At 46.1% G+C, this 57,671-nt stretch carries 26 protein-coding genes and 3 rRNA genes (1 of these 29 running past the window's edge); 21 read left to right on the top strand and 8 right to left on the bottom strand.

Annotated elements, in window-relative coordinates; genetic code table 11:
* The 9 genes from DXX93_RS13165 to rrf all read left to right on the top strand — a co-directional run.
* Nucleotides 1-477 carry the 3' end of an acetyl-CoA C-acyltransferase gene (locus tag DXX93_RS13165; protein WP_116008501.1) on the top strand. 702 nt of this gene lie to the left of the window's left edge, so the window shows 477 of its 1,179 coding nt (coding positions 703-1,179); its start codon lies off the left edge, out of view; its stop codon occupies nucleotides 475-477.
* Nucleotides 478-969: 492 nt separating this feature from the next.
* Nucleotides 970-2,127: an acyl-CoA dehydrogenase family protein gene (locus DXX93_RS13155; RefSeq protein WP_116008499.1), complete on the top strand. Its 1,158-nt coding sequence runs from the start codon at nucleotides 970-972 to the stop codon at nucleotides 2,125-2,127.
* Nucleotides 2,128-2,213: 86 nt separating this feature from the next.
* Entirely contained in the window at nucleotides 2,214-3,353 is a 1,140-nt protein-coding gene (locus tag DXX93_RS13150; protein WP_116008498.1) for an enoyl-CoA hydratase/isomerase family protein, read from the top strand.
* Between the two features lie 143 nt (nucleotides 3,354-3,496).
* Complete coding sequence (mmsB, locus tag DXX93_RS13145; protein ID WP_116008497.1) at nucleotides 3,497-4,414, top strand: 3-hydroxyisobutyrate dehydrogenase; 918 nt, start codon at nucleotides 3,497-3,499, stop codon at nucleotides 4,412-4,414.
* Nucleotides 4,415-4,426: 12 nt separating this feature from the next.
* Entirely contained in the window at nucleotides 4,427-5,188 is a 762-nt protein-coding gene (locus tag DXX93_RS13140) for an SDR family oxidoreductase (RefSeq protein ID WP_116008496.1), read from the top strand.
* Between the two features lie 165 nt (nucleotides 5,189-5,353).
* A complete protein-coding gene (gene gmhB, locus DXX93_RS13135; protein WP_116008495.1) occupies nucleotides 5,354-5,905 on the top strand; it encodes a D-glycero-beta-D-manno-heptose 1,7-bisphosphate 7-phosphatase in 552 nt (183 codons plus the stop codon).
* A gap of 558 nt (nucleotides 5,906-6,463) precedes the next feature.
* Nucleotides 6,464-8,020: ribosomal RNA gene (locus tag DXX93_RS13130) — 16S ribosomal RNA — on the top strand.
* A 509-nt stretch (nucleotides 8,021-8,529) separates the two neighbouring features.
* Nucleotides 8,530-11,406, top strand: a 23S ribosomal RNA gene (locus DXX93_RS13125).
* Between the two features lie 107 nt (nucleotides 11,407-11,513).
* Nucleotides 11,514-11,628, top strand: a 5S ribosomal RNA gene (rrf, locus tag DXX93_RS13120).
* Together the 16S, 23S and 5S rRNA genes form the textbook arrangement of a ribosomal RNA operon.
* A 156-nt stretch (nucleotides 11,629-11,784) precedes the next feature.
* On the opposite strand, the gene DXX93_RS13115 is transcribed toward rrf, so the two are convergent.
* Nucleotides 11,785-12,294 carry an acyloxyacyl hydrolase gene (locus DXX93_RS13115; RefSeq protein WP_116008494.1) on the bottom strand — a complete coding sequence of 170 codons (510 nt, stop codon included), beginning with the start codon at nucleotides 12,292-12,294 and terminating at the stop codon, nucleotides 11,785-11,787.
* A 157-nt stretch (nucleotides 12,295-12,451) separates the two neighbouring features.
* On the opposite strand from DXX93_RS13115, the gene ylqF reads away from it, so the two are divergent.
* Nucleotides 12,452-13,399 carry a ribosome biogenesis GTPase YlqF gene (ylqF, locus tag DXX93_RS13110; protein WP_116009951.1) on the top strand — a complete coding sequence of 316 codons (948 nt, stop codon included), beginning with the start codon at nucleotides 12,452-12,454 and terminating at the stop codon, nucleotides 13,397-13,399.
* Between the two features lie 4 nt (nucleotides 13,400-13,403).
* Nucleotides 13,404-13,844, top strand: a complete 441-nt coding sequence (locus DXX93_RS13105) for an HIT domain-containing protein (RefSeq protein WP_116008493.1) — start codon at nucleotides 13,404-13,406, stop codon at nucleotides 13,842-13,844.
* Between the two features lie 20 nt (nucleotides 13,845-13,864).
* On the opposite strand, the gene megL is transcribed toward DXX93_RS13105, so the two are convergent.
* Entirely contained in the window at nucleotides 13,865-15,070 is a 1,206-nt protein-coding gene (gene megL / locus DXX93_RS13100; protein ID WP_116008492.1) for a methionine gamma-lyase, read from the bottom strand.
* Nucleotides 15,071-15,329: 259 nt separating this feature from the next.
* Here megL and DXX93_RS13095 point away from each other — a divergent pair, with 259 nt between their 5' ends.
* The 3 genes from DXX93_RS13095 (at nucleotide 15,330) to DXX93_RS20815 (ending at nucleotide 17,575) form a co-directional block, all read left to right on the top strand.
* The gene (locus DXX93_RS13095; protein ID WP_116008491.1) at nucleotides 15,330-16,886 is read left to right on the top strand and encodes a sigma 54-interacting transcriptional regulator; all 1,557 of its coding nucleotides are present in this window, start codon (nucleotides 15,330-15,332) and stop codon (nucleotides 16,884-16,886) included.
* A 78-nt stretch (nucleotides 16,887-16,964) separates the two neighbouring features.
* A complete protein-coding gene (locus tag DXX93_RS13090; RefSeq protein WP_116008490.1) occupies nucleotides 16,965-17,429 on the top strand; it encodes a hypothetical protein in 465 nt (154 codons plus the stop codon).
* Between the two features lie 8 nt (nucleotides 17,430-17,437).
* Nucleotides 17,438-17,575, top strand: coding sequence for a hypothetical protein (locus DXX93_RS20815; RefSeq protein ID WP_181902223.1), 138 nt, complete (start codon nucleotides 17,438-17,440; stop codon nucleotides 17,573-17,575).
* A gap of 199 nt (nucleotides 17,576-17,774) precedes the next feature.
* Here the strand turns inward: DXX93_RS20815 and DXX93_RS13085 are convergent, their stop codons facing one another.
* The 4 genes from DXX93_RS13085 to DXX93_RS13070 form a co-directional block, all read right to left on the bottom strand.
* Entirely contained in the window at nucleotides 17,775-18,572 is a 798-nt protein-coding gene (locus DXX93_RS13085; RefSeq protein WP_116008489.1) for a response regulator, read from the bottom strand.
* A 109-nt stretch (nucleotides 18,573-18,681) separates the two neighbouring features.
* Nucleotides 18,682-19,011: a stress response translation initiation inhibitor YciH gene (locus DXX93_RS13080; protein WP_116008488.1), complete on the bottom strand. Its 330-nt coding sequence runs from the start codon at nucleotides 19,009-19,011 to the stop codon at nucleotides 18,682-18,684.
* Nucleotides 19,012-19,205: 194 nt separating this feature from the next.
* Complete coding sequence (locus DXX93_RS13075; RefSeq protein ID WP_116008487.1) at nucleotides 19,206-20,129, bottom strand: electron transfer flavoprotein subunit alpha/FixB family protein; 924 nt, start codon at nucleotides 20,127-20,129, stop codon at nucleotides 19,206-19,208.
* The gene (locus tag DXX93_RS13070; RefSeq protein ID WP_116008486.1) at nucleotides 20,126-20,878 is read right to left on the bottom strand and encodes an electron transfer flavoprotein subunit beta/FixA family protein; all 753 of its coding nucleotides are present in this window, start codon (nucleotides 20,876-20,878) and stop codon (nucleotides 20,126-20,128) included. The genes DXX93_RS13075 and DXX93_RS13070 overlap by 4 nt, the downstream gene beginning before the upstream one ends.
* 290 nt (nucleotides 20,879-21,168) lie before the next feature.
* Between DXX93_RS13070 and DXX93_RS13065 the strand changes: the two genes are divergently transcribed.
* The 5 genes from DXX93_RS13065 (at nucleotide 21,169) to DXX93_RS13045 (ending at nucleotide 53,401) form a co-directional block, all read left to right on the top strand.
* Nucleotides 21,169-22,818, top strand: coding sequence for an electron transfer flavoprotein-ubiquinone oxidoreductase (locus tag DXX93_RS13065; RefSeq protein ID WP_116008485.1), 1,650 nt, complete (start codon nucleotides 21,169-21,171; stop codon nucleotides 22,816-22,818).
* 452 nt (nucleotides 22,819-23,270) lie between these two features.
* The gene (locus tag DXX93_RS13060; protein WP_181902222.1) at nucleotides 23,271-49,391 is read left to right on the top strand and encodes a Calx-beta domain-containing protein; all 26,121 of its coding nucleotides are present in this window, start codon (nucleotides 23,271-23,273) and stop codon (nucleotides 49,389-49,391) included.
* A gap of 173 nt (nucleotides 49,392-49,564) precedes the next feature.
* Nucleotides 49,565-50,251 carry a hypothetical protein gene (locus tag DXX93_RS13055; RefSeq protein WP_116008483.1) on the top strand — a complete coding sequence of 229 codons (687 nt, stop codon included), beginning with the start codon at nucleotides 49,565-49,567 and terminating at the stop codon, nucleotides 50,249-50,251.
* A gap of 40 nt (nucleotides 50,252-50,291) precedes the next feature.
* The gene (locus DXX93_RS13050) at nucleotides 50,292-51,974 is read left to right on the top strand and encodes a type I secretion system permease/ATPase (RefSeq protein WP_116008482.1); all 1,683 of its coding nucleotides are present in this window, start codon (nucleotides 50,292-50,294) and stop codon (nucleotides 51,972-51,974) included.
* Between the two features lie 92 nt (nucleotides 51,975-52,066).
* Complete coding sequence (locus tag DXX93_RS13045; RefSeq protein WP_116008481.1) at nucleotides 52,067-53,401, top strand: HlyD family type I secretion periplasmic adaptor subunit; 1,335 nt, start codon at nucleotides 52,067-52,069, stop codon at nucleotides 53,399-53,401.
* Between the two features lie 103 nt (nucleotides 53,402-53,504).
* Here the strand turns inward: DXX93_RS13045 and DXX93_RS13040 are convergent, their stop codons facing one another.
* A complete protein-coding gene (locus tag DXX93_RS13040) occupies nucleotides 53,505-54,053 on the bottom strand; it encodes a DUF2780 domain-containing protein (RefSeq protein WP_116008480.1) in 549 nt (182 codons plus the stop codon).
* Between the two features lie 91 nt (nucleotides 54,054-54,144).
* Between DXX93_RS13040 and DXX93_RS13035 the strand changes: the two genes are divergently transcribed.
* Nucleotides 54,145-54,987 carry a mechanosensitive ion channel family protein gene (locus DXX93_RS13035; RefSeq protein WP_116008479.1) on the top strand — a complete coding sequence of 281 codons (843 nt, stop codon included), beginning with the start codon at nucleotides 54,145-54,147 and terminating at the stop codon, nucleotides 54,985-54,987.
* A 123-nt stretch (nucleotides 54,988-55,110) separates the two neighbouring features.
* Here the strand turns inward: DXX93_RS13035 and DXX93_RS13030 are convergent, their stop codons facing one another.
* Nucleotides 55,111-56,970, bottom strand: coding sequence for a DUF885 domain-containing protein (locus DXX93_RS13030; RefSeq protein WP_116008478.1), 1,860 nt, complete (start codon nucleotides 56,968-56,970; stop codon nucleotides 55,111-55,113).
* 166 nt (nucleotides 56,971-57,136) lie between these two features.
* On the opposite strand from DXX93_RS13030, the gene DXX93_RS13025 reads away from it, so the two are divergent.
* Nucleotides 57,137-57,670, top strand: a complete 534-nt coding sequence (locus DXX93_RS13025) for a GNAT family N-acetyltransferase (RefSeq protein WP_258872665.1) — start codon at nucleotides 57,137-57,139, stop codon at nucleotides 57,668-57,670.
* Nucleotide 57,671: the final 1 nt, after the last annotated feature.

Raw genomic sequence — 57,671 nt, 5'->3', positions numbered from 1 at the left:
TTTAAAAAAGACGGTACGGTGACCGCTGCTAACTCTAGCTCAATTTCAGATGGTGCAGCAGCGCTAGTGCTAATGAAGCAATCAGAAGCTGAAAAGCGCGGCCTAACACCAATTTGTAAAATAATCGCTCACGCTACACGCGCGCAAGCGCCGGAAGAATTTACTGCCGCTCCCGTTGGTGCCATGAGTAAATTATTAGATCGCGCAGGTTGGTCAGTTGCTGATGTTGATTTATTTGAAATTAACGAAGCCTTTGCCATGGTGGCCATGCTAGGTATTGATAAATTAGGTCTGGATGTTGAGAAAGTGAATATCAATGGCGGTGCATGTGCTCTTGGTCACCCACTAGGTGCAAGTGGGGCGCGTATTATGGTTACGCTGATTCACGCGTTAAAAAATAAAGGCCTATCAAAAGGCGTGGCATCATTATGTATTGGTGGCGGTGAAGCAACCGCAATTGCATTAGAAATGTTCTAGCTTTTTAAGCACTTTTTATAGCGCTTTTTATAACGTAAAGGTTAAGCCAGCGGCTGCCGATTGAGGCTTTGCAACAAAAATAACAATAACGCTGGCTTGGCTAATAACGCTGATCATCAATAGATGTAACTGATGATTAGTGTAAATAAGCAATAATCGTAAACAGCCAAAATATATTACAACAGGCTTTTTTAACACTTGCTTAGGCACTGGCACGGTTACTTTTAAAGGTATCCGCCAAAAACTAAACAAGAATAAGAACAGAACCAAAATAAATTGGTCGAATATAGCAATTGTTAAAAAGTACAAACATCGGATTAACTGTTGGCGTCCCAGACTAAACACTCAAATTAATGTGCTTAGTTTTTGATGCCTTACATTTGACACCTAGTTTCTAGTACTAGCTTTTTGCCCTTAATTTGAGCGACAAGCTTGGGCAACAAGACTGAGGCAATAGTGAAGGTTACTCCGTGATTTATCGAGGAACTTTTTGTGAATTTTAACCTGACCGAAGATCAGCAGGCATTTGCTGATACTGCCAAGCAATTTTCCGATGCCGAATTGGCGCCTTATGCAGCCAAGTGGGATGCCGAGCATATCTTTCCTAAAAACGTCATTACTCGCGCTGGTGAGCTTGGCTTTTGTGGCTTATACACGCCAGAAGAGGCTGGTGGCTTAGGCTTGAGCCGATTGGATTCTGCGATTATTTTCGAACAACTGGCGATGGGCTGCACCGCAACCACGGCAATGATGACCATTCATAATATGGCGACGTGGATGATTGCCAGCTGGGGGAAAGATGCGCTCAAACAAGCTTGGTGCCCAAGCCTCGTGACTGGTGAAAAGCTTGCTTCCTATTGTTTAACTGAACCGGGAGCTGGCTCTGATGCGGCATCGCTTCGCACTTCAGCCAAACGTGACGGCGATGATTACGTTTTTAATGGTACTAAGGTGTTTATCTCTGGTGCGGGAGAAACGGACATTTTGGTGGTCATGGCTCGCACTGGTGGCGAAGGTGCCGCAGGTATCTCGGCAATTGCAATTGAGGCAGATACCGACGGCATTATTTATGGCAAGTCGGAAGAAAAGCTCGGCTGGAATGCCCAGCCAACTAAGCAAATTACCTTTGATAATGTCAGAGTGCCGATTGAAAACCTGCTGGGTGAAGAAGGTGAAGGCTTTAAATTTGCCATGAAAGGGCTTGATGGTGGCCGCATCAATATTGCCGTGTGCTCAATAGGCACAGCGCAACAGGCGCTTAATACCGCGATGAGTTATATGCAAGAGCGTGAACAATTTGGCAAGCCTATCGCTGCCTTTCAAGGTTTGCAGTTCAAACTGGCAGATATGGCAACTGAACTAGTCGCTGCCCGTCAAATGGTTAGGCTGGCGGCATTTAAGTTGGATAATAACGATCCAGAAAAAACGGCTTACTGTGCGATGGCAAAGCGCTTTGCCACCGATATCGGCTTTAAAGTTTGTGATGCTGCGCTGCAAATTCACGGCGGCTATGGTTATATCAAAGAATACCCACTAGAACGCCATTTTAGAGATGTGCGTGTGCATCAAATTTTAGAAGGTACTAATGAAATTATGCGTGTCATTATCGCTCGTCGGTTATTAGCCGAAGGCGCAGGTCAATTGCTGTAAGCGTTCATTGCGCGATTTTATTCGTTACCTTTAATTTAAGTACCTTTAATTATAAATACTTAAAGATCCCTTTTTAGGAAGTTTGTATGTCAGATGTAGTGCTTTTTGAAACACTCAATTGTGTAAACGGTAAAGCGATAGGCGTTGCGACGCTTAATGCAGAAAAGTCGCTTAATGCTTTAAGCGGCGAAATGATCGCGGCTTTATATCCGCAGCTACTTGCTTGGCAGCAAGACGACACTATTGCTGCTGTTTTATTGCAGGGAAAAGGTGAAAAGGCGTTTTGTGCGGGCGGTGATATCGTCAAACTGTATCGTGACATGTGTAACCACCCAGATGCGTATGCGCCAGAAATTGAAGCGTATTTTGCCAACGAATATCGGCTTGACTATCTCATTCATACATTTGGTAAGCCTTTTATGGTGTGGGGCAATGGCATTGTCATGGGGGGCGGTCTAGGAATGATGGTCGGCGGTAGTCATCGTATTGTCACTGAAACCAGTCGAATTGCCATGCCGGAAATCAGTATTGGTTTGTTGCCTGATGTTGGTGGTACAAAGTTTTTAAATGAAATGCCAGACAACTGCGGACTGTTTTTAGGGCTGACCGGCGCATCAATTAATGCCGCGGATGCTAAATACACACATTTAGCTGACTTTTTTATGTTAGCAGCGCAAAAAAGTGCGCTGTTAGATAAGTTAGTGGCCACACATTGGAGCGATACGGCCGCTGACAACCACAAATTGCTAAGTTCACTGATAAGTGAATTTGAACAAATTGCACTGCCATCAATGCCAGCGTCATCGATACAAGAGCACAAAGCGCTTATTAACCAAGTCACTTCGGCAAATACCCTAACCGAAATTGTTAACGATATTGTCAATTACGAAATAGAAGATAAGTGGTTTAACAAAGCACAAGCCGCGCTTAAACATGGCAGTGCAATTAGCGCACACTTAGTTTATCGACAATTGCGTGAAGGCAAGGGAATGTCGCTTGCTGATTGCTATCGCTTTGAGCTGGGGTTGACAGTTAAGGGCGGCAAATATGGCGAGTTCCAAGAGGGGGTTCGCGCTTTACTCGTCGATAAAGACAACCAGCCAAACTGGCGGTTTAGTTCAATTGAGTCTGTCGACAATGACGTTATCGACTGGTTTTTCACGCCACCTTGGCCAGCGTCAGAACATCCGCTGCTTGATTTAGGTAAGGCAGAACAAAGTTTATAGCGCAGGCTTATTAAATCCCTAATAAGAACAACAAAAAAATAAAGCCAAGCAAAATTATTATAACAAAAGCTGATGCGGCTGCATCGCATAGTGAAGCGAAGGGCTGCACAGATTAGGCACCACAAAGTGCAAGGAGGTTCATCATGGCAATAAAAATCGCTTTTATTGGCTTAGGTAACATGGGCGGGCCTATGGCCATTAATTTGGTCGAAGCGGGGCGCAAAAATGGTAACAAGGTTTGCGTTTACGACTTATCCGCACAAGCTGTGGTTGATGTGGTGGAGCATGGCGCAGCCACCGCAGTCTCTGCCAGCAAAGCCGTTGACGATGCTGATGTGATTATTTCCATGCTGCCTGCAGGCAAGCATGTTGAACAACTATACCTAAGCGAAGGTGAAGGGCTTATTCACCATATCAAGCCAGGCGCTTTGGTAATTGATTCGTCAACCATAGATGCAACCACGGCGAAGAAAGTGGCGGGTGTCCTTGTTGAGCAGGGCATTGATTTTATCGATGCACCAGTCTCTGGCGGTGTTGGCGGCGCTAAAGCAGGTACGTTAAGTTTTATGGTTGGTGGAACTGTTGAGAGTTTTACCCGAGCCGAGCCTATTCTTTCGCAAATGGGCAAAAACATTTTCCACGCTGGCGAACATGGCGCAGGGCAAGTTGCCAAGGTGTGCAATAACATGCTGTTGTCGGTATTAATGGTTGGCACGTCTGAAGCACTTCAACTTGGCATCGCCAATGGTTTAGATCCAAAAGTGCTATCCAACATTATGAGTAAATCATCAGGCAGTAACTGGACGCTTGATGTCTACAACCCTTGTCCTGATGTCATGGACAATGTGCCTTCATCTAATGATTATCAAGGCGGCTTTATGGTCGATTTGATGGCGAAAGATTTAGGGTTAGCAATGGAAACTGCGCTAGCTAGCAAGTCATCAACGCCGATGGGCGCACTCGCCAGAAGTTTATATGCAATGCATGCGCAAGCGGGTAATGGTGGAATAGACTTTTCCAGTATTTTTAAAATTTTTGAGCAACCAGAACAATTAAAGTAGAAACGACTAACTATGAATGTAGAGAATAAAACAATTGTTATCACAGGTGGTGGTCAAGGGCTTGGACGAGCAATCGCCGTCAGTTTAGCTGAGCAAGGGGCACAGCTGGCACTCATTGATCTTGATGCTGAGCTACTACAGGAAACAGTTACCTTAGTTGAACAAGCGGGGTCTTCGGCTAAGCCTTATATTGCTAATGTCACCATAGAGTCTGATGTAGAAGCTGTTTTTGAACAGATTAATCAGGACTTCGACGGTTTTGATGGGCTCGTCAACAATGCTGGTATTTTGCGCGATGGAATGCTGATCAAAGAAAAAGACGGCGAAATCGTTAAGAAAATGTCGTTAGCACAATTTCAGTCGGTCATTGATGTTAACCTTACTGGCTTTTTTCTATGTGGCAGAGAAGCAGCTGCTCATATGGTTAAAAACAAACGCAAAGGCGTTATTGTTAATATGTCGTCAATTGCCCGTAACGGTAATATGGGGCAAACCAATTACGCTGCATCAAAAGCGGGCGTTGTGGCAATGACGGTCACTTGGGCACGTGAGCTTGGGCGTTATGGTATTCGAGTGGGAGCAATCGCACCGGGCGTTATCCGCACGGCAATGACAGATGCAATGAAGCCAGAAATGCGTGAACGTTTAGAAAAAATGAAACCTCTTGGTCGCCTTGGCGAAGCTGATGAAATTGCTCATACGGTAAAATACATTTTTGAAAATGAATTCTTTACTGGACGTGTTGTGGAAATCGATGGCGGCTTAGCTATGTAGCTTATGTTATGCTGTGCTTGGGTTAATAAAGGTTAGTTAAGGTTAGTTAGCTTATAATTAGTACATAACTAGGTAAAAAGGCGAGTTTGATGCTCGTCTTTTTCTTTATCTAGACTTAACAATACCTATATAAATGCGTAGTAAATAAAACAACTAGAGTAGACCATGAAAAAAGCACTATTTTTAGATCGTGACGGCATTATCAATATTGATCACGGCTATGTGCATAAAATAGAAGAATTCGAATTTGTCGATGGTATTTTTGACGTATGCCGTTATGCACTGGATATGGGCTTTGAAATTATTGTCATTACCAATCAAGCGGGTATTGCCCGTGGTTATTACACTGTGGGCGACTTTGACGTGCTAACTAATTGGATGAAAGTTGAATTTGCTAAACGCGATATTCCAATTTCCGATGTCTACTTTTGTCCACATCATCCTGATCCCAAAAATCAAGAGCAGGGTCACAATGAATTTGTTAAAACTTGTGATTGTCGTAAGCCTGCGCCTGGAATGATTCTGCAAGCGGCAAAAGATCATAATATCAATATCGCGCATAGTGCTTTTATTGGCGATAAGGTTTCAGATATGAAAGCGGCAGAAGCGGCAGGTATTCACAACAAAATACTGGTATCGAGCCAATATCAAGACGATGAAAGTACTCACGCACACCGAATTACCTGTATAAAAGAAGCGGCTGCCTTCCTTTGTTAACCATAAAACCCATGCGATCGCGCAAAATATGAACACTTAAACTATAATATAAAATTAATTTCAAAAAGGTGTTGACGCCCAGCTAAAAATCTCTAAAATGCGCATCCACTTCCACGGGGCAGCCCAACGAAGTTTTGTATAGGAAATACTTATTAGAGCGAGTCAGGACGACGAAAGCTCAGTTTTGATAAGTTTAGTTCTCTATGAGAGGCACTAAACACTCAACAAAACTTAGAAAAACTTCTTCAAGAAATTTTCAAAAAGTTGTTGACATCAAAATTAGGAGGCGTAAAATGCGCATCCGCTCTCAACGAGAGAGCAGCAATAAAACACGAGTGCGATGTTTTGTTTGAATCGCAAGATTCAGTTCTTTAATAATTAGTTATCATGCAATTTGTGTGAGCATTCACATGATGTTGATTTTACAAATAAGCAAGTTTCGAGCTTGCAAAAATTAACTCAGTGAACTCATGCAAAAACTACTTTTTTATAAGTTTTATTTGTACAGAATTCATTGAGCCGATGTCTTTCCTAACAGAAGGTCATCACAAACGATTTTAATTGAAGAGTTTGATCATGGCTCAGATTGAACGCTGGCGGCAGGCTTAACACATGCAAGTCGAGCGGAAACGAAGAGGAGCTTGCTCCTTTGGCGTCGAGCGGCGGACGGGTGAGTAATGCTTGGGAATATGCCTTTTGGTGGGGGACAACAGTTGGAAACGACTGCTAATACCGCATAATGTGCTTTTCGTAAGAGAAGTACCAAAGCGGGGGATTCTTCGGAACCTCGTGCCAAAAGATTAGCCCAAGTGAGATTAGCTAGATGGTGGGGTAATGGCCTACCATGGCGACGATCTCTAGCTGGTTTGAGAGGATGATCAGCCACACTGGGACTGAGACACGGCCCAGACTCCTACGGGAGGCAGCAGTGGGGAATATTGCACAATGGGGGAAACCCTGATGCAGCCATGCCGCGTGTGTGAAGAAGGCCTTAGGGTTGTAAAGCACTTTCAGTCGTGAGGAAAGGTTAGTAGGTAATATCTGCTAGCTGTGACGTTAGCGACAGAAGAAGCACCGGCTAACTCCGTGCCAGCAGCCGCGGTAATACGGAGGGTGCGAGCGTTAATCGGAATTACTGGGCGTAAAGCGTGCGTAGGCGGTTTGATAAGCCAGATGTGAAATCCCGGGGCTTAACCTCGGAACTGCATTTGGAACTGTTTGACTAGAGTACTGTAGAGGGTGGTGGAATTTCCAGTGTAGCGGTGAAATGCGTAGAGATTGGAAGGAACATCAGTGGCGAAGGCGGCCACCTGGACAGATACTGACGCTGAGGCACGAAAGCGTGGGGAGCGAACAGGATTAGATACCCTGGTAGTCCACGCCGTAAACGATGTCAACTAGCTGTTTGTGTTCTTGAAACGTGAGTAGCGTAGCTAACGCGCTAAGTTGACCGCCTGGGGAGTACGGCCGCAAGGTTAAAACTCAAATGAATTGACGGGGGCCCGCACAAGCGGTGGAGCATGTGGTTTAATTCGATGCAACGCGAAGAACCTTACCATCCCTTGACATCCACAGAAGTTACTAGAGATAGTTTCGTGCCTTCGGGAACTGTGAGACAGGTGCTGCATGGCTGTCGTCAGCTCGTGTTGTGAAATGTTGGGTTAAGTCCCGCAACGAGCGCAACCCCTATCCTTATTTGCCAGCGAGTCGTGTCGGGAACTCTAAGGAGACTGCCGGTGATAAACCGGAGGAAGGTGGGGACGACGTCAAGTCATCATGGCCCTTACGGGATGGGCTACACACGTGCTACAATGGCGTATACAGAGGGCAGCAAGACCGCGAGGTGGAGCGAATCCCAGAAAGTACGTCGTAGTCCGGATTGGAGTCTGCAACTCGACTCCATGAAGTCGGAATCGCTAGTAATCGCGAATCAGAATGTCGCGGTGAATACGTTCCCGGGCCTTGTACACACCGCCCGTCACACCATGGGAGTGGGTTGCAAAAGAAGTGGCTAGTTTAACCTTAGGGAGGACGGTCACCACTTTGTGATTCATGACTGGGGTGAAGTCGTAACAAGGTAACCCTAGGGGAACCTGGGGTTGGATCACCTCCTTATCTTGAAGTAAGACACATTATGGGTCGACAATACAGACATCCTGTCGAGTCGACACAGGTACATCCGTGTACCTTGAGTGTTCACACACATTGCATTGATAACGAAATTGAAGACTGAAAAACCAAATTAAAGGTGTCAGAAACTCTGATAATTTTAATTTGGTTTTTCCTCTCCATCAGGAGGGAAGCCACGATTTAAGCGAATGCGTCTTAAATTGAGTTCTTTAACAATTTGGAAAGCTGATATATATCCCGAAATAATTATTAAATTAATTATTTCGAATGATTGCTTTAGGTAAGACAAGAGTGTCGCGCTCTTTTCTTTAATGAATAAAGTAATCAAACCTGATAAATGATTTTTCCTTATCATTTATTAATCTAATTCAAGCATACTCCATTACTGTTCTTTTTTAAGAATTGTTAATGAGTACGTGAAAATGTCAGTAATACATTAGCATCAAGGCTTGTCTCTTGATGACTTAAATAAGTAAAACTATTTGGGGTTGTATGGTTAAGTGACTAAGCGTATATGGTGGATGCCTTGGCAGTTAGAGGCGATGAAAGACGTGTTAATCTGCGATAAGCTGAGATGAGGTGATAAAAACCGTTATAGTCTCAGATTTCTGAATGGGGAAACCCAGTTGCATAAGCAACTATCTTTACGTGAATACATAGCGTAAAGAGGCGAACCGGGAGAACTGAAACATCTAAGTACCCCGAGGAAAAGAAATCAACCGAGATTTCCTTAGTAGCGGCGAGCGAACGGGAATTAGCCCTTAAGCTTATGGGCGTTAGTGGAACAAGCTGGAAAGCTTGGCGATACAGGGTGATAGCCCCGTACACGAAGACAAACATAAGTGAAATCGAGTAGGTCGGCACACGTGAAATGTTGACTGAACATGGGGGGACCATCCTCCAAGGCTAAATACTCCTAACTGACCGATAGTGAACCAGTACCGTGAGGGAAAGGCGAAAAGAACCCCTGTGAGGGGAGTGAAATAGAACCTGAAACCGTATACGTACAAGCAGTGGAAGCCTTAGGGTGACTGCGTACCTTTTGTATAATGGGTCAGCGACTTATATTCTGTAGCAAGGTTAACCGATTAGGGGAGCCGTAGCGAAAGCGAGTGTTAACTGCGCGTTCAGTTGCAGGGTATAGACCCGAAACCCGGCGATCTACCCATGGGCAGGTTGAAGGTTGGGTAACACCAACTGGAGGACCGAACACACGTATGTTGAAAAATGCGGTGATGACCTGTGGGTCGGAGTGAAAGGCTAATCAAGCCGGGAGATAGCTGGTTCTCCCCGAAATCTATTTAGGTAGAGCCTCGGACGAATACCATTGGGGGTAGAGCACTGTTAAGGCTAGGGGGTCATCCCGACTTACCAACCCTTTGCAAACTCCGAATACCAATGAGTACTATCCGGGAGACACACTATGGGTGCTAACGTCCGTAGTGAAGAGGGAAACAACCCAGACCGCCAGCTAAGGTCCCAAAGTCATAGTTAAGTGGGAAACGATGTGGAAAGGCATAGACAGCTAGGAGGTTGGCTTAGAAGCAGCCATCCTTTAAAGAAAGCGTAATAGCTCACTAGTCGAGTCGGTCTGCGCGGAAGATGTAACGGGGCTAAACTATGCACCGAAGCTGCGGATTTGAGCTTTTGCTCAAGTGGTAGGGGAGCGTTCTGTAAGCCGTTGAAGGTGTGTTGAGAAGCATGCTGGAGGTATCAGAAGTGCGAATGCTGACATGAGTAACGATAAAGGGGGTGAAAAACCCCCTCGCCGAAAGACCAAGGTTTCCTGTCCCATGTTAATCAGGGCAGGGTAAGTCGGCCCCTAAGGCGAGACCGAGAGGTGTAGTCGATGGGAAACAGATTAATATTTCTGTACTTCTTTATATTGCGATGGAGGGACGGAGAAGGCTAAGCAAGCATGGCGTTGGTTGTCCATGTGAAAGATTGTAGGCTGGAAACTTAGGCAAATCCGGGTTTCTAAGGCTGAGAGTCGAGACGAGACGCTACGGCGTTGAAGTTGTTGATGCCCTGCTTCCAGGAAAAGCTTCTAAGCATAGATATAAAGGAACCGTACCCCAAACCGACACAGGTGGTTAGGTAGAGAATACTAAGGCGCTTGAGAGAACTCGGGTGAAGGAACTAGGCAAAATAGTACCGTAACTTCGGGAGAAGGTACGCCGGCTCTGGTGATGGGACTTGCTCCCTAAGCTGAGGTCGGTCGAAGTAACCAGGTGGCTGGAACTGTTTATTAAAAACACAGCACTGTGCAAAATCGAAAGATGACGTATACGGTGTGACGCCTGCCCGGTGCCGGAAGGTTAATTGATTGGGTTAGCTCTGCGAAGCTCATGATCGAAGCCCCGGTAAACGGCGGCCGTAACTATAACGGTCCTAAGGTAGCGAAATTCCTTGTCGGGTAAGTTCCGACCTGCACGAATGGCGTAATCATGGCCACACTGTCTCCACCCGAGACTCAGTGAAATTGAAATTGCGGTTAAGATGCCGTATACCCGCGGCTAGACGGAAAGACCCCGTGAACCTTTACTATAGCTTGACAGTGAACATTGCTCCTACATGTGTAGGATAGGTGGGAGGCTTTGAAACTTGCACGCCAGTGTGAGTGGAGCCAACCTTGAAATACCACCCTTGTATGCGTGATGTTCTAACCTAGGCCGATAATCTCGGTTGGGGACACTGTCTGGTGGGTAGTTTGACTGGGGCGGTCTCCTCCCAAAGCGTAACGGAGGAGCACGAAGGTTGGCTAAGTACGGTCGGACATCGTACGGTTAGTGCAATGGCATAAGCCAGCTTAACTGCGAGACAGACACGTCGAGCAGGTGCGAAAGCAGGTCATAGTGATCCGGTGGTTCTGTATGGAAGGGCCATCGCTCAACGGATAAAAGGTACTCCGGGGATAACAGGCTGATACCGCCCAAGAGTTCATATCGACGGCGGTGTTTGGCACCTCGATGTCGGCTCATCACATCCTGGGGCTGAAGTCGGTCCCAAGGGTATGGCTGTTCGCCATTTAAAGTGGTACGCGAGCTGGGTTTAGAACGTCGTGAGACAGTTCGGTCCCTATCTGCCGTGGGCGTTTGAGAATTGAAGAGGGCTGCTCCTAGTACGAGAGGACCGGAGTGGACGAACCTCTGGTGTTCCGGTTGTTTCGCCAGAAGCATTGCCGGGTAGCTACGTTCGGAACTGATAACCGCTGAAAGCATCTAAGCGGGAAGCAGGCTTTGAGATGAGTTCTCACTGGGACTTTAAGTCCCCTGAAGGGTCGTTGGAGACTACGACGTTGATAGGTCAGGTGTGTAAGGGTTGTGAGGCCTTGAGCTAACTGATACTAATTGCCCGTGAGGCTTAACCATACAACACCCAAATGGTTTTGACTGACAACATTCATAAAGAATTAACTTCACGTACTAACGTGTGCTTGAAACGATATATATTAATTTCCAAATTGTAACTTTTTTCGCCTAGCGACAATAGCGTTGTAGTACCACCTGACCCCATGCCGAACTCAGAAGTGAAATGCAACTGCGCCGATGGTAGTGTGGGAGGTCCCATGTGAGAGTAGGTCATTGCTAGGCACCTAATTAAAGAAAGCCCGATTCGAAAGAGTCGGGCTTTCTTTTCGTATATAGACTTTTAAAATTTTACTACAGCATCGCTCAGTGATATTAACCTTTCAGCACCACCTGATCCCTCGACAACTGCTCCTAGCGTTGCCCTAATCTCCAACATTGTTACCATGTGTATTGGTATAGTAGAGAGATAATGTTCAACCCGTCGTTGTGTTTATTGGTATTAGCGTTGGAGTAGTGCGAAAAAGATAAAGCCATGTGATGGTTTCGATAAACTTTTATACCGAATTCCAGCTTGTCTTCAAACATCCAATTGTCACCTAATCGTCTGTTGCCCCAGCGGGTTTGATCAACATACGCTACACCAATACCAAATTTTACATACCACCAGTTGTCTTGCTGAGTTGAAGGGTAGTTAAACGACGGGATAACAGCCCCTGTTTTTAGATCTGGACCATACAAGTTCTGCCACGTAGCCGCAGAAACATCTAGTGTGAGGAATAGGTTGTAGTCTGCTAAGAATTCAATCTCTGTGCTTGGATGGTAAACAAAGCCAAGTTTTTGTGTGTTCGACTTATCTTTTGCTGTTGATTCACCAATCGCATAGTAAAGGCTATGCGCATTGACGGTTGTTTGCACTGCGGTTAAAGCTAACAAAAGAAATAACTTCATTAGATCACCAACTGATCGCTTAGCCTAGTTAAACTTTAGGCGACAAACGGCTTAGTCGCGAATGCTGTGGCTATTTTTTAACGCAATTTTATTTAAGATTTTTAATCTGTTGGATGATAAAATCTCAGTATTATTCTCGTTTATTTTTCCTATCAAAATGGCAATTAATTGGTTCCCGGGTCATATGCATAAGGCCCAAAAAGAGATCAAAGAAATTTTACCGACAATTGATGTCGTTATTGAGGTGTGTGACGCGCGTTTGCCGTTTAGCAGCGAAAACCCGATGATCACTGAAATTCGCGGTGACAAACCGTTAATTAAAATACTTAATAAATCGGATTTAGCCGATCCGGCCATGACCAAAGTGTGGCTAGACTACCTAGATGCACAGCAAAATGTAAAAGCCATTGCATTAACGACAGACTCGCCCTCAATTGCTAAACAAATCCCCCAGTTAATTCGCAAGTTAGTGCCGCATAAAGATGAGACTGGTAAGCAAATTAATGCGGTAATCATGGGCATTCCCAACGTTGGTAAATCGACATTACTAAATACTTTAGTAGGCAAAGCAAAGGCGAAAGTGGGCAATGAACCTGCGGTAACTAAAGGTCAGCAACGTATACGTCTTGAAGATGGTTTGTACCTTTACGATACACCGGGCATGTTGTGGCCCAAAATTGTGAATGAACACAGTGGCTACCGCTTAGCGGTTACGAGTGCGGTAAAAGATACTGCCTTTGATCATGAAGAAATTGCCTGTTTTGCTGCTGAGTATTTGTTGGAAGCTTACCCTGAGCGTTTGAAAGACCGCTATAAACTTGATGAGTTGCCACACACTGAGGTTGAACTTATTGAGGACATTGGCCGCAATCGCGGTTGTGTAAAAAGTGGTGGTCATGTCGACTTCCATAAAGCTTCTGCTATTTTAGTTAATGAAATTCGCGATAAAACCTTGGGTGAACTGACCTTTGAATCACCGGAAATGGTGGAGCGAGAAATTGTTCACTTTAATGCGTTAGAAGAAAAGAAAATTGCTGAGCGCGAAGCTCGCAAAGAAGCACGTGGCCGCGGCCGTAAAAACAAACCTAAGAAGAAAAAGAGATAAGCAGATGACAGATGTTCAGTTAAATGAATTTCAATTGCATGAGTTATTAGTGCGCGATGGCATCGAGTTAATCGACTTGCCATTGAGTAAATTACTCTTGATGAATGACTCGCAGTACCCTTGGTTTGTGTTGGTGCCAAGAGTTGAAAATATTAAAGATATTTACCAGTTAGACTGGGAACAACAGCAACAGTTACTGAACGAATCGAGTATGCTCAGTGAAGTGCTAATGGAAATATTTAAGGGCGATAAAATGAATGTTGCCGCCCTTGGTAATGTGTGTCCACAATTGCATATGCACCACATTGTGCGTTTTGAAAATGACCCTGCGTGGCCAAAACCGATTTGGGGCGAATTACCGATGAAGCCATACACAGCAAATGCAATTGACGATGTCAAAGCCAAAGTACTGCCGAGTATTAAGGCTGTACTTGCTAACAGTTAATAGGCTAATACAGCAATTAATTAGGCCACTTGTTGATGGTTGACCTTAACTTGGTCGAGTGATTGTTTGAGGTCGGCGATGAGATCGTCGACATGCTCTAGTCCGACTGAAATGCGAATCAAGGTGTCGGTAATGCCAGCGTCTAGCCGTTCTTCTGGTGAGTAGGGGGAGTGCGTCATTGACGCGGGGTGCTGAATTAGCGATTCTGCATCTCCCAAGCTTACCGCTATTGAAAAAAGCTTCATACGGTTAATTAAAGCAGCTCCTTCCGCTATATCCCCTTTAATCTCAAAGGCGATAACACCGCCTGCGGCTTTCATTTGATTACCTATAAATTTATACCCTTGGTGTTCTTTTAGACCCGGGTAGTGAACTTTGTCTACCATAGGGTGTTGCGCTAAAAATTCCGCGACAGTTTGCGCGCTTTTACAGTGCTGCTCAACTCGAATTGGCAATGTCTTTAATCCCCTGAGTATTAACCAAGCATCGTGGGGACTGATCGTTGCGCCGATATCTTTGAGTACAGTGAGCTTAATATGGCTGATCATTTCAGCTGACCCACAAATGATCCCAGCAACAACATCACCGTGGCCATTAAGGTATTTTGTCGCGCTGTGGACAATAATATCGAAGCCAAATTGTGCTGGTTGTTGCAAGATTGGGGTTAAAAATGTGTTGTCGATAATGGAAATAAGCTGATGTTTTTTAGCTAGCTTTCCGATAGCTTCAATATCGAGCACTACCAGATTCGGGTTGATTGGTGACTCCAAAAAGAGCACTTTGGTATTTGGCTGAATAGCCGATTCGATATGCTTAATGTCTGTCATATCAACAAAGGTTACTTCAATGCCCCACTTAGTGAGTTGATGTGCCATCAAAGCATATGAGCAGCCATACACCGCTTTTGAAGCAATTAAATGATCGCCAGCACATAGGTTAGCGAGTAATGCACCCGATACTGCCCCCATGCCAGTAGCGGTTGCTGCCGCATCTTCCATTCCCTCCATTGCCGCAACTCTCATTTCTAACTGACGAGTGGTTGGGTTGCCCAAACGCGTATAAATAAAGCCAGCTTCTTCACCGGCGAAACGATTGGCTCCTTGCAGTGCATTGTCGAATACAAATGTCGATGTCTGATAAAGCGGGGTTGCGAGCGAGCCAAATTGTTCATCTTCAATGCGGCCAGCGTGAATGGCTTGCGTGGCGATATGCTTGCTTACTGTCATGGTTAACTCCAAGTCTAGGTATTATTGTTATTTTTCTAAGCTTTTAAAAGTCAAAGCAACTTACGAGCCTAAAAATAAAACCATAAAATACATAGAGTTAGGTTTTGGTGATTTAGTTCTTGTCATAAATTCATTACAAGCTGTAGGTGAGGCTGCTACCTCATGGCCACTTGTATTGCCGCTGGAGTGCTTGCTAATTGGCTGTTTTAGACCAATACTGCTATGTAACTAAAATATTACATCGTCATAAAATAATTACATGCGCTTGGAAATATTTTCAACGGATCGGCTTGGTATCAGCCAAGAAATACTCAGTGAGCTTGCCAAACTTGGCCTTAATATCAGCGCGATGGAAGTGGCAAGTGGTGTTATTTACTTGCATGTTGAAAGTCGTGATATTACTTTTGCCGCCATTCACGATCGTATTGTGCATGTCAATGGGGTGAGTCATTGCCAACAGTTAGACTTAATGCCTAACGAGCTGAAACAACAGCACTTACAAGCACTGTTGAACCGCATTCCAGACCCCATTTTTGATCTTGATGCTGACGGTAAAATTCTCTCGTGTAACCACCATCGACATATCTATATATCTCGCGATAGCGGCCAAGTGCTGGGTATTAAACCACATGAACTCAAGCGTGAAGAAGCCTTTAGTCGAGATGTGAGTTTTGAAGAGCAATCCTATCAGGCAGAAATCACACCATTGTGGCTAGAAGGTATTTTTAGTGGTGCCGTGGTGATTTTAAAGTCACTCGATAAAGTGGCTCACCAACTATCTAACTTTCAACAGTCGATCAGCTTTAATGGCATTGACGATATTGTCGGCGAGTCAGCGATTATCAGTGAAGTGAAAGCACAGCTCATTAAATTTGCAGATCTAGACCTGCCTATACTTATTCATGGGGAAACTGGCACAGGGAAAGAACTTGTTGCTCGTGCAATTCATCTGCAAAGTCACCGCAAAGCTAAACCTTTCCTGGCAATTAACTGTGCTGCACTGCCAGAGCAACTGCTTGAGAGTGAATTATTTGGCTATGTTGCAGGTGCCTTTACTGGCGCTAATACCAAAGGGAAACCGGGCTTGTTTGAGTTGGCGAATGGCGGCACCGTTTTTCTGGATGAAATCGCGGAAATGTCCGTTTACCTGCAAGCAAAATTGTTACGCTTTCTACAGGATTACAGTTTTAGAAGGCTTGGTGGTAGTAAAGAAGTGCACGCAAACGTGCGCATCATTTCTGCCAGCCATCAGCCTTTTGAGCGTCTCGTTGCACAAGGGCGCTTCAGAGAAGACTTGTATTATCGACTAAACGTACTCAATTTAGGGTTACCACCACTCAAGGCAAGAGCCAGTGATATTAGATTGTTATGTGATTATTTTATTGAGCAAGCTTGCCAGCAAACCAAGCTTGCACAGCCTGAGTTACTACCCGATGCGCTCAGTATACTGTTGTCTTATGACTGGCCGGGTAATATTCGGCAATTACAAAATGTGATGTTCAGGCTAACAGCGCTTAACAGTGGTGAGCAAATTACGGCGGTGATGATTAAACAAGTGCTCAGTCAATTTACAACCCAGCTTGATACAGTAAAGCTTGATGGTAAAACTGAATCAGAAGGCCAGATACCATCAAAGTTAGCTTCGGCAAGTTGGCTCAGTATTGCAGACTGGCAAGAAGCGCAGCGGCGTTTTGAAACTAGCCTACTAACCGAACTTTACCCGCATTTTCCAAGCACGCGTAAGCTTGCCGAGCGACTTAACGTGTCGCACAACAAAATTGCGATGAAGTTACGCCAATATGGTATTAAAAATTAAGATGTTGTTTGCTAACACAGAGTAAAGCTATTAAATTCAATATTCTAGAGTTCACTTTGACTTTCAAGGACGTTAGTAGTGACAGGACGTTATCTCGCATTTACGCTTTGTTTTATATGTATTATTACCATATCAATTGCTTTCTTTTTTACTGATGATGAGCGTGGTGCAACGAGTGTGGCTGAAAATGCTTTAGCTGGCGAAGACGTTGAGACTAATTCATTAGCGATTGACCCTTATAAAGCTGACACCATTCAAATCAATAAGCCTCAAGTTTTAGCAAACAGCCATAAGTCAGCCTTAGAGCACAAGACTGATGATTTTAAAACAAATATTGAACAGCTTACTTGCTCTCTCGATTATCCGTCGTTTTCTAAAAATAGGGCTAACGAAAATGCCGCATATTTTGATTCGCTTGCGACTTCCTCAAACCTGACTGATCGTTTAAACCATGCGTTATTTGCGACTGCCCCCGAAGGCAGTAATAAATTTGAACACTTGTACGAACACTTTCAGTTAGAGCTGATGTCAGTTTCACTATAGCTGAAATGATGATGTTTTCAGATGAAGCCTTGATGCGCCAATTTCTTCGTAGCATGGGCAATATTGGCGATGTTGAAGCTGGCAAGTTAGTGTTTGAAAAGAATCAGCACTTAGTCGCGAAATACCAAGAGTCTTGCCACTTATAGTCTAATGATAACGGCTGAAGAGCGAGGTCACAGGCCATAAACGATAATCATAAAAGCTAAAGCTACAAGAAGAAGACCCTCAAAAATTGAGGGTCTTAATAATTTGGCTTTTGATGTGAATGGTTTTATGAGTGCAAGCTTTTTGGGCTAACTATGCTGCTTAACCTCTGCAAAGTGAGCTAAATTGCTCGCTGAGTACTTAGTGCTCTAATAATTGAAACAATAACTTTTTCACAAACTGCGGTTCGAACGGTTTGTCGCATAAAGCATTGACGCCGTCTTGCTCAATATTTGCCAAATGTGTTTCGCTACTTTCACTGGTGACCATCAGTACGGGAATATGCGATTGCTGGCTTTGCTCTCGAATATACTTGGTTAGCTCACGGCCATCAACTTCCGGCATATTGTAGTCAGTGACAACAAGGTCAAACATGGTATCTTCTAGCGCAGCGATCGCTTCTTTACCGTCCGCGGCTTCTGTAACTTTTTGCAGCCCTAGATTATTCAGTACACGTCTAATGTGATTGCGGGCTAGGGTACTGTCATCCACTAACAAAACGCGAATCTCGTTAACATCGAAGTAATCAAGATCCATTTCATCTGGTGAAAGCAGATCTATGGTGGTGTTGATTGCCGCGCCCAAGTGATCTGGAGTAAATGGTTTTGGCAATAGGGCAACCACGCCGGATTGCTTAAACTCTTCCAAGTGTTCTTTTTTGTATTCACTCGTTACCAGCATAAAGGCAATATCGGCCAACCTTTCGTTGGTTTTGATGTGCTTCAATACATCAAGCGCGGTACCATCGTCAAAATACATGGCACTGGCAATTAAGTCTGGCGGGTGTCGCTCGATAATTTCAATTGTTTCAGCAACATTATTCGCTGTCGTGATTTGGCTAATGCCTTCTTTTTCGAATTTACCAAGGATAATTTTTCGCTGAGTATCTGATGGCTCTATCAATAAGATAGACAGTTCGTTTGGGGTAATATTTGCCATTACTGCTTCCGCTTGTGTTGTACTAATATAGGATTGTTTTTACTATTGGTTTAACGGCTTTATTTGTTGAAAGAAAGTGTCAAGACTTGATGCATTGTCAGCGATAGTATTATCCGCCAGTAAACTTCACTTTAAAGCCTTCTTTTTCCAATACATTTTTAATTACATCGCGCTTGTCTCCTTGCACTTCGATGGTTTCGTCAACCACGCTGCCACCTGTGCCACAGCTTTTTTTTAGCTTGCTGGCTAGGGCTTTTAATTCCTTTGCCGGTAACCCCAGACCAGAGATCACCATCACACCTTTCCCTTTTCTGCCTTTTGTTTCACGGCGTACCTTAGCAAAGCCATCACTTGGCGTAACGGTTTCTTCGACTTCTTCTTTGATACGGCCTTTATCGGTGGAGTAAACGAGGGTAGATAATTGGTCTTGCCAAGACATGGGAAAATTGCTCTCAATAAAATTTAGGTAATTATACACGCATTGAAAAAGAGCAGGCGAAAAAAAACCAGCGATTCTTATCGAACTACTGGTTTTTTGATTTACGCCAAACTTACATTAGTTTCACATAAAATTTACAACAAATTTAACGTTAACTAATCAAGTGTTTAGCTTTATTTTAGTCTTGAATAGACTTATAGCTTACCTTCCAATTCAGGTAATGCTTCGAATAAGTCAGCTTCTAAACCGTAGTCAGCTACTTGGAAGATAGGCGCTTCTGGGTCTTTGTTAATCGCGACAATCACTTTCGAGTCTTTCATACCCGCTAGGTGTTGAATGGCACCAGAAATACCCACGGCAATGTATAGGTCAGGGGCAACAATTTTACCTGTTTGACCTACTTGCATATCGTTTGGTACGAAGCCAGCATCAACCGCTGCACGAGATGCACCAATCGCTGCGCCAAGTTTGTCAGCAATACCTTCAAGTAGTTTGAAGTTATCGCCATTTTGCATACCGCGGCCACCAGAGATAACGATAGGTGCGGCACCAAGGTCAGGGCGCTCTGATTCAGTTAATTCGTCAGAAAAGTGGCTAGAAATACCAGCGTCAGTTGCTTGGCCTAAAGCTACTACTTCGGCGCTGCCGTCTGTTGCTACTGCGTCGAATGCCGTTGCACGAACTGTGATCACTTTCTTCGCATCTAAGCTTTGTACTGTGGCAATTGCGTTACCCGCGTAGATTGGGCGAACGAAGGTATCAGCACTTTCAACACCAATGATGTCAGAAATTTGAGCAACGTCTAAAAGCGCAGCAACGCGCGGCATAAAGTTCTTACCAGTAGTAAGTGCTGTTGCGATGATTGCGTCGTAGTCTGCTGCTAATTCAGTCACTAATAAAGAAACGTTTTCAGCCAGTTGGTGAGCGTAAGCAGCGTTATCTGCTACTAATACTTTTGCTACACCACTTAGTTTTGCTGCTTCTTCTGCAACTGCACCACAGTTGTGACCTGCCACTAAAAGGTGAATGTCGCCACCAATTTTTTGTGCAGCTGCAACTGTTTTTAACGTTTCAGCTTTTAAGCTGCTGTTGTCGTGTTCTGCGTAAACTAAAATCATGAGATCACCTTCGCTTCAGTTTTTAACTTCTCAATTAATTGGTCAACAGACTCAACCATAATACCAGCGCTGCGCTCTGCAGGCGGTGTTACTTTGATGACGTTAGCACGCGGGCTCAAGTCGATACCAAAATCACCTGCGGCTTTAACATCTAAAGGCTTACGCTTAGCTTTCATGATGTCAGGTAATTTTGCGTAACGCGGTTCGTTCAAACGAAGATCAGTGGTGACAATCGCAGGTAGGTTAAGTGCTACTGTTTGTAGGCCACCATCAACTTCACGAGTAACGTTGACTTTGTCGCCTTCAACTTTAACTTCAGACGCGAATGTACCTTGCGGCATACCTGTTAGGGCACCTAACATTTGGCCCGTTTGGTTGTTGTCTGAGTCAATTGACTGCTTACCAAGGATAACCAGTTGAGGCGCTTCTTCTTCAACCACTTTTTGTAGCAATTTAGCGATGTTAATTGAATCTAACGCGACTTCCGTCTCAATGCGAATTGCGCGGTCTGCACCAAGCGCTAATGCCGTGCGGATTTGCTCTTCACACTTTTTGTCGCCGATAGAAACAACAACGACTTCTGTTGCGACGCCAGCTTCTTTTAAGCGAACAGCTTCTTCTACTGCGATTTCACAGAATGGGTTAACCGCCATTTTTACGTTAGCTAAGTCAACATCTGAATTGTCAGGTTTAACACGTACCTTGACGTTATAGTCAATTACGCGTTTGATGGGTACTAATACTTTCATCATCGCCTCTATTTTATTTCTTGTCATGTAAGAGGTGTTAACACCTTAGTGTTATCACCAAAATTTGAGTAAACGCTCGACAGACTACTTTTAGTTAACGGTTACGTCAATGCTCCACGTTTTAGATCTATGAACTCACTTGCGCAAAATCAATGCTCAGCGAGTAAATTGTTTTTAACAGGATAGTATTTGTCGGCAAAATATCTATAATGGGGAGATATTATCAAACGCATGTTTGAAATTCAAACGAGTGTTTGAATGACGCGAAACAAAACATTCAAGGGGGAATTATGGAACGCGAATCGATGGAGTTTGATGTCGTCATCGTGGGTGCCGGTCCATCAGGTCTAGCGGCTGCTTGTCGCATCATGCAGCAAGCACAAGAGAAAGAACAAGAGTTGATGGTATGTGTGGTTGAAAAGGGCTCAGAAGTCGGTGCACACATACTTTCAGGTGCGGTATTTGAACCTAGCTCGCTAACAGAACTTTTCCCTGATTGGAAAGAAAAAGGGGCGCCGTTAAACACGCCAGTAAGCGGCGATGACATTTATTATTTCAATGGTGAAAATAGCGCGCACAAATTGCCGGGCTTTATGACACCTAAAACCATGCACAATGAAGGTAACTACATTGTCAGTATGGGTAATGTCTGTCGTTGGTTGGCAGAGCAAGCGGAAGAGTTGGGCGTTGAAATCTTCCCGGGCTTTGCGGCACAAGAAGTTATTTACAACGAAGATGGCAGCGTTGGTGGCATCATTACTGGCGATATGGGCTTAGATCGCGACGGTAATGAAAAAGACTCATTTATGCCGGGTATGGAACTTCGTGCCAAGTACACAGTATTTGCCGAAGGTTGTCGTGGTCACTTGGGTAAAGAGCTTATCAACAAGTTTGATTTAAGCGATGGCAAATCACCACAGCATTATGGTATTGGTTTTAAAGAAATTTGGGATATTGATCCAGAGAAGCACCAAGAAGGCTTAGTCGTACACTCTGCAGGCTGGCCATTAAGCAATGACACCGGCGGCGGTGGTTACTTGTATCACGCCGAAAACAACCAAGTGTTTGTTGGTTTAATTGTTGATTTAAGCTACTCAAACCCGCATTTAAGTCCGTTTGAAGAATTCCAGCGTTACAAGCATCACCCTAAAATTAGCCAATATTTAGCAGGCGGTAAGCGTGTTTCTTACGGTGCACGTGCTTTAGCGAAAGGTGGCTTTAATTCATTGATCAAGCAAACTATGCCGGGTGGTATTATTGTCGGTTGTGATGCCGGTACCATGAATGCGGCGAAAATCAAAGGTAACCACGCGGCGATGAAGTCTGGCTTATTGGCGGCGGAAACGATTGTTGAAGCGCTAGCGAGCGGCGATGAAGGCGGTAAAGACTTAACTGCTTACGATGAGAAGTTTAAAGCGTCTTGGTTATACGAAGAGTTGTACAACACACGTAACTTTACACCATCAATGCACAAACTAGGTACATTCTGGGGTGGTGCATACACGACCATCGACCAAAACTTCTTTGGCGGTAAATTGCCATTTAACTTCCGTGATGACTCTCTTGATCACGCGCAGTTAAAACTGGCAAGTGAAGCACCAGTTATTGACTATGCTAAGCCTGATGGCAAGTTAAGCTTTGACCGCTTATCGTCTGTGTTCTTATCGAACACTAACCACGAAGAAGAACAGCCATGCCACTTAAAACTAGCCGATGCAAGCATTCCAATGACAGTGAACATGGAAAAATACGCAGAGCCTGCACAGCGTTACTGTCCAGCTGGCGTATATGAAGTACAAGAAACAGAAGACGGTAAGCAGTTTGTCATTAATGCACAAAACTGTATTCACTGTAAAACGTGTGACATTAAAGACCCAAGCCAGAATATTACCTGGGTAGCGCCAGAAGGCACGGGTGGTCCAAATTACCCGAACATGTAATTTAGCGATTGTTTACGGACAAACTACGCTAACTAAACCGTGCTAACAAAAAACCACTTCATTTGAAGTGGTTTTTTTATGGCGATTGAAACGTGGATTACATCTTAGTAGACGATATGTATCGTCAGAAATATTTACACTCGTGGTTCTGCTAATAAAGAGCGCGCCAAATAACTCTATGAAAAATAATTAAATCAAATAGAGGGAACATTTTATGCTTTGCTCAAGCAGATATCTTAGTTTCTAACAGTCTAGAATTCACAAGCCATTAAGGCTAAAAGCTCGGGTAAGTTAAATAGTAGGTAGTGTATCCGGATTATCACCAGGGGTAGGGGTAAGCGGTAGGTGAATGAACACAGCATTTATTTCAGTGTTGTAGTTAGTAGTAACCAAGAGGAGAGTGTTGTGATCGGCTGACAGTCTGATGGTTGACAACTACAATGGAGATAGTCGTGTCGGCCTTTAATTCTTACTCTGCACTTTACCCTCAAACCCCTTTATCAACTAATCAAGCATCAACCGCGACTAACGTCGTTTTTATCGCTGGTGATCTCGCTCATGCCGATTACTTATTGGGCGAACTGGCAGCCACTAACCAGATCCATTTTTTCAATCACTTTGTTGAGCTGTTTAGTCAGCTTGAGCAAGTTATCTCGACCCAATCCTCAGTGCATTTACATATATTCTGTCATGGTCAGTCTGGACACTTGCAGCTGGGTGATAACAAGTTGGATGGGCAAGCGCTTGCTGACTATGCGGAAGTGATACTACCGACGCCAATTTTTAACGTTACTGCCTTGCATTTTTATGCCTGTCAGCTTGCCAAGGGGGAGCTAGGGCAAGCCTTTATTCGCCAATGGCAAGCGATCTGCCAGTGCCCTGTCTACGCCTCGTCTGACAAATTGGGTAATGCGGCGTTAGGCGGCCAGTGGCAGTTCACCTCGTTTTCTGATTGGTTGAATGTGCGGCTAAATGCGCACCTTAATGAGCAAGTTGACGATTACTTTGATAGCGCACTGGAACTGCAATTAAGTACGCCGATATTGCCAGCCAGTACCATGGCGCATTATCCCGGCTTGCTAGATCCATTAACGGATGAGCGAGTGGTTAATACCGTCACCGAAAGTACCCAACAAAATGCCCATACTAGCGTGTTAGCAGATGGTAGCTATGTCACGGTCTGGCAGTCTATTAGAGAGAGTGGCACTTGGGGAATTTATGGGCAGCGCTTTAGTGCCGATGGCGGGCCAATAGGTCATGAATTCGCAGTTAATCAGGTGGTACCAGGTAATCAGTTAGGTCCGCGTATTACGGGTTTAGATGACGGTAGTTTCGTTGTAGTTTGGTATGGAACAGGCGGTATAGATACAAGCGGAAATGGTATTTACATGAGGCGTATTGATGCTGCCGGAAACCCACTTTCTGATGATATTATCGTGAATCAACAGCTCAGTGGAACGCAGGATACTCCTGACATAGCATTACTCTCTGACGGAAAGTTTGTAGTAGTTTGGAATGATGGTTCGTCAAGTCTGGATGGTAGTGGTGCTGGTATTATCGGCCGATTATTTAATGCGGATATGAGTGCCGCCAGTAGTGAATTTTTAATTAATAGTACAACTGCTGGTGCCCAATTTGAAGCGCGCGTAGATGCGACTGCTGGTGGCTTTGCCGTAACTTGGGTATCGCCCGGCTTAACCGGCGGTAACAGTAATGATATTGCCGCTCAGCGTTTTGATAATAATGCGGCGCTGGTTGGCAGTGAAATATCCGTCAGTTTACAAACGGGTAGCCAACGTCGCCCAGATATTGCCTATTTTAGCGATGGTGGCTTTGTCGTCACCTGGTGGGACGATACTGGCGGACTTGATGGTAGTGCTCATGGCGTTTATGCGCAGGTCTTTGATAATACTGGTACGCCAACGACAGGGCTGTTTTTAGTTAATAACACCACCTCGTCTAACCAAGATCTGCCCAGTATTGCAGTGCTGGGTAATGATAACTTTGTGATTGCTTGGGATGGCAATGGCACGGGCGATAGCAATGGCGTGTTCTATCGCGAATACCAACAAGATGGTACGCCTGTCGGTACTGAGCAGCTCGCCAATAGCACCACAGCAGGCACACAATCGCTGCCATCGGTTACAGCGCTATCAGGTAATAATTTTTTAATTGATTGGACTGACAGTGCTTTGGATGGCAGTAGTAATGCGGTGGTTCAACGACTATTTGGCGATTTGGCCAGCTTTACTGGCCAAGCAAACCCACAAGTGCTGGATTTTGTCTCCAATATTACGTTTGACGAAAACACCGTTAATGCCGCGCCGCAAATACTCGATATTGCGGTTGCTGTGGTCGATAGCGACTCCAGTGACTTTGATGGTGGTAGCTTGTCATTTGAATATATAGTTGGCGGTAGTAGTGAAGATAACCTGACCATTCGCAACCAAGGTAATGGCGCCAACCAAATCAGCGTCAGTGGCAATACTGTTAGCTATGAAGGTACGGCGATCGGCACCATTGCCGCAGATGGCTTAACGGGTAATAGCTTAGTGATTGATTTAAATGCTAACGCTAATCCCACTTCGGTAGAAGCTTTGCTGGAAAATATCCAGTACCAGAATACGTCCCAATCACCACAGTCACAACGGACCTTATCTTTACGTTTAACGGATGGTGACGGCGGTGGTAGTGAAAATGTAAGTACGGTGATCAATGTCACCCAAGTAAATGATTCCACGGTATCTGCGGGGCCAACCAGTATCGTCAATACCTACTTTAATTCGACACAAGAAAATGCCGATATTGCCGCTTTTGATGATGGTAGCTTTATCATTACTTGGGATAGTTTTTCACAAAACGATGCCAGCAATTATGGTATTCATGCGCAGCGTTATAGCGCTGATGGCACGCCGATAGGTATTGAGCTGCAAATTAACCAAAGCGACCATGGCTTTACCGATACTTCACAGCGCTATCCGGCGGTAGCAACCTTTGCTGACGGCAGTTTTATGCTAGCTTGGACTGGTGCTGGCGGCTCTGGTGAAGATAGCCAAGGGGCATATGGGCGAATTTTTAATGCCGACGGCACCCCCGCGACAGATGATTTTCAGTTAAATGAATTTACCTCCAGCACCCAGCAGTTTGTCGAGTTGCAACGTTTATCAGATGGCAATGTCGCTGCGGTATGGGAGTCTTTCGGCGCAGATGGGAGCAGTTACGCGATTGTCGGGCGCATATATACGCCAGCAGGTACACCAGTCACCAGTGAGTTTGTGATCAATACCACTACGACTAGTAATCAGCGAGACCCATCTATTGATGCGTACAATGGTGGTTATTTGGTCAGCTGGCATGCAGAAGGCTTAACGGGAGGTAATAGCAATGATATTGTTAGTCAGCGCATCAATAACGACGGTACCTTAGATGGCACTGAAATTGTTGCTAATTTAGGAGAGGCAGGCGCTCAAATACAAGCCACCGTGGCGGCCTATTCGGATGGTAGCTTTATTGTGGTCTGGAGTGGTGTTGGCACCGACGACAGCAATGGCGTTTTTGGTCAACGTTTTGATGCCAGTAACAACCCGTTGGGCAGTATCTTTAGGGTCAACGAAACTACGGCCAATACACAGAACCGGCCGGAGATTGCTATTCTAGACAATGGTAATTTTGTCGTGACTTGGTATAGCTCAAATACCGGTGATGTCTTTCGCCGCGAATTTGCCGCAGATGGTACGCCGATAGATAGTGAAGTCCGAGTCAACAATACCTTTACTAGTAATACCCAGCAATTGCCAGTCATAGCTCATACCGGAGGTAATAATTATGCCATCGCCTATCAATCTAATGGCGGTGAAGACGGCAACAGCTCTACCATTTTACTCGACCTATTTGGCAGCTTTAATCAGCAAAGCAACCCTTTAGTGGTTGGCTTTGAGACGGAGTACACCTTTTCTGAAAGTGGCGTCAATGCGGCGCCTGTTATTCTCGAAACTGGCATTTCAGTGACCGATATTGATTCCGCCAATTTTGATGGCGGTAACCTTACCGCTGGCTATAACATAGGTGGCGGCAGCGAGGATCAGTTAGGTGTTCGCAACGAAGGTAATAACCCCGCGCAAATTGGAGTGAGCGGTACCACTGTCAGCTTTGGCGGCACAGCAATTGGTACTATAGTGCTTGATGGCAGTAATGGTACGCCGCTCAGTATCAACCTTAATGCTAATGCAACGCCGGCAGCGGTTGAGGCGCTACTGGAAAACCTCACTTATCAAAACACCTCACAAAGCCCAACAGAAAGCCGTGGTGTGTCGGTGCGTTTAACCGACGGTGACGGCGGTGCATCAGCAAATCAATTTTCCATCATTAATGTTAATGCCGACCCTGACTCAACGCCAAGTACCAGTGGGCCATCGGTGGTTAATAGTTACTTTAACAGCACCCAGCAGCGCCCCGGTGTTGATGGTTTTGACGACGGCAGTTATATCATTGTTTGGGAAAGCTATGGTCAAGCTGATGTCAGCACTGGCTTTGCTAGCATTCACGGTCAGCGCTATAACGCCGAAGGTAACCCAATTGGCGTCGAGCTACTGATTAATCAAAATGAAATTCCTTTTATTAACACTTCGGAGATCACTCCAGATGTGGTGACCTTTGCTGATGGCAGTTTTGTCGTCGCTTGGCGTGGTGCTGGCAATGGCGATAGTGTTGGTATTTTTGCACAACGCTTTGATGCCAATAGTGTGCCCGTTGGTGATACCTTCTTAATCAACCAATTTACCAGTAGTACGCAAGAAGCGATCCAACTAACGCGCTTGAGTGATGGCAACTTTGCCGCCGTATGGCACTCAAATGGTGGTGATGGCAGCAGTTGGGGCATAAGTGCTCGCATTTATCAGCCAGATGGTACGCCAGTCACCAATGAGTTTGTGGTTAATAATTTCACGGCTTCTAGTCAATTCTTCCCCACTGTGAGTGCTTATAATGGCGGTTTTGTCGTCGGTTGGGAGTCGTTCGGTCAAACGGGCGGCAGTGATTACGACATTATTGCGCGCCAAATCAATAACGACGGCAGTTTTGCCAGCGGTGATATTGATGTCTCGCTCGGGCAGTCAGGCGATCAGCGCAATGCTCATGTCAGCGCCCAAAGTGATGGCAGCTTTGTCATGGTGTGGGAAGATAGATCAGGGGCTTCTGATGGTAATGGCTATGCGATAGTCGGGCAACGCTTTGACAGTGCCGGTAGCCCAGTCGGCAGTCAGTTTTTAGTTAATCAAACCTTCTCTGGCAATCAACAGGTGCCAGAGGTGAGCTATCTTGCCAACGGTAACTTTGTCGTCACTTGGTATGACCCGGCGAGCTCAGATGTCCAACGCCGTGAATTCGATAGCAATGGCAATGCTATTGACGGCCAGCAGACCGTCAATATACCGGGCTTTTCATCAACGCAAAACAATCCGGCGATCAGCCATTTAGGCAATAGTAACTATGTTATCGCGTTTGATTCCAATGGCGGCGAAGATGGCAATGGCACAGGTGTATTTCAAAATTTATTTGGCCCGAGTGGCTTGCAATCTAACCCTGAAATCTCCGGCTTTTCTGGAACAACGTTTGCCGAAAATGATGTCAACACCGCACCGCAAATTATCGACCCCGGTGTTTCGCTTGTTGATATTGACTCGGCCAACTTTGACGGTGGCCAGCTAACCCTAGGCTATTTGCAAAATGCTCGAACCGATGATCAACTTGGCGTTTTCAATGAAGGTAATGGCCTAGGTCAAATTGGTGTGTCCGGCAATAACATTTCATATTCAGGAACACAAATCGGCACTATTCAAGCCAGTAATGACGGTAGTAATGGTGGCCGGTTAGTGATTGATTTAACGGCCAATGCGAGCCTTGCTGCAGTGGAAGCACTGTTAGAGAACCTCACTTATGCCAATACCTCGCAATCCCCGCTGACCAGTCGCAGCCTTTCGTTGAATCTCGAAGACGGCGATGGCGGTAGCACAGGGCATGTTCCCTTTACCATAGCTATTACACCGTCATCAGAAAGCAGTGAGTCTGTGTTTGGGGTAGAGCGCATCAATAGTTATATCAGCGGTACTCAATACGATCCGCGTGCCGACAGTGGTGCCGATGGCAGCTATGTCGTCACTTGGTATTCACAAAACCAAGATGGCAATGGGCAGGGAATTTATGCCCAGCGTTTTGATGCTAATGGTATTGCGCTAGGTCGTGAATTTCAGGTCAATACCAGTACCACAGGCAACCAAACCAATCCAGACGTTGCCGTGCTCACTGATGGCACTTTTGTGATTGCTTGGGATGGTGCGGGCATTAACGATCCGGGCCAAGGGGTTCATGCTCAGCGTTTTGCCGCCGATGGTACGCCGTTAGGGGCTGAATTTAACCTGCGCGCATTAACCGATACCTCTGAGTTCAGTGTTGCCTTAACTGCATTAAGTGACGGTAAATTTGCTGCCTCATGGACAGACAGCAGTGATATTGCCATTCGTTTATTTAATGCAGATGGCAGTCCAGTGGCGGATGAATTTATTGCCAATACGACCACCACTAGCAGCCAATTTTCTTCACACATTGCCAGCTTTAATGGCGGTTTTATTGCTACTTGGATTTCTAACGGCCAAACCGGTGGCAGTAGCAATGACGTTGTCGCGCAGCGCTTTGATAACAATGGTAATCCTGTTGGCGCTGAAATTGACGTTTTCTTAGGCAGTGGTAATCAATCGGTTGCGCAAGTAGCAGCATTTACTGACGGCAGCTTTGTCGTTGCCTTTCAATCGGATAGTGATGGCAGCAGTAATGGCGTCTTTGTTCAGCGCTTTAACTCGGACGGCACCACCAATGGCAGTGCTATCCAGGCGAATCAAACAACAGTTAATTCGCAAGCTAATCCAAGTGTGATTGCACTGGCTAATGGTAACTTTGTGGTTGGCTGGGACGGTAATGGTGCTGGTGATAGTGATGGTGCCTTTGTCAGAGAATTTGACACTAATGGCAATCCCATCAATGGCGAAGTATTAGTCAGCAGTACCTCGGTATCCTCAGCCGACACACTAAATCTGGTAGCGCTTGGCAATACCAGTAATTATCTGGGGGTTTGGGCGGATTTTAATATTACCAGTGCAGGTGGCAGCAGTTGGGATATTTACCAAAATATCTTTGGTAATTCCGCTGACTTTAACCGCCAAGCAAATCCAGTACTGGATGATTTAACTGGCGTTCGCCAAATTGTGCAGTCCAACTCTGCCGTGCCTGTGCATATTGACGCGGATGTGTTACTGACCGATAGCGACTCGGCCAATTTTGATGGCGGTTATTTAGATTTATTCCATTTAACTGCAAGTGATGCCGACGATTTACTGGCAATTGCCTCAACAGGTACAGGCACTGGCCAAATTCAACTGACTGGCAACGATGTGCAATATCAAGGTACTAGCATAGGTACCTTAGATAGCACCGAAAATGGCTCCGGCGGGGCTGGTTTACGGGTTGACTTTAATAGCAACGCAACGGCGATGGCGGTGCAAACGTTAGTTGAGAGCCTGACTTATGCCTCACAAAATAATGTGGTTGGCGATCAATACCTTGGCCTGCGTATTAGTGACGGTGACGGCGGTGTTAATGGACCGATGCAGATCTTTATTGACCATACCACCGCCATTAACCCGCCAAACTTACTGGTTGAAGATGTTGAACCGAGCGCGACCTTTGATGAAGCTGATGTGCAAAACCAATTAGCGACTATCGACCCAGCGATTAACTTCGAATATAACGGCAGTAATAGCTTAGTGAATGGCCGGGTAGAGCTGTCATTTACTTCTGTATCTAGCTTTGAAGATACCTTAGGCGTGGTTAATCAAGGCACAGGGACTGGGCAAATTGGCGTATCTGGCACAGATATCACTTTTGAAGGTACTAATTTTGCCACGATTGACGGTGTGCTAAATGGTCAAAATGGCCAAGACTTAACCATTAACCTTGGCGCTAACACCACAGAGCAATCAGTTGAAGCCTTACTGGAAGCGTTAGGGTATGGCACCACCAGTGACGCACCGCCAAGCCGCACTTTGAGTGTATTTGTCGCCGACAGTGGCAATCAAATCTCTAATTTATCCAGCATTGCACTTGCCTTTAATCAAGACGATACCGGTAGCGAGCTGCTGTTTGATCGCGACATCATCAATCAATTCCAAACCGGCAATCAAGTCACACCTGCAGCGGCGATTTTGGTCGGCGGTGGCTATGTGGTGGTTTGGGAGTCGCAAGACGCACAAGATGGCAATAGCGGTGGCATTTTCGCGCAACGTTTTAATGATGTTGGTGAGGCCTTAGGCAATGAAATTCAAATCAATGAGCGCACCTTTGGCGATCAGCAGCAGCCACGAGTCGCAGGTTTAAGCGACGGCAGTTTTGTCGTCGTCTGGTCAGGACCATTGAGCGACGAAAGCAGCAATACTAATGTTTTTGCTCAGCGTGTCGCTGCTGACGGTAGTTTGCTAGGCAGTGAAATTCAAGTGAATACCTTAGCGGCCAATACCCAAAATGATCCCTTTGTTACTGCCATTCCCAGTGGCGGTTTTGTCGTTTCATTTACCAGCAGTGATGGCTCGCTAGCCGATATTAGCGGTGATGCTGTTGCGCTGCGTTATTTTGATAACGCAGGGGTGCCAACAGGCCCTGAAACCTTGGCTAATACCTCATTTGCTGGCAATCAGAGTTATGCAGCCATGGCAGCCACTAACAGTGCGTTGTTGGTGGCGTGGAATACGTCGACGGGTGATGATATTGATGCCCGCATTTTTAACCCTGCCAACGGTAACGAGCTAGTGGCAGAGTTTCAGGTTAATAGCACTGAATCCGGTGATATTTGGATTGAACCTAGCGTTACGGCGCTAAACGATGGCTCCTTCTTAGTGATTTGGGGTCATTTTATCGATGAATTTGACACTAACTTCTGGGGCTTTAGAGGGCAACGTATCGGCGCGGATGGCAGCTTTATTGGTGACGAATTTATTGTTAATACCGCCCAAACCGTTTGGACGAGCCAAGATGCCGCTGAAGTGACCACCTTGGCCAATGGCAATGTCATGGTGGTATGGGGCAGCAGTGTTGGCGGCGGTGGTGAAAATATTTATGCGCAGGAATTTGATGTTTCTGGCACCACACCAACGAAAATTGATGGCCCACTATTTGTTGGTAATGGGCCAAGCACAGATCATCAAAATACCGTAGTGGCGGTTGGTGCTAATAGCGCGGCAGTGATTTGGTCTGGCTTTAACTTAACCACACCGACCAACAGTACTTATGAAATTGGCCAGCAGTTAGTTGGCCCTGCGGGCGATATAGTTCGTCAGCTAAATCCGGATATTAGTAACTTACCTGACACGGTTTCACTGGCCGAAGATAGCGGCCCACAAACCTTCTTAGCTGGCGTTGATTTATTGGATTTTGATTCGGCAGATTTAGACGGTGGCTCGTTATGGCTAAGCGTGATCAGTGGCTATGGCAGTTTAGATGAAGTGCAAGATGCGGCGAATCAAGACAACTGGTCAGTGCGCAATCAAGGCACAGGTACCGGAGAAATTGGGGTAAGTGGCTCGGCGATCAGCTATCAAGGCACTAATATCGGTACCCTTGTCAGTGACGGGCAGGCGGGCAACCCGCTGCAAATCGACTTTAATGCTAATGCTACTCCTGATGCGGTCACGGCATTGCTACAAAATATCACCTATGCCAATAACTCTGCAGGGCCTGTGTTAAATCGCGAAGTTGCGATTCGCGTTAGCGATGGGGATGGCGGCTCGAATAGCAATCAAACCTTTACACTGGAAGTTACTCCGGTTGCTGATGGCAGCACCGCGCAAGGCGGCGATGTGCTGGTTAACAGTTATTTACCGGGTAATCAGACACTACCTAATATTACCGCTTTTAGCCAAACCACAGGCGATTTTAATGGTTACTATGTGGTCACTTGGCAATCGGATGGTGCACAAGACGGCAGTGGCAACGGCATCTTTGCGCAAATTTTTTCGCCAGACGGTACCCATTACGGCAATGAAGTCGTCGTTAATACGTCAACGTTTGGTGAGCAAACATTGCCAATCGTGGTTGAAACCGCTAATGGTTTTGTCATCGCGTGGCAAGATAATAATGGCGTTGATGCTAGTGGTTTCGGCATTATTGCCCGTCAATTTGACTTTAGCGGTAACCCCATCGGTGATGAGTTTATTGTTAACGAAACGACGGTCAGTACACAAGCGGCTCCCGGACTCGTCGCACTGAATAACGGCGGCTTTGCCGCCACCTGGCAAGGCAATGGCGATCAAACCGGTAATATTGATAACAGTGGTGCCTTCCTGCGCCTATTTGATAGCAATATGCTGCCAACCACAGGCGAAATCTTGGTTAATGAATTAGCAACTGGCACCCAGTCGCAAGTGGAAGTGACACAGCTTGCCAATAATACCTTAGCAGTGACATGGCAAGATAGCAGCGGCACCATCAATGGTCGTTTATACAACCTTGATGGTTCGCCAGCGGGGAGTGAATTTACTGTGCCGGGCAATCCGGGCACTGAATTTGATCCAGATATCGTGGCACTGAGCGGTGGTGGCTTTGTTGTTGTATATACCAATGACTCTGATGGCAATAGCTGGGGCACCTACGCGCAAATCTATGATAACAGCGCCAATACGGTCGGCGATGAATTCAGGGTGAATGATAATGTCAGCGGCCTTCAGTACCAAGCGCGCATAGCGGCAACCGACAATGGCGGTTTTGTCGTTGCTTTCTATGACACGGCAAGCCCAGATCGTATCGTTGCCCAACAATTTGATGCAACTGGCGAGCGCATTGATAACCAAACCACAGTTAATGTTGGCAATGTCAGTACAGACCAACAACCGGATGTTGCGGGTTTGCCGGGCGGCGGCTTTGCAGTGACTTGGTCCGGGTTTAATTTAGAGACAAATCCCACTAACAGCACCTATGGCGTTTTTGTCCGTAACTTTGGCAGTGATGGCCAATTTTCAGCAGATATTGGCTCACTGAATTTGGCAGGCTTGCCAGCTAATATCAGCTTGGATGAAAGTGATGTCCCACAACTATTGCTCCCCTCCGTTGATCTTGATGGTGGCAGCGGTAATAACTTTGATGGCGGTATGCTGTGGATCAACGTGATTGAGGGTTACGGTGAAGCAGCTCAGTTCCCAGATTCAAATCAACAAGATAACTTCTCGGTGCGCGATCAAGGAAATGGCGCAGGACAAATTGGCGTATCTGGCTCGACCATTTCAATTGGTGGCGTGGCTTTTGCCAACATAGTTGATGATGGTCAAAATGGCAGCCGCCTAGCGATTGAGTTTGGTGCCAACGCGACACAAGAAGCGCTTACCGCGCTAATTCAAAATATCACTTACCTCAATGGCTCTGATGGTCCTGCCAATAACCGGACGATTTCGGTGCGGGTAAACGACGGTAATGGCGCATCAACCTTGAACAATATGGTTAACTTAACGGTTAACCCAATTCCTGATGGCGCAACGCCACAAGGCGATGATATTCAGGTGAACACCTTCGAGGCCAATGATCAGCAAAATTCAGCGGTGACCGAATTAAGTGATGGCAGCATTGTCGTGGTATGGCGCTCGAACTTACAAGACGGCTGGCAAGAAGGCATAGTTGCCCAGCGTTTTGACAGTAATGGCGCGCCGATAGGTAATGAATTTATTGTCAATGAGTACACGCCTCAAGGTCAAAATCTACCGAGTGTTGCTGCTGTTAACGGTGGTTTTGTTGTCGCTTGGCAAGGGCGAGGCGAGTCAGATACCGCAGGTGTGCATGCAAGGCTCTTTGATCTTAATGGTGTGCCACAAGGTGGCGACTTTACCCTTAACGACACGTTAATTAGTACTCAAGATATGGTCAACCTGACCGCACTTGCCAATGGCGGTTTTGCCGCAGTTTGGGATGGTAATGGCGCCGGTGATGCGAATGGTATATTCCTGCGCCTATTTGACGCCAGTGGTAATCCGACTACTGCCGAAATCTTAGCTAATGAAGTGGCCTCAGGTACGCAAACTGTGCCAAGAGTCAGTCAACTCAGCGATGGCAAACTGGCGGTTGTTTGGCTAGAAAGTAGCGCGGTTGAAGGGCGCTTGTTTAATAGTGATGGCACTCCATTTGCTGGCGATTTCAGTATTCCCGGTAATCCGGGAAATGAATCAGAGCCTGCTATCGCCGCGCTTAATGGTGGCGGCTTTGTGGTGATTTATACCAACGCCACTGACGGCTCCAGTAATGGCGTTTACGGCCAACTGCTGGATAACAGCGGTAACTTAGTGGGTAGCGAATTCCGGGTAAATGAAGCAACAGCTAATGGCCAGTCGCAGCCAGAAGTGACTGCCACCGCTAATGGCGGTTTTGCGGTCAGTTACTACACCGCCAATAACCCAGACCGCATTCTGGTGCAGCAATTTGATCAAGACGCTAATCTTATTGATGGCCCGATTGTCGCCAATCAAGGTAATGTCAGTACCGACTGGGAGCCTAACATTGCCGGCCTCAGTGGTGGCGGTTTTGTCACCACTTGGTCTGGCTTTAATCTGGAAGACAGCAATACCAATAGCTATGGTATTTTTATGCGCTTATTTGGCAGTGATGGCCAATTTGTGCGCAGTCAGGCACCTCAAGTTCAATTGGCCGCGAGTGCCATTAATTTTACCGAAAATGAAGTAAATTTTGCGCCGCAAACCTTAATTATTGGCGCAGGTGTTGCTGACATTGATTCCACCGATTTTGATGGCGGTCAGCTGGTGATCAGCCGAATTTCTTCCTATGGCCAAGGGGATCAGCTAGGACGCCAACCTTTCTTCCCACAAGATAACCTGAGCATTTTCGATCAAGGTAGCAATCCCGGGCAAATTGGCTTAACTGGCAATGTCGTATTTTATAGCGGCGTGCAGATCGGCACGCTCGCATCCAGTGGCCTTAATGATAGCCCCTTGGTAGTTAATTTTAATGCCAATGCTACCGCGCAGGGAATAGAGGCACTGCTCGAAGCGGTTAATTACCGTAATATCTCAGATGCGCCGGAGCCAACGCGCACTTATAGTGTGCGCGTAACTGATGGCGACGGTGGTAGCAGTTTGGCTAGCTCTATAGATGTCAATATTAGCCAAAACCTTGATGGCAATGAGCCAACACTGGTTCCTGAGCGCATCGCCAATACCACGCTGGCAGGGAGTCAGGAGTTATCTGCTGCCACAGCGCTGTTCGATGAGATTACCGGAGACCTCGCTGGTTATGTCGTTACTTGGCAAAGCAGTGGTGAAGTGTTTATGCGCATCTATGATGCGGATAACAACCCGATTGGCAGTGAAATTCAAGTCAATCAAACCACACTAAATACGCAAGACAACGCTCAGGTGCAAGGGCTTGCCAATGGCACCTTTGTGGTTAGCTGGAACTCAGACGGTAACGATGCGCAAGATGCCAGTGGCGACGCTATTATTGCTCGCATTTTCAATAATGACGGCACCACAGATGCAGGTGCGAGCCATGGCGGTAATGAATTTATTGTTAATACCACCACCAGCAGTACGCAAACCAATTCCCAGTTGGCGGCGATGCCCAATGGTAATTTTATTGTTGTTTGGCAAGACAATGGTGGCGCGCTAGGGGATGGCAGTGGCGCCTCCATTATTGCACAGCGCTATGACGTTGATGGCAATGCCTTAGGCGGCGAATTCCGCATTAATACCACGACAACCAGCGCCCAAGATTTACCGGATGTTGCCCCCTTATCACCCAGTGGTGCCTTGCCACAAGGTGGCTATATTGTCACTTGGCAAAGCCCAGATGGCAGTAGTGATGGTGTATTTGCGCAGGTGCTCGATAATAACGGCAATTTAGTTGGCCCAGAGCTGGCCGTCAATTCAATCACCAGTGGCAATCAAACCAATATCTCGGTTGGTGGCCTCGCTAATGGCGACTTTGTTATTGTTTGGCAAGAGCCTAGTGCAGATTTAGGTAGCACGGGCATATATGGACAACGCTTTACCTTTTCTGGCAGCGCTCCGGTTTCGGTTGGTCAACAATTCCGGGTGAACGATATTCAGGCAAATGCGCAAACTGATCCGCATATCGTTGGTTTAGATACCGGAGGGTTTGTTGTTTCCTATTCACAATTCGACGGCAGCGGCGATGGTATTTTTATTCAAGAGTTTGATACTAATGGCCAGCTAATCGACCGCGCACAGCAAGTTAATCAGAATACGACCAGTACGCAGTCTCAGTCAGCGCTGGCGGCACTGCCTAATGGTGGTTTCCTTGTTTCTTGGAGCAGTTTTAACAGCCCTAACAGCAATGATATTCAAATACAGCGTTTTGAAAATCAGGCGCCACAAGTCACCGATTTTGGTGTGCAAGGCAATGAAGATGAAGTGATTACCATTGATGCTTCACTGTTTATCAGTGCCTTCGACGATCCTGAAGGTGAGCCGTTACAACAAGTGCAAATTATTACCCCGCCCATCAATGGGGTACTAAGTTTTAATGGCAGCCCAGTGACTCCGGGTCAACTTATTGATGTTGTTGATTTGCAAAATGGCACTTTGAGTTTCTTAGGAAACCCCAATTTCAATGGCATTGACCAGTTCACTTGGTCGGGCAGCGACGGTGTTAATTTTGCCGACCCAGCAGCCACGAATATTACTTTATTGCCGATCAACGATGCACCGGGTTTAGACGTTGGTAGTGATGATACCGGGATTGAAGGTATCTCCACCAACCTGTTTACGCATACGATCAACTTTGCCGATCCCGATGGCGATACTTTCTCCATCAGTATTGATTGGGGTGATAGCACGCCGATTCAGCAAATCTCAACGGGCAATACCACAGTCAATACTTCGCACTTTTACCGAGATGATGGCAATTACACGGTTACTGTCACCGTTGATGATCAGGCTGGTCAACCAAACAGCGTCGAGCAAGACAGCTATAACGTTGTTATCGACAACGTTGCGCCAACGCTTAACCTGACGGGCGATAATACGGTTGAGCAAAATGCTACCTACAGCTTGACGCTGGGCGGGGTCATTGATCCCGGCGATGACACAGTGACCCAGTACTCTGTTGACTGGGGTGATGGCACTGTCGATATTTTTGACAATGTTAGCGCGCCACTGCCCGAAACCGTGATCCATACCTACACCGAAATTAACAGCTTTACCATTAGTGTTGATTTGGTGGATGAAGATGGCACTTTTGAGGATGTCGCGACTAAGGACATCGATGTGAGTGCTCCGGCGGAAACCATTACCGTTGATGCAGGCGTAGACGAAACCATTAACGAAGGCAGCTCTATTAGTCGCCTCGTCAGTTTTACCGACCCAACCGATCAAGACCCAGTAGGCTGGAATTATGAAATAGATTGGGGCGATGGCACAGTGCAAACGGGCTTACGCTCGAATGACCGCGATTTTAATATTTTCCATCAATACGCGGATGATGGCGTATATAACGTCGTCGTAACGGTCACCGACGATGCGGCTAATCAGATAGGCACAGATACCTTCGATGTCACCGTTGATGATGTTATTCCAACCGTCTCGTTATTTGGTGCAACAAGTGTTAACGAAGGTTCACCTTTGACCTTGACGGGGGCTATTGTTGACCCCGGCGATGATCCCGTCTCTGAGTATGTGATTGACTGGGGCGATGGTACAGTGGAAACCATCACTTCTGATACCTTTGCGTCAATTGAGCATACCTACGCCGATGGGCCATTTGGTTATACCATCAGTGTTGATGTCACCAATGATGACGGTACTTTTCTCGATGCTGGCAGTCGCTTTATTAGCGTCTTGAACGTTACACCAACATCAACAATCTCTGGCCCGACTGAGCTTGATGAAGGTCAAGAGGGCACCTTTACCTTTGGCGCTATTACCGATCCCGGTGTCGAAACAATCACAGCTACAGTGATCAACTGGGGCGATGGCACAACAACACCTTACACAGGTGCTGGCGATTACACCCATACCTTCACTGATGGCGACAGCAACAGCACACCAAATATACGTTTAGAAGTCACCGATGAAGATGGCACCCATATCGCGGCCAATCAGTTTGTTACCATTAACGATGTGCCACCAACGCTTACCGTCAGCGGTGCTGCCAATACAAACGAGGGCAGTAACTATGTGTTAAGCCTATCAAATCTGGTCGACCCCGGTGACGATCCTGTGACTGAATATCTGATCGATTGGGGTGATGGTAGCCCGGTGCAAGCAGTGCTTATTACGGGGGATACCAATGTCAATGTCGATCATGTATTTACTGATGGCCCTGACAACCACACAATTTCGGTCAGTATTGTTAATGACGACGGCACCTTCCCTGGCGGTACGCTAGATGTCATTGTAGATAACGTTGCGCCAGATACCACAGCAACGGGTGCGGATGATGTTAATGTCAATGATGTTTACACCTTAACATTAGGCGCCATTATTGATCCCGGTGACGACACTATTGTCGCCGATGGTATTACCGTTGACTGGGGTGATGGCACGGTTGAGACCTTCTCGTCGGTTGGTGATGTTACTCATGCGTATGCCAGTGATGGCTTGTTTACCATATCGGTTGATTTGCAAGATGAAGATGGCATCTTTACTAACGTTGCCAGCAAGGATGTAACTGTTAATTTGGCTACGGCTCCAGTGGTGCCCTTTATTAACGTCGCCGATATTGTTGTTTCAGAAGATGGTGGCACAGCAGATTTTACCGTCAGACTCAGTGAAGCAACTACGCAAACGGTAACGGTGGAAGTAGATGCTGTTTCAGGTATTGCGATTGTTGGTTCGTCAGGATCGAACCGAGACGCAGCTTTTAGTGCAACGATTTTGGTTACCTTCAATCCCGGTGAAACTGAGCAGTTAGTGCAAATCCCGGTGTTTAATGACACGGTAAATGAACAGAATGGAGAGTCTTTCTTTATCAACCTGTCAAACGCTGTTAATGGTGTCATTGGTCGCTCTGAGCTTACTGGCACTATAGTGGACAATGAGGTAGTGCCGGGAACGCCTCCTGTTATTCTTATTAGTGATATTGTTGTTGATGAAAGTCGTGCCGAGGCGATTTTTGTATTAGAGCTTGATCGTCCTACTACCGATACAGTCACTGTCGATTACACCACGCAGAATGCCAGTGCACTAAGTGGTAGCGATTATACAGCGGTGTCAGGTACAGCGACCTTTGATCCTCGAGAAATGGTGCAAAATGTTCGGGTGCCACTGATCAATGACTCGCTAGCAGAAACCCTAGAAACCTTTAACTTAGTACTTTCCAACGCCAGTAATGGCGTAATAACCGACGCTATTGGTACTGCCACTATTGATGAGAGTGACCAAGCAACCCAAGCCTTACCTGTCATTAGTATCGCTGATACTACCGTCAGTGAAGATAACGGCTATGTGGAATTAGTGGTCAGGCTGAGTGCGCCGAGCACGGATACTGTTAGTGTCAGTTATGCAACGGGCAGTGGTATCGCGCAATCGACCACAAGTTTTAATAGCTCGACAGATTTGTTATTGCCGAATCCAGAAACACTGAACTTTGCACCGGGCGAAACAACGAAGACCGTGCGTTTACCGATAGTTAATGATGCGGTGAATGAGCAGCAAAGTGAGGTACTGTTTGTCCAGCTGTTTAATGAGAACAACGCCACGTTAGAGCGGACAGAGAATATCATTACCATAGTGGACAATGAGACTAACCTGACTGGGCTGCCAGTGATTCAAATTGCCGATATGGTGGTGGATGAAAATACGGCCGAGGTGGTGTTTAGTTTAGAACTGGATAGGGCTTCATCCGATACAGTTACTGTTGATTACACCACGCAAAATGGCAGTGCCGAAAGTGGCCTTGATTATATTGCGGTCTCAGGTACCGCCAGCTTCCGTCCGAGAGAGATGGTGCAAAATGTCCGCGTGCCACTGATTAATGACTCGCTAGCAGAAACCCTAGAAACCTTTAACCTCGTCTTATCCAATGCCAACAATGCAGTGATTACCGATGCTGTGGGCACAGCGACCATTGATGAGAGTGACCAAGCAACCCAAGCCTTACCTGTGATTAGTGTCGCTGATACTACTGTTAGTGAAGATAATGGCTATGTGGAGTTAGTGGTCAGGCTGAGTGCGCCAAGTACGGATACTGTTAGTGTCAGTTATGCAACGGGTAGTGGTATCGCGCAATCGACCACGAGTTTTAATGGCTCAACGGATTTGTTATTGCCGAATCCGGAAATATTGAACTTTGCACCGGGGGAAACGACGAAGACAGTGCGTTTACCAATAGTTAATGATGCGGTGAATGAGCAGCAAAGAGAGGTGCTGTTTGTCCAGCTGTTTAATGAGAACAACGCCACATTAGAGCGGACAGAAAATGCCATCACGATTATCGATAATGAAACCAACCTAACCGGACTGCCCGTGATTCAAATCGCCGATATGGTGGTGGATGAAAGCAGTGCTGAAGTGGTGTTCTCGTTAGAATTAGACAGGGCTTCAGCAGATACAGTTACTGTTGATTACACCACGCAAAATGGTAGTGCTGAAAGTGGTCTTGATTATATTGCGGTATCAGGTAGGGCGAGCTTTAGCCCATTTGAAATGGTGCAAAATGTGCGAGTGCCGTTGATCAATGACTCGCTGGCAGAAACCTTGGAAACCTTTAACCTCGTTTTATCCAATGCCAACAATGCAGTGATTACCGATGCTATAGGCACAGCGACCATTGATGAGAGTGACCAAGCAACCCAAGCCTTACCTGTCATTAGTATCGCTGATACTACTGTTAGTGAAGATAATGGCTATGTGGAGTTAGTGGTCAGGCTGAGTGCGCCAAGTACGGATACTGTTAGTGTCAGTTATGCAACGGGTAGTGGTATCGCGCAATCGACCACGAGTTTTAATGGCTCAACGGATTTGTTATTGCCGAATCCGGAAATATTGAACTTTGCACCGGGGGAAACGACGAAGACAGTGCGTTTACCAATAGTTAATGATGCGGTGAATGAGCAGCAAAGAGAGGTGCTGTTTGTCCAGCTGTTTAATGAGAACAACGCCACATTAGAGCGGACAGAAAATGCCATCACGATTATCGATAATGAAACCAACCTAACCGGACTGCCCGTGATTCAAATTGCCGATATGGTGGTGGATGAAAATACGGCCGAGGTGGTGTTTAGTTTAGAACTGGATAGGGCTTCAGCAGATACAGTTACTGTTGATTACACCACGCAAAATGGTAGTGCTGAAAGTGGTCTTGATTATGTGGCGGTATCCGGTACTGCCAGTTTCCGTCCATTTGAAATGGTGCACAATGTTCGGGTGCCGCTGATCAACGACTCGCTGGCAGAAACGCTTGAAACCTTTAACCTCGTCTTATCCAATGCCAACAATGCAGTGATTACCGATGCTGTGGGCACAGCGACCATTGATGAGAATGACCAAGCAACCCAAGCCTTACCTGTGATTAGTGTCGCTGATACTACTGTTAGTGAAGATAATGGCTATGTGGAGTTAGTGGTCAGGCTGAGTGCGCCAAGTACGGATACTGTTAGTGTCAGTTATGCAACGGGTAGTGGTATCGCGCAATCGACCACGAGTTTTAATGGCTCAACGGATTTGTTATTGCCGAATCCGGAAATATTGAACTTTGCACCGGGGGAAACGACGAAGACAGTGCGTTTACCAATAGTTAATGATGCGGTGAATGAGCAGCAAAGAGAGGTGCTGTTTGTCCAGCTGTTTAATGAGAACAACGCCACATTAGAGCGGACAGAAAATGCCATCACGATTATCGATAATGAAACCAACCTAACCGGACTGCCCGTGATTCAAATCGCCGATATGGTGGTGGATGAAAGCAGTGCTGAAGTGGTGTTCTCGTTAGAATTAGACAGGGCTTCAGCAGATACAGTTACTGTTGATTACACCACGCAAAATGGTAGTGCTGAAAGTGGTCTTGATTATATTGCGGTATCAGGTAGGGCGAGCTTTAGCCCATTTGAAATGGTGCAAAATGTGCGAGTGCCGTTGATCAATGACTCGCTGGCAGAAACCTTGGAAACCTTTAACCTCGTTTTATCCAATGCCAACAATGCAGTGATTACCGATGCTATAGGCACAGCGACCATTGATGAGAGTGACCAAGCAACCCAAGCCTTACCTGTCATTAGTATCGCTGATACTACTGTTAGTGAAGATAATGGCTATGTGGAGTTAGTGGTCAGGCTGAGTGCGCCAAGTACGGATACTGTTAGTGTCAGTTATGCAACGGGTAGTGGTATCGCGCAATCGACCACGAGTTTTAATGGCTCAACGGATTTGTTATTGCCGAATCCGGAAATATTGAACTTTGCACCGGGGGAAACGACGAAGACAGTGCGTTTACCAATAGTTAATGATGCGGTGAATGAGCAGCAAAGAGAGGTGCTGTTTGTCCAGCTGTTTAATGAGAACAACGCCACATTAGAGCGGACAGAAAATACAATCACTATTGTAGATAACAATGGGGCGACTGGCTTACCGGCGATTATTCTAACTGACGCTATTGTAGATGAAGCCAGCAATGAAGTGGTCTTTACCGTCGAGTTATCTCGTCCAAGTGAAAATACAGTAACATTCGACTATGCGACTGTTGCCGGTAGCGCTGATACGAGTGATTTTATACCCGTTTCTGGTACTGCTAGCTTGCGTCCATTTGATATGGTGCAAACCATTAGAGTTCCGCTAATTAATGATTCTTTGGCAGAAACTCAAGAGCAATTCCATTTACAGATATCGAATGTCGATGGTGCGATTTTGGCGGATGAGTTTGCGACAGTGACAATTGCGGAAAGCGATCAGCCTGTAGCTGTAACTCCTACCTTATCCGCAGAAGATGCGTTTGCCTATGAAAGTGATGGCTATATCGAATTTGTCGTTGAGTTAAGTGCACCTAGCGACAGTAACATAAGTGTTACTTACAACGCGATTTCAGGGACGGCTGTGGTAACTACAAGCTTCAACAGTTCAACAGACTTGTTATTGCCAAATTCCGAGACGTTGAATTTTGCCCCCGGTGAAACAGTCAAAACAATTCGCTTACCCATTGTTGATGATAGCATCCTAGAACCAGATGAGACCTTTACATTGGTCTTATCTGATGCAGTTAATGCCAATATCAGTTCGACGCCGATCATAGGCACTATCTTGGAAGATGGTGGTGCTACCGCGCCATTGGCAATGTCGCCAGCGGGAGATCAAACCATTAACGAAGGCGATACGTTAAGCCTTGATATCGACTTTACTGATGGCCGTGATGCCGCCTTTGATGGTTGGCGTTATTCGGTTGATTGGGACAACGACGGTATTGAAGACGAATCGGGCGAGGTTGCTCCGGGCAGTACCAGCTTTAATCTAACGCGTTTCTTCGCGGATGACCAAGAAGCCAGTGATATCACCGTTAACTTATTTGACTCAGGCAGTGAAGAAATTGCCACTCAAACCTTTAGCTTAACGGTTGATAATGTCATACCGACACTGCCACTAACTGGCGATGATAATGTCGTCGCGAGTACGCCTTACACCTTAACCCTTGGTGCAATAGTCGACCCGGGTGATGATACGATCGTTGTAGATGGAATTACCGTTGATTGGGGTGATGGTACGGTAGAAACCTTCTCCAGCGTTGGTGATGTCACCCATACCTACGCCGCAGCAGGTGACTTTACTATCAGTATTAGTCTGGAAGATGAAGACGGGCAATTTAGCGATGTTGCCACCAAAGCGGTCACCGTAAATGCACCTGCAGCCACTGTCGATGTTGTACCGCAAGCCGATGCCAATATTAACGAAGGTGATAATTTCACCCGCACCATTAACTTTACTGACGGTGAAGATAATGGCACGGCGGGTTGGACAGTGGATATTGATTGGGATGGTGATGGCAATGCCGATCAAAGTTTTGCCACCACGACCACGAATTTTGATATCAGTAATACCTTTACTGATGGCGATGCATCGCCTACCGTGACTGTCACCGTTACCGACGAAGCAGGTGAGAGTGATAGTGAGAGCTTTACTGTAAATGTGGCAAATGTTGCACCAACGGCACCTATTTCCGGTGATGCCAATGTAGATGAAGGTAGTACCTATACCTTAACACTCGGTGATATTGTTGACCCTGGCGATGATACCGTCACCAATGCAGTGATTAACTGGGGTGATGGTAGCAGCACCGCCTATACTGGGGCGGGGGATTATGACCATATCTTTGCTGATGGCGAGACAACACCGACTATCACGCTGGAAGTCACTGATGAAGACGGTACAGTTACCGCAGCAAGTTTAGCCATTACGGTGAACGATGTTGCCCCCACATTAACCCTCGCTGGTGATGCTGAGGTGGATGAAGGCAGCGCATATACCTTAACCCTATCGAACTTAATTGACCCGGGTGACGACCCAGTGACTGAATACCTGATTGACTGGGGGGATGGCACTGCGGTGCAATCAGTCGCCAGCTTGGGCGATGTGAATCATGTCTTTGCTGACGGCCCAGCAAGTCACACCATTTCAGTTAGTATCATCAATGATGATGGCACTTTCCCGGCGGGTACGTTAGATGTCACCGTTAATAATGTTGCGCCCGATACCACGGCAACAGGCGCGGATACCACAATCCAAAATACACTTTACACCTTAACCCTTGGCGCAATAGTCGACCCGGGTGATGACACAATTGTTGCCAACGGTATAACGGTGGATTGGGGCGATGGCACAATCGACACCTTCTCCAGTGTCGGTGATGTCACCCATACCTATGCAGCCGCAGGTGATTTTACCATTAGTGTTAGCCTTGAAGATGAAGACGGCGTCTTTACGGATGTGGCCACTAAAGCGGTAACGGTTAATGAGCCGGCAGGTACGGTGGATATCGTCGCGCAAGCCGATGCCAATATCAATGAAGGTGAAACCTTTAGCCGCACCATTAGCTTTACTGATGGCGAAGACAATGGCGCCGCGGGCTGGACAGTGGATATTGACTGGGATGGCGACACTGTTATTGATGATAGCTTTGCGGTAGCGGCAGGTGCTAGTGACTTTGATATCAGTAACACCTTTGCGGATGGTGATGCTGCGCAAAATGTGACGGTGACAATTACCGACGAAGCAGGTGAGACAGATAGCGAAAGCTTTGTGGTCAATGTTGCAGATGTAGCGCCAGTACTCAACATTTCAGGAGATACCCAAGTTGATGAGGGCAGTCTTTATACCTTAACCCTATCGAATTTAATTGACCCGGGCGACGATCCTGTGACTGAATACCTGATTGATTGGGGGGATGGCACTGGAGTGCAATCAGTCGCCAGCTTGGGCGATGTGAATCATGTCTTTGCTGACGGCCCAGCAAGTCACACCATTTCAGTTAGTATCATCAATGATGATGGCACTTTCCCGGCGGGTACGTTAGATGTCACCGTTAATAATGTTGCGCCCGATACCACGGCAACAGGCGCGGATACCACAATCCAAAATACACTTTACACCTTAACCCTTGGCGCAATAGTCGACCCGGGTGATGACACAATTGTTGCCAACGGTATAACGGTGGATTGGGGCGATGGCACAATCGACACCTTCTCCAGTGTCGGTGATGTCACCCATACCTATGCAGCCGCAGGTGATTTTACTATCAGTATTAGTCTGGAAGATGAAGACGGGCAATTTAGCGATGTTGCCACCAAAGCGGTCACCGTAAATGCACCTGCAGCCACTGTCGATGTTGTACCGCAAGCCGATGCCAATATTAACGAAGGTGATAATTTCACCCGCACCATTAACTTTACTGATGGCGAAGACAATGGCGCCGCGGGCTGGACAGTGGATATTGACTGGGATGGCGACACTGTTATTGATGATAGCTTTGCGGTAGCGGCAGGTGCTAGTGACTTTGATATCAGTAACACCTTTGCGGATGGTGATGCTGCGCAAAATGTGACGGTGACAATTACCGACGAAGCCGGGGAAAGTGACAGTGAGAGCTTTGTGGTTAATGTCGCCAATATTTCACCCACGGCGAGCATTGCAGGTGACGTTGAGGTTGATGAAGGTAGCACCTATACCTTGACCTTAGGGGATATTGTTGATCCGGGTGATGATACCGTGACTAATGCGGTCATCAACTGGGGCGATGGTAGCAGCACCGCCTATACTGGGGCGGGGGATTATGACCATATCTTTGTTGATGGCGAGACAACACCGACTATCACGCTGGAAGTCACTGATGAAGACGGTACAGTTACCGCAGCAAGTTTAGCCATTACGGTGAACGATGTTGCCCCCACATTAACCCTCGCTGGTGATGCTGAGGTGGATGAAGGCAGCGCATATACCTTAACCCTATCGAACTTAATTGACCCGGGTGACGACCCAGTGACTGAATACCTGATTGACTGGGGGGATGGCACTGCGGTGCAATCAGTCGCCAGCTTGGGCGATGTGAATCATGTCTTTGCTGACGGCCCAGCAAGTCACACCATTTCAGTTAGTATCATCAATGATGATGGCACTTTCCCGGCGGGTACGTTAGATGTCACCGTTAATAATGTTGCGCCCGATACCACGGCAACAGGCGCGGATACCACAATCCAAAATACACTTTACACCTTAACCCTTGGCGCAATAGTCGACCCGGGTGATGACACAATTGTTGCCAACGGTATAACGGTGGATTGGGGCGATGGCACAATCGACACCTTCTCCAGTGTCGGTGATGTCACCCATACCTATGCAGCCGCAGGTGATTTTACCATTAGTGTTAGCCTTGAAGATGAAGACGGCGTCTTTACGGATGTGGCCACTAAAGCGGTAACCGTTGAAGATACCTTTGTACCGCCAACGGGGAATGGCGATATGCCAGAATTTAGTTTGCGCAATGAAGATGTCAGTTTGGATTTGGCCATTACCAGTGCTGAGCCAATTAATGCAATTTTGGTCAATTGGGGAGATGGCTCACCAATTGAGTCTTTCCCTGATACCAGCGCACTAGTGCATCAGTACAGTGATCTTGGCTTTTACAGTGTGAGTGTTCAGGTCGTCACAGACTCCGGTACTTTTGACCTTGGCGTAATCGATGATATTGATGTTGGCTTAAAAGTTGGTGAAGCTTCAACATTCCTAAGCTTTTTTGACCCACTCGGTTGGCAAAACAGCTGGACAACGCAAGGTTTGGCGATTGAGCACAAAGCGCAAACTGACAACGCAAGCGAAACGTGGACGCCGGCATCATTTGTGGGGTTCGATTCGTGGCAGCTATCTGGTCAAGATATTGCACTGGGCGACTTAGGGGTGAGCGGCAATACCTCACTGACTAGTCCGGTATTCCAAGAGCTGGATGGTACTGAAGGCCTGCGTGTATCACTAACGGATGCCGCGTTTAATGGCTCACTTACTTTCACCAATCTATTTGCCAACGAAGGTGAAGGCTTGCACGAAGCCGCCAGAATTCAGTTGTTGGCAGACGATGGCAGTTTAATTGAAGAGATGATGGTTTTAGGTGAGGCCGACGGTAATGTTGATATCAGCTTTGCGACAACTCAGGCGTTTAGTTATGTCGTCTTTAATGCCGGTGCTTATGATGGCAGTAATTTTGTCTATGGCAGTTATGCGAACGATAGTGGGGTTGCGACAGCTGGCGAACCGAATTCAGGTAGTGACTTCTATATCGACTATTTACAGTTTGGTTATCGACCTTCGTCCGATCAAGGAAGCGAGCTTGCGAACAACATAGCGCTTAGCCAATCCACGCTAACTAGCTTATCCAAAAAGGATGAGCTACAGCCAGAGAAAGGTGGAATAAAGGAAAGTAATGTTGGCATGCACAGCATTAATGATTCGCAGAAATTGATTTCAGCAAACTTACATAGCTTTGATGTTAAGTTTGATTACGATTCATTGGCAGAAGGCGCCGTTGTTCGCCAAAGTGACGTGAATTTACGCGACAAAGTGGATGATTCAGGCAAAGCGTTAGCAGCAAACCTACACAGCTTTGATGTTGAATTTGATTACGATTCATTGGCAGCAGGCGCGGTTGTTCGCCAAAGCAACGTGAATATACGCGACAAAGCAGGTGACTCAGACAAAGCGTTAGCAGCAAACCTACATAGCTTTGATGTTAAGTTTGATTACGACTCGCTAGTAGCAGGAGAAATTGTTCGTCAAAGTGAAGTCAATGCGCCACAGCAAGTTAATGACGGCGAGAAAGATGGCATCGTAGGGGAGCATACTTTCGGTGTGACATTCGATTTTAATTTATTAATGAGTCAAAACAAGACGACTACTGATAATGTTGAAATGGTTGCCAAACTAGCGTCAGCTAAGGCATCGCCATTGCTTGAGTTAGCTGAACTGATTGAATATGCGAATGCTGACATTAGTCCTTGGGAAGACCAATTGATTGATCGTTATGACGATTTTCAAATGTGGTTAAGGTAGCGAATTAAGTGTGTCGATGTTTTTAACATCGACACGCCGTTTTGTAATCCATATTACTTATCTTTTTGTTAATAAAGATAATATTTTCAAGGCGTAATTGTTGCATAGAAAGTTATCAGGTATGAGTTAGTCGCCATAAAATGCAGCAGAAAACAAAAATAAGGAGTCAAGGAATGGTTAAGTTATTATCCGTACGTTTGGGTCATCTATTGTTGTTATTTAGTGTGTTTGTGACCTCTTCGAGTCAGGCCGCTTTGTTATTCAGTCAAAATCCACTTACGTCACCAGCACCTGTCTTCTCTGGGCCTCCTTCAATTGGCTTGGGTAAAGTGATTGACAATTTTATGCTAACTAGTGGTGCTGAATTGACAGAGATCGAATTTTGGACATTTGAAGGGCAAGGACTTGTGTCAAACGAATTTGATCTGGCGATATACAGTAATTTAGGTGGAACAACAATAGATGCACCAATATGGAGTGCTATGGTCTCTCGAAATCAGCTAGTTGAAACGCTAGTGGCTGATTTTGGCGCTCAGGTAGGACAGTTGTATTCGCATACTTTAACACTCGCCACACCGCAAAACTTGTTGGCTGGTGATTATTTTTTTCAAGTGGCAGCTAGCCCCACAAATGGCTCACCGTCACCAGTTGGTTGGCAACTCTCAGCTATCTCAGGAACACCAGGCGCTCCTCCTGCGGCGATTAGTCCTTTACAAAGTAACCAAATTATATTTGGTGATATAAACACCAATATGGCATTTAGGCTAGCTGGTAATCTTATTCAGACAATACCTACACCGAGTACATTTTGGTTACTCGCATTAATTTTTAGCGGTTACTTATTGCGTAGAAAAAGTTAGTTCAGCTGATTTTACGTGCTAGCGAAGGCGATTAGTGCTGATGGCACCTAATAGCGATGAACTCCCTTTTTATCGGGCGCTTGGACAGATTAAGCGCTCACTTATTCCCGTCATTTTATTTAGCTGTGTAATCAATATACTCATGTTGGTGTCACCGCTGTATATGCTACAGGTTTATGATCGCGTACTGATTTCCGCCAGCCAGCCAACCTTGTTGTTTCTGACCTTATTTGCCATTGGCGCATTGATGGTGTTAATGGCTCTTGATAGTGTTCGCAGCCTTGTACTTTCACGCGTAGGCTGCCGCTTTGAAAATGATGTCGCCAGCTATACCTTCAAAAATATATTAGAGCAAGGTGGCCATAGCCAGCCGCTGCGCGATATTGAAACGGTGCGTTCGTTTATCTCTAGCCCTGCACTTGCGGCGATTATGGATGCGCCTTGGACGCCGCTGTATTTAGGGCTTATTTATGTTTTACATCCATGGCTCGGGCATCTCGCCTTGGCGGGTGCCATTGTTTTATTTTTGCTGGCACTTGTCGGTGAAAGCTTAACCCGTAAAGTGCAATCTGACAGCACGGTCGCGAGCGGTGAGGCTTACCGCTTTACCGATATATGTGCCCGTCAGCAAAGCGCAATTTATGCCATGGGTATGGCCGATAGCTTAAAGGCCAAATGGCGAGAGCCGCGTATGCAAAGCTTAGCGACAAGCGCCGTTGCAACTCAGCGCAGTGGCTATATTTCATCATTGTCAAAAGGTATCCGATTTAGCTTGCAGGTTGGGATTTTAGGCATGGGCGCTTTTTTAGTGATTCATCAAGAGTCTTCACCTGGAGTTATGATTGCGGCATCTATCATTATGGGACGCGGGCTAGCGCCTATTGAAGCGTGCATTAGTGGCTGGCGATTAGTGATTCAAGCGCGAGACGCTAAAGCAAGGTTAATTGGCTTCCAACAACATTTTGCTGAGCCAATAGAGCCACTCCCCTTACCGGAGCCAGTCGGCAATTTAGCGGTTAAAAATATTATTTATCAGTTCGAAGGCAGTGAGTCGCCGTTATTAAAAGATATCAGTTTTCAATTATCAGCGGGTACAGTACTTGGTATTACTGGTCCCAATGCGGCGGGGAAAACAACCTTAGGAAAATTGTTGCTTGGCTTAGCTAAACCACTGCATGGCGAGATCAGGTTAGATAACGCCACTTATGATCAATGGGACAGGGAGCAACTTGGCCCTTATATAGGTTATTTGCCACAAGAAGTTGAATTATTTCCCGGCACTATTGCTGAAAATATCGCGCGATTTAAAGATGCATCACCGGAGCAAATTATGCAGGCTGGCCAGCTTGCGGGTGTGCATGACATGATTTTGCATCTTGAACAAGGGTATAACTGTGCGGCGGGTGATTTTGGCGAAGTGTTGTCAGGCGGCCAGCGTCAGCGTGTAGCCCTCGCTAGGGCAGTATTTGGCCAACCTAAATTGGTACTTTTGGATGAACCCACTTCGTCACTGGATGCAGAAGCCGAACGCAGCGTGATGAAAGCTATTGTGGCACTCAAACAACAAGGGGCAACTGTCATTGTTATTGGTCATCGGCCAGCGCTAATGAATGTTACCGATCAGCTGTTAGTGCTGCGTAATGGTCGAATAGCGGCTTTGGGTGAAACACAGGAAATTATGAGCCAACTGATCAGGCCCGTGGTGGAAACGCAGTCGAGTTAACTGAAATTGAGTTAGCTAAAATTGAGTTAACTAGCACCTAGTAAGCTAGTACTTAGTTAATTAATAATGAGTCAATTAATATCGAGTGAAATATGGCAAACGCTTTTCAAACAACTCAAGTGACCAGCGTAAATACGTCGATCAAGCAGCCTATGCTATTGGGTCTGGTTATCATTGTCGTTTTTGTCGTGGGTAGTGCTTTGTGGGCCATGACAGCGCCGCTCGCCAGTGCCATTATCGCTTCTGGTCAAATTAAAGTAGACACTAATCGCAAGCAGATACAACACTTAGACGGCGGTGTCGTAAGTGAAGTGTTAGTGAAAGATGGTCAGCAAGTCGCTCATGGTGACGTAATGGTATTACTTGACCCAGTGCAAGCAGAGTCTTCATTAGCCGTTGTTCGCAGTGCGTTATTTGCCGCCCGTGTTCAAAGAGCGAGATTACAAGCGGAGCGAGATGGCGCTGATGCGCCAGATTTTTCGTGGTCTAGCACCACACCAACACCTGAGAGCAAAGTCGCTCAAGACAAGCTGGGGTTGATGGCTGCACAAAAGTCGTTGTTCGCTATTCGGCGTGAAGTTCAGACATCTCAGCAACAAATTTTAGCCCAGCAAATCGATAATTTGTTAACGCAAATTGATGGCTATCAAGCGCAAAAGCAAGCCACAGATCGACAAGTGACCATTAGCAGCGACGAGTTGGTTAATCTGCGACAGTTAAGAGAGCAAGGGTTAGTGGATAACGGTCGGCTATTGGAGCTTGAGCGTAATTTGGCACAACTTGAAGGGGAGCGTGGTGAGTTTATCTCTTTAATTGCAGGCGCTCGTTCGAGTATTGATGAGAAAAAACTGGAATTGATCAGGCTCCAGCGAAGCTTTAATGAAGAGGTTTTAGCGGACTTACAAGAAGTTGAACAGCAGATTATTGATTTGCAAGAGCGTGAAATTGCTGCCGCTCACACGCTTCAACAAATGGTGGTCAAAGCACCCGTGACCGGAACGGTTGTCGGGCTTAACGTTCATACCATTGGCGGTGTTGTTGTACCGGGTCAATTATTGCTCGAAATAGTACCCGCAGACGACAAGCTGATTATTGAGGGCCAAGTCACCCCCGCCGATATCGACGATGTTATTGTTGGTCAGCAAGCCAGAGTTAAGCTCTCTGGCTTTCAGCAGCGCACTACGCCTGAATTACAGGGGCGCGTAAAATACGTGTCAGCCGATAGTATGCTAGATGAGCGCACAGGTATAACCTTTTTTTTAGTCAGGGTTAGCGTGACCACTGAGGAGCTGAAAAAGCTTGACGAACAGGAACTCATCCCCGGCATGCCTGCAGAAGTCTTTATTCAAACAGGAGAGCGCACGGCGCTAGAATATTTATTACAACCTTTGGTGGATACTATTGATAGGGCGTGGCGAGAAAGCTAAGTAGCGATAGGGCCTCAACTAATGAGGCTCTATGTATGCAGCGATGTGCGGCGCCGCTATAAACTGACATAGCGGTCATTTGAACATGGCGACTTAATAGCCGCTAACCGAGTAGCTTACCCAAGCTATCTTGAATAATTTGTTTAGCTTGCGCGCCTTCTGGTGTGTCTAAATACTCTTGAATTTTCGCTGAGTACTGGCCAATCATGTCAGGCGATAAGCCAATAACTTCAAATTGCTTTTTCACATCATTGGCCGCTTTGAGTGTTTCACTGTACTCGCTGGCTTTGTCGAGCAACCCAGAAAGCCCAGAGCCAGACTCTAGCTGGCTGATATCTGGTACCGCGTCTAATAGTTCTTTGCTGCCGGGTAAAGCTTCTGCAAGCTGGCCAAATTGTTCACTTGAAATATTATTGGCAACGAAATTCATAATAGCGGCTAAACCACCTTGAATTTGACTTTCCGTAACGCCCAAACTCTTGAGGCTTTCCATTAAACCTTCAATATTCGCTACTGGTGCTTGCTCTTGTTGGCTTTCACTGGTGCCAAAACCGAGCATGTTTTTTAAGCTTTCCAACCAACCTTCGGCGTGAGCAGGGCTAGCACACAACAGGGCAGTGCTGAGCACGAGGGCAATAGACTTGTTATTCATAATTTTCCTTGATTAATTATTGTGCTGTTTATCATATCCCAATTATTATCAAGAGTTGTAAATAATTAATAAAAACTGTTGGGAGAACAACATGGAAGAAGCTGCGGATCAATTACAACAAGTCAAAAAGCTATATGATTTAATTGCTGAGTATATCGTCACTTATAGTTTTCAGATTCTCGGCGCGGTCGTTATTTTGATTATCGGTTGGTGGCTTGCCGCAAAAGTCAGCAAATTGGTGCATAAGTTGTGTGAAAAGCGCAATTTAGATGCGACGTTAAGCGGTTTTTTCAGTAGCTTAGCCAAAACTACCGTTATTTTACTATTTGTTATCGTGGCGGTCAGCCAACTTGGTTTTACCATCGCGCCATTAATTGCTGCTATTGGGGCACTAACCTTTGGTATCAGTCTCGCGATTCAAGGGCCAATTTCTAACTATGGGGCAGGGCTTGCCATTATTCTGACTCGACCTTATAAATTAGGAGACACTATTGTACTTAAACAGCGCTGCGGTATTGTTGATGACATAAAGTTAGCGATGACAGTGCTGCGCAATGAAGACGGAGAGCGCATCTTTATTCCCAACAAAGAAGTGGTGGGGGAGATTTTTCACAACAGCCAAGCAAACAAGCTGATGGAAGCTGAAATTACCATTGGTTATGACGCTGATCCGGAACAGGCCATTGCGCTGATTCAAAGCACACTGCAAAACAAGGTCAGTGAAGAGGTAAAAATTCAGGTGGGCATAGATCGTTTTTCACCGCTGGGTTTTCATTTGGTGTATCGCTGTTGGGTACCAACTGCTGAGTATTTTGCACAGCGATTTCAATTGAATTTATCCGTTTATCAGGCGCTTAAACAAGCGGAATTTACGATGCCGACACCCACACAAAATGTACAGGTTTTAGGGAATGACGCTTTCGCAAGGCCATAACGCGGTTTTCAAAGCAGACAAAAAGCGCGTGTACAGTTTGCTGGACACGCGCTAGTCATTGTTAAGTATTGCTACTTTTTCTTAGCTACTTTGGCTTAGCTATGTTGTCTTAGTGATGTTGTCTTAGCTATTTTGGGCAATGTATTCGTTCACCATATCGGTTAGCACATTCAGTGGCACTGGGCCTTGGCTCAATACGACGTTGTGGAACTGGCGAATATCGAACTTGTCACCCAGTTTTGCTTTAGCCATTTCGCGCAACTCAACAATTTTAAGCATACCAATCTTGTACGCAGTTGCTTGTGACGGCATCACCACATGGCGCTCTACCATTTTCACCGCGTCAGATTTTGCATTTGGCGTATTCGTGACGTAGTACTCAATACCTTGTTCACGTGTCCATTGCTTCGCGTGAATGCCTGTATCCACGACTAAGCGACACGCGCGCCATAGCTCCATTGCCAAACGACCAAAATCTGAGTAAGGGTCTTGGTAGAAACCGATTTCTTTCGGGATCATTTCTGAGTATAACCCCCAGCCTTCGGTGTAAGCTGTGTAGCGGCCAAACTTGCGGAACTTGGGAATACCTTCTAGCTCTTGCTTCATGGCGATTTCCATGTGGTGTCCGGGAATACCTTCGTGGTAAGCCAAGGCTTCCATTTGGTAGGTTGGCATTGCTTCCATGTCGTACAAGTTAGCGTAGTAAATGCCCGGGCGAGAGCCGTCAGGTGTTGGCTGCTGGTAGAAAGCTTTACCCGCAGATTTTTCGCGGAATGGTTCAACCGCTTTAACAATTAACCCTGCTTTGGGCTTAGTTAAAAACAGCTCGTCTAAGCGCTCTTTCATGGTATCAATATACGCTGTTGCTTCTTTCAAGTAGCGCGCACGACCTGCTTCGTCACTGTTGTAATAGAACTGTTTGTCACTGCGCATAAACTCGAAAAATGCGGCTAAGTCACCTTCAAAGTTTACTTTTTTCATGATGGCACGCATTTCATCGTGAATGCGTGCGACTTCGCTTAAACCAATTTCGTGGATTTGCTCAGAGGTTAAATCTGTCGTGGTTGTGCGATTTAAGGCATTGTTGAAAAATGCTTCGCCGTCAGGGAATTTCCAAGCGCCATCACGCGTGTCTGCTTTTTTCTCAAGCTCGGTTAAATAAGCGACTAGGGCTTGATACGCTGGCTCAAGTTGCTCGGTAAGCGCTTTTTCAACCTGACTAATTAATGCCGCTTTCTTGGCGTCATCTAACGTGAGTGCATTCACTTTCTTGCGAAAATCAGCCAAGATGGTACCGTCTTCGCCAGCTTCAAATGGCGCACCTGCCAAGATGTTCTTAGAGTCGCGAATGACGTGTGGGAATACGAATTTAGGCGCGATAATGCCTTTTTGCTCACGAATTTTTAGCTGGTCAATTAATTGGTTGATCAGTTTGTTGGTACCATTAACACGAGCAATGTAGTCGTTTGCTTCTTTTTCATCGGCAATACTTTGCTGGTTGATCAGCATCGCAGGTACTTGTGAGTGTATACCAAACATTTGGTTGACTGGATAACTGTGATGACGCCATTTGAAGTCATCAATTTCTTTTTGTAGCTTTTGCTCAAGCAGGGCGTAGCTCACCGCCGTTTGTGCGTCTAGCTTGCTTACGTCAAGTTGTTGAATGCGCTTTAAATCTTGCTTAGTGATTTCAAGTTCTTTTAACGCGTTTTCTTCTGAAATGTCATTCCACTTGTCGTAATCTTTTTTGATACCTAAGAAGGTTTGCATCATAGGGTTGCGGTCAATACCTTCGTCAAAGATTTGATCGAATAGGGCATTGGCTTTTTCCGACTCAGTTTGCTGCATGGCTGCAACTTGAGCAGTACTTTCTGTCGCCTTTTCTGCCGCTGGTGCAGTCGTTGTTGTTGATTGCTCTGAGCCACAGCCTGCTAGAACGGCAGTACTGAGGGCTAAAGCTAATAGTGACTTGTTAAATTGCATTGTGCTTCCTTCGTTATGTTAACCCACCGAGTTTGCCTTGTTACATTTATTAAAATCAAGAAATGCGCGACAAAAAGCCGAATAGCTAAGACTAACGGTTGAATATTCACGCTAAATTAGCGATATTGGCGCGAAAATCGCTATCTTGTATGATGAAAAAGCACTCGTGACATCTGCACACTCGACAACTAACCAATCCAATACCGTTAAAGCAAAAGGTACCACCGAAAAAATTGCTCAAACTGCGGCTAACGGCAGTCAATCAACGGGCACTATCTCGTTCGTTAAAGCGGCCTACCAAGATGTCGGCTTTCTGACCTATTTGCGTAAGCTAACCATGGAAGAGCATTTGTTGAAAGCGGGGTTAAAACTCAGTGATGAGCAGCATGTCGCACGTGTTCACGAGCACTTTAGTGATTCCTACCTTATCAAGCTTGGGCAAGCTACCGTCGGTCTTATCAAATTAGGTGTGGAAAATGGCAACTTACACATACGCCAATTTCAAATTTTGCCTCAGTATCAAAACAAAGGCATTGGCGATAAAGTGCTGTTAGTGTGTAAGCGCAAAGCGAGCGAGCAGCACCGCACCATCACGTTAAATGTGCTACATGATAATCCAGCCAAGCAGCTCTATTTACGTCATGGTTTCGTTATCGAAAACACAGATAATCTTCAGCATTTTATGCGCTATAGCAAATAGA

It is taken from the genome of Thalassotalea euphylliae, assembly GCF_003390335.1.
Lineage (GTDB): Bacteria > Pseudomonadota > Gammaproteobacteria > Enterobacterales > Alteromonadaceae > Thalassotalea_F > Thalassotalea_F euphylliae_B.
The sequence above is the reverse complement of the archived record's forward strand: the minus strand, read 5'-3'. Positions and strand labels throughout refer to the sequence as shown.

What these genes read in the sequence shown, in the direction of transcription:
- DXX93_RS13150 (WP_116008498.1), top strand. Translation starts at nt 2,214, where the DNA reads ATGTCAGATGTAGTGCTTTTTGAAACACTCAATTGTGTAAACGGTAAA.
- DXX93_RS20815 (WP_181902223.1), top strand. Translation starts at nt 17,438, where the DNA reads ATGATGTTTTCAGATGAAGCCTTGATGCGCCAATTTCTTCGTAGCATG.
- DXX93_RS13085 (WP_116008489.1), bottom strand. Translation starts at nt 18,572, where the DNA reads ATGGCAAATATTACCCCAAACGAACTGTCTATCTTATTGATAGAGCCA.
- DXX93_RS13050 (WP_116008482.1), top strand. Translation starts at nt 50,292, where the DNA reads ATGGCACCTAATAGCGATGAACTCCCTTTTTATCGGGCGCTTGGACAG.
- ylqF (WP_116009951.1), top strand. Translation starts at nt 12,452, where the DNA reads ATGGCAATTAATTGGTTCCCGGGTCATATGCATAAGGCCCAAAAAGAG.
- DXX93_RS13080 (WP_116008488.1), bottom strand. Translation starts at nt 19,011, where the DNA reads ATGTCTTGGCAAGACCAATTATCTACCCTCGTTTACTCCACCGATAAA.
- DXX93_RS13035 (WP_116008479.1), top strand. Translation starts at nt 54,145, where the DNA reads ATGGAAGAAGCTGCGGATCAATTACAACAAGTCAAAAAGCTATATGAT.
- DXX93_RS13140 (WP_116008496.1), top strand. Translation starts at nt 4,427, where the DNA reads ATGAATGTAGAGAATAAAACAATTGTTATCACAGGTGGTGGTCAAGGG.
- DXX93_RS13055 (WP_116008483.1), top strand. Translation starts at nt 49,565, where the DNA reads ATGGTTAAGTTATTATCCGTACGTTTGGGTCATCTATTGTTGTTATTT.
- DXX93_RS13105 (WP_116008493.1), top strand. Translation starts at nt 13,404, where the DNA reads ATGACAGATGTTCAGTTAAATGAATTTCAATTGCATGAGTTATTAGTG.
- DXX93_RS13040 (WP_116008480.1), bottom strand. Translation starts at nt 54,053, where the DNA reads ATGAATAACAAGTCTATTGCCCTCGTGCTCAGCACTGCCCTGTTGTGT.
- DXX93_RS13095 (WP_116008491.1), top strand. Translation starts at nt 15,330, where the DNA reads ATGCGCTTGGAAATATTTTCAACGGATCGGCTTGGTATCAGCCAAGAA.
- DXX93_RS13075 (WP_116008487.1), bottom strand. Translation starts at nt 20,129, where the DNA reads ATGATTTTAGTTTACGCAGAACACGACAACAGCAGCTTAAAAGCTGAA.
- DXX93_RS13070 (WP_116008486.1), bottom strand. Translation starts at nt 20,878, where the DNA reads ATGAAAGTATTAGTACCCATCAAACGCGTAATTGACTATAACGTCAAG.
- mmsB (WP_116008497.1), top strand. Translation starts at nt 3,497, where the DNA reads ATGGCAATAAAAATCGCTTTTATTGGCTTAGGTAACATGGGCGGGCCT.
- DXX93_RS13045 (WP_116008481.1), top strand. Translation starts at nt 52,067, where the DNA reads ATGGCAAACGCTTTTCAAACAACTCAAGTGACCAGCGTAAATACGTCG.
- DXX93_RS13115 (WP_116008494.1), bottom strand. Translation starts at nt 12,294, where the DNA reads ATGAAGTTATTTCTTTTGTTAGCTTTAACCGCAGTGCAAACAACCGTC.
- megL (WP_116008492.1), bottom strand. Translation starts at nt 15,070, where the DNA reads ATGACAGTAAGCAAGCATATCGCCACGCAAGCCATTCACGCTGGCCGC.
- gmhB (WP_116008495.1), top strand. Translation starts at nt 5,354, where the DNA reads ATGAAAAAAGCACTATTTTTAGATCGTGACGGCATTATCAATATTGAT.
- DXX93_RS13030 (WP_116008478.1), bottom strand. Translation starts at nt 56,970, where the DNA reads ATGCAATTTAACAAGTCACTATTAGCTTTAGCCCTCAGTACTGCCGTT.
- DXX93_RS13065 (WP_116008485.1), top strand. Translation starts at nt 21,169, where the DNA reads ATGGAACGCGAATCGATGGAGTTTGATGTCGTCATCGTGGGTGCCGGT.